Annotated in this window: 51 protein-coding genes and 1 pseudogene (2 of these 52 running past the window's edge); 26 read left to right on the top strand and 26 right to left on the bottom strand. The window is 60.3% G+C overall.

Annotated elements, in window-relative coordinates; all coding sequences use genetic code 11:
* Together JKA62_RS19420 and fecA are read left to right on the top strand one after the other, a co-directional pair.
* A protein-coding gene (locus JKA62_RS19420) for a DUF4880 domain-containing protein (protein WP_201819079.1) crosses the window boundary here: on the top strand, positions 1 to 761 show its 3' portion. Its footprint begins 169 nt before the window's first position; 761 of the gene's 930 nt are visible here — the last part of the coding sequence; its start codon lies off the left edge, out of view; its stop codon occupies positions 759 to 761.
* Positions 762 to 897: 136 nt separating this feature from the next.
* A complete protein-coding gene (fecA, locus tag JKA62_RS19415) occupies positions 898 to 3,231 on the top strand; it encodes a TonB-dependent Fe(3+) dicitrate receptor FecA (RefSeq protein WP_201819077.1) in 2,334 nt (777 codons plus the stop codon).
* Positions 3,232 to 3,301: 70 nt separating this feature from the next.
* On the opposite strand, the gene JKA62_RS19410 is transcribed toward fecA, so the two are convergent.
* Positions 3,302 to 3,709 (bottom strand): HPF/RaiA family ribosome-associated protein, encoded by a 408-nt coding sequence (locus tag JKA62_RS19410; protein ID WP_011332524.1) that lies wholly within the window; start codon positions 3,707 to 3,709, stop codon positions 3,302 to 3,304.
* Positions 3,710 to 3,909: 200 nt separating this feature from the next.
* Entirely contained in the window at positions 3,910 to 4,857 is a 948-nt protein-coding gene (locus JKA62_RS19405; protein WP_201819070.1) for a LysR substrate-binding domain-containing protein, read from the bottom strand.
* Between the two features lie 135 nt (positions 4,858 to 4,992).
* Between JKA62_RS19405 and JKA62_RS19400 the strand changes: the two genes are divergently transcribed.
* From JKA62_RS19400 to JKA62_RS19390, 3 genes are all read left to right on the top strand, one after another.
* The gene (locus tag JKA62_RS19400; protein ID WP_201819069.1) at positions 4,993 to 6,369 is read left to right on the top strand and encodes an L-serine ammonia-lyase; all 1,377 of its coding nucleotides are present in this window, start codon (positions 4,993 to 4,995) and stop codon (positions 6,367 to 6,369) included.
* 63 nt (positions 6,370 to 6,432) lie between these two features.
* Entirely contained in the window at positions 6,433 to 7,734 is a 1,302-nt protein-coding gene (locus JKA62_RS19395; RefSeq protein WP_201819068.1) for an HAAAP family serine/threonine permease, read from the top strand.
* A 199-nt stretch (positions 7,735 to 7,933) separates the two neighbouring features.
* On the top strand, positions 7,934 to 8,251 hold the full coding sequence (locus JKA62_RS19390; protein ID WP_201819066.1) for a DUF3509 domain-containing protein: 318 nt from the start codon (positions 7,934 to 7,936) through the stop codon (positions 8,249 to 8,251).
* Here JKA62_RS19390 and JKA62_RS19385 read toward each other — a convergent pair.
* Positions 8,248 to 8,748 carry a phosphate-starvation-inducible protein PsiE gene (locus tag JKA62_RS19385; RefSeq protein WP_007957255.1) on the bottom strand — a complete coding sequence of 167 codons (501 nt, stop codon included), beginning with the start codon at positions 8,746 to 8,748 and terminating at the stop codon, positions 8,248 to 8,250. The two genes, JKA62_RS19390 and JKA62_RS19385, sit on opposite strands and share 4 nt — an antisense overlap.
* 293 nt (positions 8,749 to 9,041) lie before the next feature.
* On the opposite strand from JKA62_RS19385, the pseudogene JKA62_RS19380 reads away from it, so the two are divergent.
* Positions 9,042 to 9,299 (top strand): annotated as a pseudogene (locus JKA62_RS19380) (YebG family protein); the annotation flags it as partial.
* Positions 9,300 to 9,454: 155 nt separating this feature from the next.
* Here JKA62_RS19380 and JKA62_RS19375 read toward each other — a convergent pair.
* Positions 9,455 to 10,474 (bottom strand): Glu/Leu/Phe/Val dehydrogenase family protein, encoded by a 1,020-nt coding sequence (locus tag JKA62_RS19375; RefSeq protein WP_011332519.1) that lies wholly within the window; start codon positions 10,472 to 10,474, stop codon positions 9,455 to 9,457.
* A 184-nt stretch (positions 10,475 to 10,658) separates the two neighbouring features.
* Between JKA62_RS19375 and JKA62_RS19370 the strand changes: the two genes are divergently transcribed.
* Entirely contained in the window at positions 10,659 to 11,462 is an 804-nt protein-coding gene (locus JKA62_RS19370) for a SirB1 family protein (RefSeq protein ID WP_108559644.1), read from the top strand.
* Here JKA62_RS19370 and JKA62_RS19365 read toward each other — a convergent pair.
* The 4 genes from JKA62_RS19365 to hmgA form a co-directional block, all read right to left on the bottom strand.
* Positions 11,386 to 12,783: an MFS transporter gene (locus JKA62_RS19365; protein ID WP_201819064.1), complete on the bottom strand. Its 1,398-nt coding sequence runs from the start codon at positions 12,781 to 12,783 to the stop codon at positions 11,386 to 11,388. The two genes, JKA62_RS19370 and JKA62_RS19365, sit on opposite strands and share 77 nt — an antisense overlap.
* 81 nt (positions 12,784 to 12,864) lie before the next feature.
* Complete coding sequence (gene maiA, locus JKA62_RS19360; protein WP_011332516.1) at positions 12,865 to 13,503, bottom strand: maleylacetoacetate isomerase; 639 nt, start codon at positions 13,501 to 13,503, stop codon at positions 12,865 to 12,867.
* Positions 13,504 to 13,515: 12 nt separating this feature from the next.
* Positions 13,516 to 14,820, bottom strand: coding sequence for a fumarylacetoacetase (gene fahA, locus JKA62_RS19355; RefSeq protein WP_011332515.1), 1,305 nt, complete (start codon positions 14,818 to 14,820; stop codon positions 13,516 to 13,518).
* Positions 14,821 to 14,823: 3 nt separating this feature from the next.
* Positions 14,824 to 16,119, bottom strand: coding sequence for a homogentisate 1,2-dioxygenase (gene hmgA / locus JKA62_RS19350; protein WP_011332514.1), 1,296 nt, complete (start codon positions 16,117 to 16,119; stop codon positions 14,824 to 14,826).
* A gap of 163 nt (positions 16,120 to 16,282) precedes the next feature.
* On the opposite strand from hmgA, the gene JKA62_RS19345 reads away from it, so the two are divergent.
* On the top strand, positions 16,283 to 17,077 hold the full coding sequence (locus JKA62_RS19345) for an IclR family transcriptional regulator (RefSeq protein WP_011332513.1): 795 nt from the start codon (positions 16,283 to 16,285) through the stop codon (positions 17,075 to 17,077).
* A gap of 15 nt (positions 17,078 to 17,092) precedes the next feature.
* Here the strand turns inward: JKA62_RS19345 and JKA62_RS19340 are convergent, their stop codons facing one another.
* The 4 genes from JKA62_RS19340 to JKA62_RS19325 all read right to left on the bottom strand — a co-directional run bounded on the left by JKA62_RS19340 (position 17,093) and on the right by JKA62_RS19325 (position 26,540).
* The gene (locus tag JKA62_RS19340; protein WP_011332512.1) at positions 17,093 to 20,524 is read right to left on the bottom strand and encodes a dermonecrotic toxin domain-containing protein; all 3,432 of its coding nucleotides are present in this window, start codon (positions 20,522 to 20,524) and stop codon (positions 17,093 to 17,095) included.
* Between the two features lie 139 nt (positions 20,525 to 20,663).
* A complete protein-coding gene (locus JKA62_RS19335; protein WP_201819062.1) occupies positions 20,664 to 23,216 on the bottom strand; it encodes a helix-turn-helix transcriptional regulator in 2,553 nt (850 codons plus the stop codon).
* A 139-nt stretch (positions 23,217 to 23,355) separates the two neighbouring features.
* Positions 23,356 to 24,723: a DUF1329 domain-containing protein gene (locus JKA62_RS19330; protein WP_011332510.1), complete on the bottom strand. Its 1,368-nt coding sequence runs from the start codon at positions 24,721 to 24,723 to the stop codon at positions 23,356 to 23,358.
* Positions 24,724 to 24,746: 23 nt separating this feature from the next.
* A complete protein-coding gene (locus JKA62_RS19325; protein WP_011332509.1) occupies positions 24,747 to 26,540 on the bottom strand; it encodes a DUF1302 domain-containing protein in 1,794 nt (597 codons plus the stop codon).
* Between the two features lie 700 nt (positions 26,541 to 27,240).
* Between JKA62_RS19325 and JKA62_RS19320 the strand changes: the two genes are divergently transcribed.
* Positions 27,241 to 29,436, top strand: a complete 2,196-nt coding sequence (locus JKA62_RS19320; protein WP_011332508.1) for an S-type pyocin domain-containing protein — start codon at positions 27,241 to 27,243, stop codon at positions 29,434 to 29,436.
* Positions 29,420 to 29,683 carry a bacteriocin immunity protein gene (locus JKA62_RS19315; protein ID WP_041475141.1) on the top strand — a complete coding sequence of 88 codons (264 nt, stop codon included), beginning with the start codon at positions 29,420 to 29,422 and terminating at the stop codon, positions 29,681 to 29,683. Before JKA62_RS19320 ends, JKA62_RS19315 begins: the two co-directional genes overlap by 17 nt.
* 48 nt (positions 29,684 to 29,731) lie before the next feature.
* Here JKA62_RS19315 and JKA62_RS19310 read toward each other — a convergent pair whose 3' ends face one another.
* The 5 genes from JKA62_RS19310 to JKA62_RS19290 all read right to left on the bottom strand — a co-directional run bounded on the left by JKA62_RS19310 (position 29,732) and on the right by JKA62_RS19290 (position 33,675).
* Positions 29,732 to 30,643, bottom strand: a complete 912-nt coding sequence (locus JKA62_RS19310) for an SDR family oxidoreductase (protein ID WP_011332507.1) — start codon at positions 30,641 to 30,643, stop codon at positions 29,732 to 29,734.
* 152 nt (positions 30,644 to 30,795) lie between these two features.
* Positions 30,796 to 31,698, bottom strand: a complete 903-nt coding sequence (locus JKA62_RS19305) for an alpha/beta fold hydrolase (protein WP_201819061.1) — start codon at positions 31,696 to 31,698, stop codon at positions 30,796 to 30,798.
* Positions 31,698 to 32,480, bottom strand: a complete 783-nt coding sequence (locus JKA62_RS19300; protein WP_007957227.1) for a class II aldolase/adducin family protein — start codon at positions 32,478 to 32,480, stop codon at positions 31,698 to 31,700. The genes JKA62_RS19305 and JKA62_RS19300 overlap by 1 nt, the downstream gene beginning before the upstream one ends.
* Positions 32,481 to 32,612: 132 nt before the next feature.
* Complete coding sequence (locus tag JKA62_RS19295) at positions 32,613 to 33,299, bottom strand: LrgB family protein (protein WP_011332505.1); 687 nt, start codon at positions 33,297 to 33,299, stop codon at positions 32,613 to 32,615.
* A complete protein-coding gene (locus tag JKA62_RS19290) occupies positions 33,289 to 33,675 on the bottom strand; it encodes a CidA/LrgA family protein (protein ID WP_201819059.1) in 387 nt (128 codons plus the stop codon). Before JKA62_RS19290 ends, JKA62_RS19295 begins: the two co-directional genes overlap by 11 nt.
* Before the next feature lie 95 nt (positions 33,676 to 33,770).
* Here JKA62_RS19290 and JKA62_RS19285 point away from each other — a divergent pair, with 95 nt between their 5' ends.
* Positions 33,771 to 34,658, top strand: a complete 888-nt coding sequence (locus tag JKA62_RS19285) for a LysR family transcriptional regulator (protein WP_064382504.1) — start codon at positions 33,771 to 33,773, stop codon at positions 34,656 to 34,658.
* On the opposite strand, the gene JKA62_RS19280 is transcribed toward JKA62_RS19285, so the two are convergent.
* A complete protein-coding gene (locus tag JKA62_RS19280) occupies positions 34,648 to 35,103 on the bottom strand; it encodes a flavodoxin (RefSeq protein ID WP_064382505.1) in 456 nt (151 codons plus the stop codon). The genes JKA62_RS19285 and JKA62_RS19280 overlap by 11 nt on opposite strands.
* 153 nt (positions 35,104 to 35,256) lie before the next feature.
* On the opposite strand from JKA62_RS19280, the gene JKA62_RS19275 reads away from it, so the two are divergent.
* A complete protein-coding gene (locus tag JKA62_RS19275) occupies positions 35,257 to 35,733 on the top strand; it encodes a PAS domain-containing protein (protein WP_011332501.1) in 477 nt (158 codons plus the stop codon).
* 55 nt (positions 35,734 to 35,788) lie between these two features.
* The gene (locus tag JKA62_RS19270) at positions 35,789 to 36,394 is read left to right on the top strand and encodes a hypothetical protein (RefSeq protein ID WP_007957217.1); all 606 of its coding nucleotides are present in this window, start codon (positions 35,789 to 35,791) and stop codon (positions 36,392 to 36,394) included.
* A gap of 3 nt (positions 36,395 to 36,397) precedes the next feature.
* On the opposite strand, the gene JKA62_RS19265 is transcribed toward JKA62_RS19270, so the two are convergent.
* Complete coding sequence (locus tag JKA62_RS19265) at positions 36,398 to 37,357, bottom strand: MerR family transcriptional regulator (RefSeq protein ID WP_011332500.1); 960 nt, start codon at positions 37,355 to 37,357, stop codon at positions 36,398 to 36,400.
* Positions 37,358 to 37,568: 211 nt separating this feature from the next.
* On the opposite strand from JKA62_RS19265, the gene JKA62_RS19260 reads away from it, so the two are divergent.
* The 6 genes from JKA62_RS19260 to JKA62_RS19235 all read left to right on the top strand — a co-directional run bounded on the left by JKA62_RS19260 (position 37,569) and on the right by JKA62_RS19235 (position 40,556).
* Complete coding sequence (locus JKA62_RS19260) at positions 37,569 to 38,138, top strand: antibiotic biosynthesis monooxygenase (protein ID WP_011332499.1); 570 nt, start codon at positions 37,569 to 37,571, stop codon at positions 38,136 to 38,138.
* Between the two features lie 56 nt (positions 38,139 to 38,194).
* Positions 38,195 to 38,905 carry a dihydromonapterin reductase gene (gene folM, locus JKA62_RS19255; RefSeq protein WP_011332498.1) on the top strand — a complete coding sequence of 237 codons (711 nt, stop codon included), beginning with the start codon at positions 38,195 to 38,197 and terminating at the stop codon, positions 38,903 to 38,905.
* 22 nt (positions 38,906 to 38,927) lie between these two features.
* Positions 38,928 to 39,488, top strand: coding sequence for a GTP cyclohydrolase I FolE (folE, locus tag JKA62_RS19250; RefSeq protein ID WP_011332497.1), 561 nt, complete (start codon positions 38,928 to 38,930; stop codon positions 39,486 to 39,488).
* Positions 39,489 to 39,860 (top strand): dihydroneopterin triphosphate 2'-epimerase, encoded by a 372-nt coding sequence (folX, locus tag JKA62_RS19245; RefSeq protein ID WP_007957207.1) that lies wholly within the window; start codon positions 39,489 to 39,491, stop codon positions 39,858 to 39,860.
* A gap of 68 nt (positions 39,861 to 39,928) precedes the next feature.
* Positions 39,929 to 40,225: a DUF1244 domain-containing protein gene (locus JKA62_RS19240; RefSeq protein WP_201819057.1), complete on the top strand. Its 297-nt coding sequence runs from the start codon at positions 39,929 to 39,931 to the stop codon at positions 40,223 to 40,225.
* Positions 40,218 to 40,556 (top strand): HopJ type III effector protein, encoded by a 339-nt coding sequence (locus JKA62_RS19235; protein ID WP_011332495.1) that lies wholly within the window; start codon positions 40,218 to 40,220, stop codon positions 40,554 to 40,556. The genes JKA62_RS19240 and JKA62_RS19235 overlap by 8 nt, the downstream gene beginning before the upstream one ends.
* A gap of 64 nt (positions 40,557 to 40,620) precedes the next feature.
* Here JKA62_RS19235 and trxB read toward each other — a convergent pair whose 3' ends face one another.
* A complete protein-coding gene (gene trxB, locus JKA62_RS19230; RefSeq protein ID WP_201819055.1) occupies positions 40,621 to 41,583 on the bottom strand; it encodes a thioredoxin-disulfide reductase in 963 nt (320 codons plus the stop codon).
* Between the two features lie 310 nt (positions 41,584 to 41,893).
* On the opposite strand from trxB, the gene cysZ reads away from it, so the two are divergent.
* Together cysZ and JKA62_RS19220 are read left to right on the top strand one after the other, a co-directional pair.
* Positions 41,894 to 42,646: a sulfate transporter CysZ gene (gene cysZ / locus JKA62_RS19225; RefSeq protein WP_201819053.1), complete on the top strand. Its 753-nt coding sequence runs from the start codon at positions 41,894 to 41,896 to the stop codon at positions 42,644 to 42,646.
* Positions 42,647 to 42,688: 42 nt separating this feature from the next.
* Positions 42,689 to 43,909: a glycosyltransferase family 4 protein gene (locus tag JKA62_RS19220; RefSeq protein WP_201819051.1), complete on the top strand. Its 1,221-nt coding sequence runs from the start codon at positions 42,689 to 42,691 to the stop codon at positions 43,907 to 43,909.
* On the opposite strand, the gene JKA62_RS19215 is transcribed toward JKA62_RS19220, so the two are convergent.
* From JKA62_RS19215 to JKA62_RS19205, 3 genes are all read right to left on the bottom strand, one after another.
* The gene (locus tag JKA62_RS19215) at positions 43,878 to 44,981 is read right to left on the bottom strand and encodes an NADH:flavin oxidoreductase (RefSeq protein WP_201819049.1); all 1,104 of its coding nucleotides are present in this window, start codon (positions 44,979 to 44,981) and stop codon (positions 43,878 to 43,880) included. The genes JKA62_RS19220 and JKA62_RS19215 overlap by 32 nt on opposite strands.
* Positions 44,982 to 45,138: 157 nt before the next feature.
* The gene (locus tag JKA62_RS19210; protein ID WP_007959082.1) at positions 45,139 to 45,621 is read right to left on the bottom strand and encodes a glutathione peroxidase; all 483 of its coding nucleotides are present in this window, start codon (positions 45,619 to 45,621) and stop codon (positions 45,139 to 45,141) included.
* A 123-nt stretch (positions 45,622 to 45,744) separates the two neighbouring features.
* Positions 45,745 to 46,230, bottom strand: a complete 486-nt coding sequence (locus JKA62_RS19205) for an FKBP-type peptidyl-prolyl cis-trans isomerase (protein ID WP_011332490.1) — start codon at positions 46,228 to 46,230, stop codon at positions 45,745 to 45,747.
* Here JKA62_RS19205 and JKA62_RS19200 point away from each other — a divergent pair.
* The 3 genes from JKA62_RS19200 to JKA62_RS19190 are packed head-to-tail and all read left to right on the top strand — an operon-like array spanning position 46,229 to position 49,604.
* A complete protein-coding gene (locus tag JKA62_RS19200) occupies positions 46,229 to 46,537 on the top strand; it encodes a DUF3565 domain-containing protein (protein WP_080511033.1) in 309 nt (102 codons plus the stop codon). The genes JKA62_RS19205 and JKA62_RS19200 overlap by 2 nt on opposite strands.
* Positions 46,538 to 46,597: 60 nt before the next feature.
* Positions 46,598 to 48,697: a phosphate acetyltransferase gene (gene pta / locus JKA62_RS19195; RefSeq protein ID WP_011332488.1), complete on the top strand. Its 2,100-nt coding sequence runs from the start codon at positions 46,598 to 46,600 to the stop codon at positions 48,695 to 48,697.
* 4 nt (positions 48,698 to 48,701) lie between these two features.
* Positions 48,702 to 49,604: an acyltransferase gene (locus JKA62_RS19190; RefSeq protein ID WP_201819047.1), complete on the top strand. Its 903-nt coding sequence runs from the start codon at positions 48,702 to 48,704 to the stop codon at positions 49,602 to 49,604.
* Positions 49,605 to 49,716: 112 nt separating this feature from the next.
* On the opposite strand, the gene cysN is transcribed toward JKA62_RS19190, so the two are convergent.
* From cysN to JKA62_RS19175, 3 genes are all read right to left on the bottom strand, one after another.
* Positions 49,717 to 51,615, bottom strand: a complete 1,899-nt coding sequence (cysN, locus tag JKA62_RS19185; protein ID WP_011332486.1) for a sulfate adenylyltransferase subunit CysN — start codon at positions 51,613 to 51,615, stop codon at positions 49,717 to 49,719.
* A 9-nt stretch (positions 51,616 to 51,624) separates the two neighbouring features.
* Complete coding sequence (gene cysD, locus JKA62_RS19180) at positions 51,625 to 52,542, bottom strand: sulfate adenylyltransferase subunit CysD (protein ID WP_007912374.1); 918 nt, start codon at positions 52,540 to 52,542, stop codon at positions 51,625 to 51,627.
* A 148-nt stretch (positions 52,543 to 52,690) separates the two neighbouring features.
* Positions 52,691 to 53,449 (bottom strand): Nif3-like dinuclear metal center hexameric protein, encoded by a 759-nt coding sequence (locus JKA62_RS19175; RefSeq protein WP_011332485.1) that lies wholly within the window; start codon positions 53,447 to 53,449, stop codon positions 52,691 to 52,693.
* A 103-nt stretch (positions 53,450 to 53,552) separates the two neighbouring features.
* Here JKA62_RS19175 and algW point away from each other — a divergent pair, with 103 nt between their 5' ends.
* Positions 53,553 to 54,710, top strand: a complete 1,158-nt coding sequence (algW, locus tag JKA62_RS19170; protein WP_011332484.1) for a Do family serine endopeptidase AlgW — start codon at positions 53,553 to 53,555, stop codon at positions 54,708 to 54,710.
* An 87-nt stretch (positions 54,711 to 54,797) separates the two neighbouring features.
* A protein-coding gene (locus JKA62_RS19165) for a TonB-dependent siderophore receptor (RefSeq protein WP_201819045.1) crosses the window boundary here: on the top strand, positions 54,798 to 56,636 show its 5' portion. The gene runs 267 nt beyond the window's last position; 1,839 of the gene's 2,106 nt are visible here — the first part of the coding sequence; the start codon lies at positions 54,798 to 54,800; its stop codon lies beyond the right edge, outside the window.

Genomic DNA, 56,636 nt, shown 5'->3' with positions numbered 1-56,636 from the left:
CGCGGTTGCGCGGGTTGTCGTCGCCACTGGCCCACGCCGCGTTGAATGCGCCGAAGTCCGGCAGCCGTCGTCAGGCACTCAAATTTTTGCTGATTCTCGGCGCTGGCTCGGCGGTGACCTGGGGCATGCGCGAGCACAATCCTCTGCCATCGCTGCTGGCCGATTACCGCAGCCCGATCGGTCAGCGACGCAAGATCTCGCTCGGCGCCGGCGGCCAATTGCAGCTCAACACCGCCAGCGCGGCGGATGTCCGGGGCGATGGCCTGATCCGCCTGCTCGAAGGCGAAATGCTGCTGACCGCCACTCAATCCTTCGAAGTGCAAACCGCCCAAGGCCTGTTGAAAACCCAGGGTGCGCGGATCAACGTGCGGCAGTTTGCCGACCGTACACAGATCGCACTGTTTGAAGGTCGGGTCGAATTGAACGCGCAAGGTCGCGCGCCGATGCTGCTGCCGGTCGCCCGACAACTGAGTTTCAGCGCCACCTCCATCATTGACGCCAAACCACTGGACGCCAACAGCGGTGCCTGGGCCGACGGCATGCTGGTGGCCGCACACATGCGCCTTGGCGATTTCCTCGATGAACTCGGTCGCTACCGTCGCGGGCAGCTCCATTGCGATGCGAAAGTCGCTGATTTACTGATCTCCGGGACTTATCCACTGGACGACAGCGAGCGGATTCTCGACCTGCTGGAAATCAGCCTGCCCGTGAAAGTGAAGCGTTTTACTCGCTATTGGGTGACGGTCGAAGCCAGAGCCTGATCGCTCCCACGCTCTGCGTGGGAACGCAGCCCCGGGACGCTCCGCGTCCCCCGTAAAAATAAATGAGCCGTTTTTCAGATCTGGCGTGACAGAGAAGGAAAGCCCCCTTGATTCAACCTTCTCAGGACTGTCCTTCATGCAACCCACCCGCCTCACGCCGCTGGCCCGAACCCTGCGTAACCTCGTCCTCGGCGCCAGCCTGAGCTTCAGCGCCCTGCCCCTTGCGCAGGCTGCCGACACCAAGGCTTATCACATCGCCCCGTCGTCGTTGGAGAACGCCCTCAACCAGTTCGGCCGTGAAGCCGGTGTGCTGATTTCGTTCGGCTCGCAAGTCACCAGCGGCGTGCAGAGCCGTGGCCTAGAAGGCAGCTACACAGCCGAGCAAGGTCTGAACGCGCTGCTCGAAGGCACTGGTCTGCAAGCCCGCGCCGAAGGTGGCAATGCCTTCAGCCTGCAACCGTCGAACGACGGCGCACTGGAGCTGGACACCTCGAGAGTGGTCGGCGACTGGTTGGGTGAAGCGGCGCAGGTCAACGTCTTCGAACATCCCGGTGCCCGTGACGTGATCCGCCGCGAAGAATTCGAACGCCAGGGCGCGACTCAGGCCCGCGATGTGCTCAACCGCATTCCCGGGGTCAACGCGCCGGAAAACAACGGCACCGGCAGCCACGACATGGCGCTGAACTTCGGTATTCGCGGTCTCAACCCGCGCCTTGCCGCACGTTCGACGGTGTTGATGGACGGCATTCCGGTGCCGTTCGCGCCTTACGGTCAGCCGCAGTTGTCGTTCGCGCCGATCAGCATGGGCAACATGGATGCGGTGGACGTGGTGCGCGGCGGCGGCGCCGTGCGTTACGGCCCGCAGAACGTCGGCGGCGTGGTCAACTTTGTGACCCGGGCGATTCCGGACGAGCCGACCGTCAAGGGCGGCTTCCAGACCGAAACCAGCCCATCGTCCAGCCACGACGGCTTCAAGACCAGCGCCAACCTGCTGGCCGGCGGCACCAATGCCAACGGCCTGGGCGGCGCTCTGCTGTACTCCGGCACTCGAGGCGGCGACTGGCGCGAACACAGCGACACGGAAATCGACGACCTGATCCTCAAGGGCAAATACCAGCTCGACGAAGCCAACAGCTTCAACGCCATGGCCCAGTATTACGAAGGCAAGGCCGACATGCCGGGCGGCCTGAACGTCGCCGATTACGATGCCGACCCGTATCAGTCGACCCGGCCGAAAGACCAGTTCTGGGGCCGTCGCACGATGTTCAATGTCGGCTACCGCTATCAGGAAGACCGCCGCGAATTCACCGCCAATACTTTCTTCACCAAGACCCTGCGCAGCGGTTATCTGGACCAGGGCACCTTCCTCTCCCTGTCGCCGCGCGAGTATTGGGTTCGCGGTCTGGAAACCCGTTTCGCTCAAGGCTTCGACCTCGGCGCCACCAGCCATGAAGTCGGCGTCGGCTATCGCTATATCAACGAGGCCGGCCACGAACTGCGCTATCGCACGCCGATCAGCAGCAATGAGTACCCGACCACCAATAGCCGCAATGACCGCGACACGCGCGGCGGCACCGAAGCCAATGCGTTTTTCGTCGATGACCGGATCGACATCGGCAAGTGGACGATCACCCCGGGTGTGCGCTACGAGATGATCGAATCGCAACAGACCAACAACCTGACCAACGTCAAATACAAGGGTGACTACAACACCGCGCTGCCGGCGCTGAACGTGCTGTATCACCTGTCCGACAGCTGGAACCTGTACGCCAACACCGAAGGTTCGTTCGGTAGCGTGCAATACAGCCAGATGCCCAACCGCGTCAGCAGCGGCGAAGTGAAACCGGAGAAGGCCCGAACCTGGGAACTCGGCACCCGTTACGACAACGGTGCGCTGCGAGCGGAGATCGGCGCATTTCTGATCAACTTCGACAACCAGTACGAAAGCAACCAGACCAATGATTCGGTAATCGCCCGTGGCGAAACCCGGCATCAGGGCATCGAGACCAGCATCAATTATGCTCTCGACGACTTGAGCCCGGCGCTGGCCGGCTTCGATGTTTACGCCACTTACGCCTATGTGAACGCGACCATCCGCGAAGACGGGCCGAACAAGGGCAATCGTGTGCCGTTCTCGTCGAAACACAAAGGCACGATCGGCGTCGGTTACACCGAAGGGCCATGGAAACTCAACCTGGACAGCAGCTTCCAGAGCGACCAGTTCGCCGACAACGCCAACACCTCGAAAGAAAGCGCCGACGGCAGCACCGGCAAGATCCCCGGCTACATGCTGTTCAGCAGCCGTGCCGGTTATGACTTCGGCCCGCAGCTGTCGGACCTGAACGTGGCGGTGGGGGTGAAGAACATCTTCAACACGCAATACTTCACCCGCTCGTTCGATGACAACAACAAGGGCAAGTATGTCGGCGAGCCGCGCACGGTGTACGTGCAGACCTCCGTGGCTTTCTGATCCTGTTGAAAACAGAAAGGGCCTGCAATTGCAGGCCCTTTCTCATTGGGTGGCTTGGAAAATCAGCGCATCAACTGTTGATCGCTGCCTGTTCGTTCTCGTCAAACTCCTCCGCCAATAGCTTGTCATTGGCTTTGCTTGTGAATGGCACCACAGCGGCTCGCGGTTTGCCGCGCAGTTTGCCAAACAGGTGCTCCAGCGCGTGCTCCAGTTTTTCGGCTGCACCATCGATCGCCTGTTCCAGCGAATCGGCTTTGTGGGTGACGGAAATCGGTTGATGGCCTTTTGGCCGCGCTTCCAGTTGGCAGCGCAAATCATGAGGACCTGGTTTGTCACCGTTCTCGTCGCTCAGGTGGACTTCGACACGGGTCAGGTCTTCCTCATAACGGTCGAGCGTGCTCTCAATTGTGGTGCGTACCCACTCCTCCAGTCGTTTGCTGCTTTGAATATGGTTGTCGCTGTTGACTTGGATTTGCATAGTTCATCCCTTATTTCAGCTAGCTCGCAAGAGGCCTGGAACAGGATTTCGTGACCTCTTGATTACAACAATCGGCCCGCCGGACGAACATTTCAACCCCTGAAAAAAGATAAATATTCATTCGCAAAAAAAGCCGGACAACCGAGTAAAGCGCTGGTAAGGTCGGGAGTTGGGTTGCCCCGCCACCCCGAAAAATCTGCTCACAATTGGCCATCACCCAACGGGTGCAGGCTGCGAAAAATCCCCGCCTCTTCCACCAGCCAGTCATGCACCGCCCGCACCCCCGGATGGCTCAGGGCCCCCGGCGCATAAAGCAAGACATAGCGCTTGTGATTGGGCACCGAAATCCCGAACGGCACGATCAACGTCCCCCGCTCCAGCTCATCGTTGAGCAACGTGCGTCGGGCAATCGCCACGCCCATGCCGGCAATCGCCGCTTCGATGGTCAGGTGGTTGCGATTGAACGTGTGCCCGCGCCGCACATCGGCACCCTCGAAACCGATGGCATGCAGATAAAACTCCCACTCCGCGTATTCATAGCTGCCGCGCCAGGCGGTGATGTCATGCAACAGCGGGAAGTGCACCAGATCCGCCGGCCCGTGCAGCGGCGGCCGTCCGCGCAACAGGCCCGGTGCGCACACCGGAAATATCTGCTCGTCGAGCAAGGCTGTGGATAACAGTCCCGGATAACTGCCGTCGTTCAGGTCGATCGCCAGGTCGAAATCCCCCTCATGCAACGGCACGCTGCTGTCCTCGGCCACCAGCCGCAGCTGGATGTCCGGGTAACGCTGTTGCAGGCGCGGCAGGCGCGGGGTCAGCCATTTGCTGAGGAACGATGGAATCGAGCGCACCCGCAGAATCCCGCTGATCATCCCCGCATCCAGCCGACGCAATTCCGCGTCGATGCTGCCGTAAGCCTCGTTGACCGTGATCGCCAGTCGCTGCCCTTCCGCGCTCAACTCCACGCCTCGCGCACGGCGATGAAACAGGCGAAATCCCAGCCGCTCTTCCAGCTGTCGGATTTGCTGACTCACCGCCCCCGGCGTGATGTGCAGTTCTTCGGCACAACGGGTGAATGACAGGTGCCGCGCGGCACAGGAAAACACCTGCAGCCAGACGTAAGTCTGGGCATGCAATTGACGACTCATGGTTTAGTCCTGCTAAAGACTTACTTAGGAAGTTTCGTTAGTCACGTCGAAGCGAGGTAGGCAGTATCGCCGACATTGCGCTTGTCCTACAAAAAATGGCAGCGATTCCTACTCCATTGCTTGTAAGGGTTTAGCATGGCTATCAGTGTTTTCGATCTATTCAAAGTCGGCATCGGCCCGTCCAGTTCCCACACCGTCGGCCCGATGCGCGCCGCCGCGAGCTTCGCCCAGGCGCTGATCGACCAGCATTTGCTGAACGATGTGCAGCGGGTGGAAATCCGTTTGTACGGCTCGCTTTCGGCCACCGGTGTCGGCCATGCCACTGACCGCGCGACGGTCATGGGTTTGATGGGCGAATGGCCGGACAGCATTGATCCGTCGACCATCGAGCCGCGTATCCAGCAACTGCGCGAGACCGGCCAACTGTTTCTGGCCGGTGAACGTTCAATTGCCTTCAACTGGCAGCACGATCTCCTGCTGCTGGACGAGAGCCTGCCCTACCACCCGAACGCCATGTCGCTGACGGCCTTCGGTGCATCCGGCCAACTGTTCGAGCAAACGTACTACTCCGTCGGCGGCGGTTTCATCATCGAAGCGGCCGAAGCCGAATCCGGCGTAGCGCCGGCCGGCGATGTCGAGTTGCCTTACGAATTCTCCAACGCCGTCGAACTGCTGGCGCTGTGCAAGCAACACAACCTGCGGGTTTCAGAACTGATGATGGCCAACGAACGGGCCTGGCGCAGCGACGCCGAGATCCGCAAGGGCCTGCTGCACATCTGGTCGGTGATGCGCGAGTGCGTCGAGCAAGGCCTGCGTCACGAAGGCGTCCTGCCAGGCGGTCTGAATGTTCCGCGTCGTGCGGCGAAATTGCACCGCAGCCTGCTGGAAATCGGCAAGCCGAACGTCATCAGTTCGACCCTGTCGGCGATGGAGTGGGTCAACCTGTTCGCCCTCGCCGTCAACGAAGAAAACGCCGCCGGCGGGCGCATGGTGACCGCGCCGACCAACGGCGCTGCCGGGATCATTCCCGCCGTTCTGCACTACTACATGAAATTCAATCCGGACGTGTCCGACGACGACGTGGTTGCGTTCTTTCTGGGCGCTGCCGCCGTCGGCATCCTGTGCAAGAAAAACGCCTCGATCTCCGGTGCCGAAGTCGGCTGCCAGGGTGAAGTCGGTTCCGCCTGCGCCATGGCCGCTGCGGGTCTGGCCGATGTGCTGGGCGCTACACCCGAGCAACTGGAAAACGCCGCCGAAATCGGCCTGGAACACAACCTCGGCCTGACCTGCGACCCGGTCGGCGGCCTTGTGCAGGTGCCGTGCATCGAGCGCAACGCCATCGCTGCGGTGAAGGCGATCAACGCCACGCAAATGGCCCTGCGCGGCGACGGCAAACACTTCATTTCCCTCGACCGAGTGATCCGCACCATGCGCGATACCGGCGCCGACATGCATGACAAATACAAAGAGACTTCACGGGGCGGCCTGGCCGTGAGCTGGGTGGAGTGCTGAGGAGCACTCCCTGACCGCCCGTAACACGTGAGCCCGAGCAAGAATAATAACGAGGCAAAAACGATGACCGATGTACGCACACCTGCTGCCGAAAATCCCGCTGTAGACCGCACACGCAATAACGAAACAGCCCACAAGGGCTGGAGCAAATTCGACACCACCTGGATGCTCGGCCTGTACGGCACGGCCATTGGTGCCGGCACCTTGTTCCTGCCGATCAACGCCGGTGTTGGCGGCTTCTGGCCGTTGCTGATCCTGGCGTTGCTGGCGTTCCCGATGACCTTCTTCGCGCACCGTGGCCTGACCCGCTTCGTGCTGTCCGGCCGCTCCGGTGACATCACCGAAGTGGTGGAAGAACACTTCGGCATCGGCGCCGGCAAGCTGATCACGCTGCTGTATTTCTTCGCGATCTTCCCGATCCTGCTGGTGTACAGCGTGGCGCTGACCAACACCCTCAGCAGCTTCCTCGAACACCAGTTGCACATCGCCCCGCCACCGCGCGCGGTGCTGTCGCTGGCGTTGATCCTCGGTCTGATGGCCATCGTCCGCTGCGGTCAGAGCGTGATCGTCAAAGCCATGAGCGTGCTGGTGTATCCGTTCGTCGCCGCATTGTTGTTGCTCGGCTTCAGCCTGATTCCGAACTGGAACGGCGCGTTCTTCGCCAGTGCTCAAGAACCGATGGAAATGTCGGTGTTCCTCAAGACCCTGTGGCTGGCGATCCCGGTGATGGTGTTCTCGTTCAACCATTCGCCGATCATTTCCGCGTTCGCCGTCGAGCAGAAACAACGCTACGGCGACCAGGCCGAGCGCAAGAGCAGCGGCATCCTCGCCATGGCCCACGGCATGATGGTGGTGACCGTGATGTTCTTCTGCTTCAGTTGCGTGCTGGCGCTGTCGCCGGCGGACCTGGCAGCGGCCAAGGCGCAAAACATCTCGATCCTGTCGTACCTGGCCAACCACTTCCAGACTCCGGTCATCGCTTACGCCGCGCCGCTGATTGCGCTGGTGGCGATCACCAAATCCTTCCTCGGCCATTACATCGGCGCCAGCGAAGGCTTTCAGGGCATGATCGTCAAAAGCCTGCGCAGCCGTGGCCGGGTGATGTCGGCGAGCTGGCTGAACCGTGCGACCGCACTGTTCATGATTCTCAGCTGCTGGGCCGTGGCGACCTTCAACCCGAGCATCCTCGGCATGATCGAAACTCTTGGCGGGCCGGTGATTGCCTGCCTGTTGTTCCTGATGCCGATGTACGCAATCCGCCGTGTGCCAGCCTTGCGCCAGTATTCGGGCCAGGTGTCGAACGTGTTCGTGGTGCTGATCGGCCTGATTGCACTGTCAGCGATCATCTACTCGGTTCTGCCCTGAAACGGGCCGTAAACGAAGAAGGCGAGCCATGGGCTCGCCTTCTTTTTGGCCGGTTTCATTGTTCGACAATATTCCCGGCATGTCCCTTGCTACATCGCTGAAGGAGACAGGACCACGGAAGGGCCGATGGTCAGGTTTGGCGAACCAACCCGATCAAGGCCGGTCAACAACTGCACGTTCAATCAGGCGGTGACGCATCATGGACAATCCTTTTCAGATCATTACCGATGCCTTTGCGCCGGACTATCAGATCAACCTGAGCATTCAGGGCCTCGACGGCAGCATCATGCTGACCCTCTCCAATGGCGGCCGGATCGTCGCCAAACGGATGATCAGCGCCGAACAGCGCAATGATCCCAAGCGCCTGAAGCGCCTGGTGCAAAGCATTCAATTCGGCATCGCCATCGAGCAGGGCCACAGCGCCATGGCGATCCTCGATGCCATGACCCGCGGCGACGGAATCGCTCCGCCACCGCGTCAGGCCAAACATCAGCCCCGGCCAGCCGCTGGCGTTTAAAGTTCGCCCTTCTCCACTTCCGGATGTTCACTGGAACCCGTGCCGATCTTGCGGTGCGGGTTCTCGATTTTCACCGAAGGAAACTGCGAGGAGGCGTAACGCACCACCAGAATCGAGAATGCGAGCAGCAGAATCCCGCCGCACAGGTAAATGATCCCCATGTCCGGCGGATTGTGGTGCGAGACGTTGGAGATCAGCAGGCGCGTCAGTGCCGTAATCGCCACGTAGATCAGGAAGCGCACCGGCATGTGGTTGGTCTTGAAGTAAATCCCGACCATCGCCCCCAGTTCCAGGTAGATGAACAGCAGCAGAATGTCATCGATCTTGATGTGCCCTTCCTCGAGCATCCCGAGAAATTCCATCACCGCCGCCCAGGCGGTTACCGCACCAATGGCGAATAGCGCCAGGTAATGGAAGGTCTCGACGAACAGGTTGCCCAGGGACTCGGCCAGTTGATGCACGTTTTGCCGCAGTTTCTCGGCCCAGTTGATTTTCACGATGAAGGTTCCTTAGCCCGGTTCGAGCGGATGTTGCTTGCTGGACGTGACGGTTATTGCGCACGTACGCAGATGCATGCAGAAAAGAGGCCACGCCATCATGGCGAGCCGCCGCGAAACCCGCGCCGTGGCGTTTGGTCGCACCTGTGCGCAGGCGTCGGGCTGACAAAATCCGAATCCGGTCTACATTGAAAAGCCACTACCCAAAGCGCAGGGATTCGCTTATCCTTTTCGCTGTATATAGATACAGTAGTCGCGAAGACAACTTAATGTGAAGGCATGTGAGGTGGTGAATGGCCGTCGAAGTGGTATACCGCAGCAGCCGAGATCTGGAGCGCTTGTTCATGGATAAAGCCGAAGCTGACCGTCATGACAAAATGCTCGAACTGGCCGAACTATTGGCCGAAGTGCTGGAAAAAGCCGTTCCATCGTTGAGCGAGCAGCAAGTGGAAGAAGTTGGGATCTTCATGGCGAAGAACCGCGATGTATTCGCCCGGGCGTTCAAGAGCCAGCCTGATGCCCTGTCGGAGCTAATCAACGCACCGGCTGCACCGGTTGTGGCAACCGAGCCAGCAGACGTGGCTGAACCGGTAGAAGCGCCAGCCAAACCTGCCAAAGCGGCAAAGGCTGCGAAGTAATTGAAGCCTCTGAATTGAATAGCCCCTGAGTTGAAAGACTCAGGGGCTTTTTCATGCCCGGACGAATCTCAGCGGTACAACACCTTTTCCGCCAGTTCGTCAGCCACCCGCGCGGGTGAACGTTTTTCCGCCTGGGCGTGGGCGAAGACTTCGGTAAGGCGCGAGCTGATCTTCGACAGGTGCGCAGTGATGGTCGTCAGCTCTTCGCCCCGATGCTTGAGGGAAACGTAGATCAGCCCGCCGGCATTGATCACGTAATCCGGCGCATACAGGATGCCGCGCCGTTCCAGTTGATCGGCGACGTCCAGGTGCGTCAGCTGATTGTTGGCCGAACCCGCCACCGCCGAGCAGCGCAACTGGGTGACCGTGTGGCTGTTGAGCACACCGCCCAAACCGCACGGCGCGAGAATGTCGCATGGCGTGCTGAGCAACGCGTCGTTGGCGATCGGATGGGCGTTGAGCTGCTCCATCGCCAGTTGCACTTTGCCGTGGTCGATGTCGCTGACCAATAGTTCGGCACCGGCAGCGTGCAGCTGTTCAGCGAGGGCATAACCGACGTTGCCCAGCCCCTGAATCGCCACGCGCAAGCCTTCGAGATTGTCGCTGCCCAACCGCGCCATGGCCGTGGCGCGAATCCCGGTGAACACGCCCATCGCCGCATGCGGTGCAGGGTCGCCGGCCGAGGTGGTACTGGTGACATGCTGGGTCTGCTGGGCGATGCAATCCATGTCCGCCACCGAAGTGCCGCTGTCGATGGCGGTGATGTAGCGCCCGTCGAGCTGATCGATGCAACGGCCGAAGGCTTCGAACAGTGCGGCGCGGTTTTCCACGTGGGCCGGCCGCACGATCACGGCCACCCCACCGCCTTGGGCGAGACCAGCCAATGCGGCCTTGTAGCTCATGCCCTGGGCCAGGCGTATGGCATCCTCGACTGCGGATTCGTCGTTCGGATAGGCAAGATAACGACACCCGCCCAGGGCTGGCCCGAGGCGACTGTTATGGATGGCAATGACCGCCTTCAATCCGGACACCGGATCAACGCTAAGGTGCAGCGATTCCAGGCGAGTGCTTTGCATGAGAGCGAACATCGGCAGGCTCCCGAATCACTTCTGGTAGACGCCAGTATAGGCTTGCGCCCGAAAATTGCTGAAGCGCACGGGAATAAGCCCAGACAGTGACCCACGCGTTGCGGCATAACCCGATGGCAGCGCGGCCCGGCACTGGACGAATGGTAAAGACGGGGCTAAAACGAGGCATACCCCGGAGATTGAGATGAGTCCGCGCCAACGTTTCTTCGATTGTCTGCACCGCTCACCACCCGCGCTGTTCGAAGCGGCGTTGTGGATGGCCGCCGAACACGACAAACAAGCCGATCCCGAAGCACTGTTGCAGGAATTCAAGGAACTGCAGCAGCGGGTCAGCTATGGCTTGCCGTTGCTGCCGGTCAGCGAGCTGGCGCAACCGCTGCTGCGACGCATGGCCGATCTGGGGTTTGCCCAGGATGATTTCGTACCGCTGCGTCCGCAGGCGGCGATGGTGCACAAAGTCATTCAGACCAAACGCGGTCAGCCGCTGGCGCTGGCACTGATCGCTCTGGAACTGGCCCGTGGTCTGGAGATTCCATTGGTGGGCGTCAACTTCCCCGGGCATTTCCTGCTCAAGGTTCCCGGGGCCGATCACCTGCTCGATCCATGCGGTGGGCGGCGTCTGTATCCGAACGATTGCCGCGAACTGCTGCATCGCCAGTACGGCCACCAGATGAAACTCAGCGCCGATCACCTGCTGACTGCCGAGCCGGTGCAGATGCTTCAGCGTCTGTCACGCAACCTGCGCCAGCTGCACCTGACCCACGACGACTTCATCGCCGCGCTGATCGATGCCGAGCGCGTGCTCGAGCTGGGCAACGCCAGCGCCGCCGACTACCTGGCGCGGGCCAGTCTGTACCAGCGTCTCGATTGCCCGAACGCCGAGCGTTTCGATCTGGAGCATGCGCTATTGCTCAGCGACGACCCGATTCAGCGACTTCGCCTGACGGAACGGCTGGGCCATCTGCCACCGAACGCGGTTGTCCACTGAACGGCGCAGTCACTGGCGAACGCACCTGAATGATCAGCAACGCCGCAATCACCGCCGGAATCGCGCAGAAGAAGAAAATCTGCTCCACCGGAATGTGCGTTGCCAGCAACAGGCTGCCGAACAGCGGCCCGAGAATCGAGCCGAACCGCCCTACTCCCAACGCCCAACCGGTGCCGGTGGCGCGCACGTGGGCCGGATAGAAATTGCTGGCGAACGCATTAAGCGTCAGTTGCCCGCCGATGATGCAGAACCCCGCCGCAAACACACAGGCCACCAGATAGCGCGGATTGTCATGATTCAGGCCCAGCAGGATCGTGCACACCGCCGCGCCGGCCAACACGCCGGACAACAGAAGCACCTTGCTCTTCAGCCGGTCGGCGAACCACGCCATGCAGATCGCCCCCAACGTGCCGGCGAACAGGAACATCGACGTCACCAGGTTCGCTTCATTGAGTTTCAGGCCACTTTCCAGCAGCAGCGACGGCAGCCAGCTGATCATGAAATACAGCAGGATCAGGCTGACGAAAAACGTCGCCCAGATCAGCAAGGTCGGACGTGCGTAACCATTGCGGAACAACTCCATCACGGTCAGTTTGCTGCCCTGCTCGCGCTCATTCTGCTCGACCGATGCGGCGGGCGGTTGCCAGTCTGGCAGCATTCGCGCGGTGACTTTGCGCAGGCGCGCATAGGGTGGTGCGTCACGCAGCAGTCGTGGCAAGGATTCCGGCAGCATCCACCAGAGAAACGGGAACAACAGCAACGGCGTGACACCGCCGGCGAGGAACACCGCTTGCCAACCGAAACGGTCAATGAAACCGGCCGCGACAAAACCACCCGCCGCACCGCCGAAAGAAAAACCGCAGGCCGCCAGCGTCACCATCAGCGTACGCAGGCGTGGCGGTGAATATTCCGACATCAACGCCATGGCGCTGGGCATCGCGCCGCCCATGCCGATGCCGCAGATGAAACGCGCGATCATCAGGGTATTCAGGGAATCGGCGAACACCATCAGCACGGTGAGGCTGGCGTAGATCAGCACGCAGGCGAGCAGAATCCGTCGAACGCCGAAGCGATCGGCCAGCGGCGTCACAGCGAGCGAACCGAGGGTCAGGCCCAGAAGGTTGGCGCTGAATACCGGACCGAATGCGGATTTTTCCAGGCCCCAGTCCTGCGCCAGTGCCGGCACCACGTAACCGAGCACCTGGGCGTCATAGCCGTCGGTGACCAGCAGCAAGGCGAGAAGAATCAGGAGCAACCACTGAAAGCGGGACACAGGACGGGCGTCGAGTGCCGCCCGAAAGCTGGCAATCTGGTTATGCATCGCAAGGTACCTGTTTTGTTTTTATGATTTTTTGCGGGTAACCGTAATGGCTCCCGTGCGCTGCACGAGAGCCATCAAATGCTACTTCGGCGTGTCCGGCTGATTCGCCGGATGCGCCGCAATGAACGCCGGATGTTCAGCAGCCAACGCAGCCACCCGACGAATCCGTGGATACGCCTCCAGCGAAACATTGAAACGCTCGGCCGCGTACAACTGCGGAATCAGGTACACGTCCGCCACACACGGCCACTCGCCGAAACAGAAGCCGCTGTCGCCGATCAACTGCTCCACCGTCGCCAGCCCCTGACTGATCCAGTGGCCGATCCACTCGTTGACCTGCGGCTCGTCATGCCCCAGACCGCGCAGGCGATTGAGCACGCTGACGTTGTGCAGCGGATGCACGTCGCAGCCGATCACCGCCGCCACACCGCGCACCCGGGCGCGGGCAACGAGGTCTTCGGGCAACAACGGCACCTGTGGATAACGCTCCTCCAGATACTCGATGATCGCCGGCGACTGAATCAGCAACTTGCCATCGTCAGTGCGCAGCGCCGGCACCCGGCCCTGGGGATTGATCGCCAGGTACGCCGGTTGCCGATGCTCGCCACCGGGCGGTGCGATCAGGTTGACCGGCAACGCCTGATAGTCGAGGCCCTTGAGCGCCAGCGCAATCCGCACCCGGTACGACGAGGTGGAACGGTAATAGGTGTAGAGATCCATGAGCCGCTCCTGTCAGCGCGCCGCCAGCACGGTGCCACGGCATTCGCCGAAACCGATGGAGGCAAAACCTTCGCGGGCGCAGCGGGCGCGCAGGATGATTTCGTCGCCGTCCTCAAGGAATTTGCGCACCTCACCGGAGGCCAGTTCGATCGGCTTTTTGCCGCCCTCGGTGATTTCCAGCAGGCTGCCGAACTGACCGTTCTCAGGGCCGGACAAAGTGCCCGAACCGAACAGGTCACCGGCCTGCAACTGGCAGCCATTGACGCTGTGGTGCGCGACCATTTGCGCGACGGTCCAGTACATGTAACGGGTGTTGCTCAGGGTCAGGCGATGGGCCGGCAGGTTCTGCTCGCGCATTTTCTCGGTGAGCAGCAGCACTTCCAGCTCGATGTCAAAGCCACCACCCTCCTGATCGCGCTTGTCGAGCAGGTACGGCAGCGGCTGCGGGTCACCTTGCGGACGCGCCGGCTGCGCGGTACGGAATGGCGCCAGCGCTTCGGCGGTCACCACCCATGGCGAGACGCTGGTGATGAAGCTCTTGGACAGGAACGGGCCGAGCGGCTGGTATTCCCAGGCCTGGATGTCACGGGCCGACCAGTCGTTGAGCAGGCAGAAACCGGCGATGTGTTCGGCGGCATCACCAATGGCGATCGGCTCGCCCATCTCGTTGCCCTGACCGATCCAGATCCCCAGTTCCAGCTCATAGTCCAGCCGCGCGCACGGGCCGAAGGTCGGCTCGGTTGCGCCGGCCGGCAGGGTCTGGCCTTTAGGGCGGCGCACGTCGGCACCGGAAGCGCGCACAGTGGACGCGCGACCGTGGTAGCCGATCGGCACGTGTTTGTAGTTCGGCAGCAACGGGTTGTCCGGACGGAACAGTTTGCCGACGTTCTGCGCGTGTTCGATGCCGACGTAGAAGTCGGTGTAGTCACTGATGCGCGCCGGCAGGTGCAGCTGGCAATCGGCGGCCAGTGGCAGCAGTTTTGCGCCCTGGGCTTCAATGTTGCCGCGGTGAGTGCTGCCTTCGCTGAACAGTTCCAGCAGACGCTCGCGCAAGGCAGCGCGGGCGTCGCGGCCGAGTTCGAAGAACGCGTTCAACTGACCGCCGCGCATGGCTTCGACTGCACTGCGCGCGGCGCCGTCGAACAGACCGGATTCCAGCGCCACTTGCAGATCGAAGATGTGTTCGCCAATCGCCACGCCGGCGCGCGGTGCCGAGCCATTGGTGCTGAACACGCCCAGCGGCAGGTTCTGCAACGGGAAATCCGCGTGGCCGTTGGCCGAAGCGACCCAACTGCGGGTGATGGAATTCTGCGTCATGGGTTATCTCCGGGTCGGGTCAAACGTGGCGGGCAGCGTGGCCCAGCAAGCGTCGTAAGTGGATTGCAGTTGCGGGCAGTCGAGGGCGAAGCGGCTTGGGCGCAGCACCTGGCTGGTCTCGAACATGAACGCCATGGTGTTGTCGATCTTCGCCGGTTTGAGGTCCGCGTTGATGGCTTTGGTGCAAGTCTCGCCGTCCGGGCCGTGGGCGCTCATGCAGCTGTGCAGGGACGCGCCGCCGGGCACGAAACCTTCGGCCTTGGCGTCGTATTCGCCCTGGATCAGGCCCATGAATTCATTCATCAGGTTGCGGTGGAACCACGGCGGACGGAAGGTGTTCTCGGCCACCATCCAGCGCGGCGGGAAGATCACGAAGTCGAGGTTGGCCAGACCGTGGACGCTGGTCGGCGAGGTCAGCACGGTGAAGATCGATGGGTCCGGGTGATCGAAACTGACGGTGCCGATGGTGTTGAAGCGGCGCAGGTCATACTTGTACGGCACGTTGTTGCCGTGCCAGGCGACCACGTTCAGCGGCGAGTGATTGAGTTCGGTACCCCACAACTGGCCGAGGAATTTCTGCACCAGGGTGGTCGGTTGTTGCAGGTTTTCGTAGGCGGCGACCGGGGTCAGGAAATCCCGTGGATTGGCCAGGCCGTTGCTGCCGATCGGCCCCAGGTCCGGCAGGCGCAGTGGCGCGCCATGGTTCTCGGCGACGTACCCGCGTGCTTGCGGGTCGAGCAGTTCGACGCGGAATTTCAGGCCCCGTGGCAACACGGCGATTTCCAGCGGCGCCACGTCCAGCACACCCAGTTCGGTGGCGATGCGCAAGCGACCCAGTTGCGGTACCAGCAGCAGCTCGCCGTCGGCGTTGAAGAACACGCGCTCCATCGAACGGTTGGCGCCATAGTGATAGATGCTGATGCCGGCCGGTTTGTCGGCGCCGGAGTTGGCCGCCATGCTCACCAGACCGTCGATGAAGTCGGTCGGTTCGGTCGGGAGGTCCAGCGGGTTCCAGCGCAGGCGATTGGGGGTCACTTCACCCAACGGGCCGCCCGCCAGTTGCCGCTCCAGTTTGACGAATGCCGGGTGATTGGCCGACGGCTGGATCCGGTACATCCACGTACGCCGCGCTTCGCTGCGGGTCATGGTGAACGCGGTGCCGGAGAACAGTTCGGTGTACAGACCGTACGGGGCTTTCTGCGGGGAGTTCTGGCCGACGGGCAGTGCGCCGGGCAACGCTTCCGAGCTGAATTCGTTGCCGAAACCGGACTGGTAAGCCAGGGCTGAATCGAGGTTCATGGAGCCTCCTGAACAGGGCGTCGGCATGGCCGGACGCTCTGGATCAGAGGTCTTGGCACGCCGGGGTTATTTTTATCGTAATTCAATTACGCATAACGTAATTTGCTCGCTATCCAGCGTCAAGCTATAAAGACGCCCATTCGTTCCGGGACACGGCAGCACCATGGAAAAGACCAGCGACAGCAACGGCAAACAGAAAGTCCGCTCCGCCGAAGTCGGCACCGACATCCTCAAGGCCCTGGCCGAGTTGTCGCCGTCCACTTCGCTGTCGCGTCTGGCCGAACATGTGCAGATGCCGGCGAGCAAGGTTCACCGTTATCTGCAGGCCTTGATCGCCAGCGGTTTCGCCGAACAGAACACCGCCACCAACCATTACGGCCTCGGCCGCGAAGCGCTGCGCGTGGGCCTGGCCGCACTCAACAGTATGGACGTGCTGAAAGTTGCCGCCCTGCCGCTGGCCGAGTTGCGCGACGAACTCAACGAAACCTGTTTCCTCGCGGTGTGGGGCAATCAGGGCGCGACCGTGGTGCACATCGAACCGGCGGTGCGCGCGGTAACGGTAGTGACGCAACTGGGCTCGGTATTGCCGCTGCTCAGTTCCTCCACCGGTCTGGTCTTCGCCGCGTACCTGCCGCACCGGGAAACCGATGAATTGCGCGAACAGGAAATCGCCAGCGGCGGCCAACCGCTGGCGGACGAAAAAGCTTATGAGGCGTTGTGCGAACAGATCCGCGAACGCGGTCTGCATCATGTCCACGGCTTGCTGATGCCCGGTGTGGACGCCTTGTCGGCACCGGTGTTCAACGCCCTCGGACAGGTCGCTGCGGTGTTGACCATCGTCGGCCCGACCTCGCTGTTTCATGCCGACGAAAACGGCCCGGCGGCGCAGCGGTTATTGGCTGCGACGCGGGCCGTGAGCTGGCGGATGGGTCATGAGCCTCAAGCACTAGACGCTTGAGGCTCGATCCGCCTGTCACAGGACGGTGGTCTGACTCCTGCGGCTCTGATGATCCTTCATCAATTGCTCGATGATTTCGATCAGGCGCTTTTCTCCCAACTTCTGCCCTGTGGCCTGGGCCATCCAGCCCACCACGGTCCTGGCATCCTTGCCCAGGTCAAACAAACTCTTCTGAGCCTGTGTCACCTTGACCGGTTTGCCGGCTGCGGCTGCCTTTCCGAGACTCACCAATCCGATCAGCGCGGATTTTCCGTGGCCAAAGGCGGATGAGTAATCACCCTGCTCATACGCTCTGGCACCGTCATAAAGGCTCTTGAACACTTCCACGGCGGTGACCACTACTCCAACGGGAGGAATCACAAGACTGATAATGTTGGCGGCAAAAATCACATTGTCATACACCAGACCGGCTATGACCTCATTCAGACTTGTGGTTCGTGCGTCAATATCGCTGAGAACGCGATAGATACTGTCGTCATGAAGCATAGAGAGACCCAGCAACCGTACCTGGCCTTCGGGTTGAGGTGGTGCGACGGCATTGACCGTGGCAACAAGGTTGTCGAAGTAATCATCCACAACCTTGCGGTCGTCAATCTTCACCCTCGCCGTGTAGTAATCACGGAAAGGCCCATAACGGTAACGAATGGAGCCGACAAACTCGTTGAGCGAACGGAAACTCACACCGTCAGGCGCATTGGGCGTGTAAAGATAGTCATGGAATTTTCCATTAATGGACATCCGGAAAATATAAACACCTTCGACGATTCGCCGGCTCAGCAGGCGGAACTTGTAGATCCCCTCGTTTGTATTCGATGGAAACGGAGAGCCATCCGTGCCGGCGGTCTCGCTCAGGTTGTCGACCAGGCGTTGAATCCCTTTGAAGACTTCCGTAGAGAGGTTCCCGGAGAAATACTGATGACAGGCGTCGAAGTGCATCTCGCAGCGGATTTTTGTGGCATGCACAGCCCGCTTGAACTCATAGCCCGGATGTTTCCGGTCCAGATAGTCGTTTTGCAAAAGACGGGTGTAGTGATTCCCAGGACGCAAGGTTTCCGACCAGCTGGAAAGATCCCTGATATCCAGTTTTTCAATCGAAGGGTGTCCACCGGTCACGTAGAACTTCGGATTCTCATCAGGCGTCCGACCGGGCGTCTCGGGGACGTCGAAGTTATGGCCTTCAATCAGGACAGTGGTCAGATCCAGATGAAAATCGTCGGTCTGAATCATGATTTTATCGGGATCGACTTGAACCGTCTGACCACGAGAAAGCAGTAATTCTTCAATCCTTTGTTTGATCAGGGCACGGGTAAATTGCTCAAAAGTCGGAAAGCCATTATCCCGGGAGTTCACCATCGACAATGCCCTGAGTTCAGTACTGAGGCGCACATATCTTTGCCGCGCCGCTATTCCCGCATAGGTGTAGGCTGGAGGTGCCAGCGCTCGAACACGGCCTGCTTCATTCGCATAAGCCACTTCGCTATAACCGAATAACGGCTCACCCGCCTTCAGAGCCATGTAACCCGGCAAAGGATCCAGTTCATACATGTAATGCAGTGCGGTAGATCCTCCTCCCATCAGTTGGCCGGCAGTGGCCAGGTCGTCAGGCGGGATCAATGATTCGGCATACGCGCGATTATCCGACAACATAGACTCCAGCCAGCGATTGAACTGGTAAATGTCGGCAAACTTCACGAATTCGAATTGACCATGGGGCATTTTCATCAACGCGTAACGAGTACTTGTTGTGCGCGAAACGAACAACAGCACGTCTTGCAAAATCGAAGGTCGAGATTTCAGTTTCACTCCGCGAATTTCCACGGAAGGGTCACCCTGCAACGTGCGTTTGATCAATGCAGCATCTGCTTCATTGAAAACTGCAGAATGTTGGGCAACGAACAGTGCGAACTCCGCCTGACTGTGCAGATAATTGAAGTAGGACTCGCGAAACATTTGCGGACTGTTGGACGGCAGGGAATTGCTGAACTCCACGCGCAGGTCCCGATTGGATAACCAGCCTTCCAGTCTGGCGACGGTCAACCCGCTATCTGCCGGAGCACCCTCTATGCGCAGGCTCGCGCGGTTGCCGGCATCCTGCAGGCCGATAATGATGAACTCGGTCAGGGTGCAAGTGTCCTCCTGCTCGATCGTGCGTCCGCCGACCTTGATCCGGTGCAGGCTGTGGACCTTGATCGCATCCGGGTCCAGACGCATGCCCAATGCGCTTTCACACCAGGCACCGAAATGTTCTACGGCGAAATGACGCAGTGAGAACAGCGTATCGAATACCTGGGCGTGCTCGAATTCATACCCTTCTTTCGAAGCCTCCAGGGTTTCGTAAGCATGACCTACAGACTCACCGGCCGATTTTAACCAGTCTGGCCACGTCAGACGCTTGACGAGTACGCGCAGAGCGCCGATCCGTTGGTTCAGATCCGAATGCATCGCAAAGACCTGATGAATTTTTTCCAGTTCCTGGACAAATCCTTCCTGGCGTTGCTCACCGGATCTGAGCCGTGCAGCAAAGTGTGTCTCCTGCTCCTTGAGCCTGCTGTCCACGCAGTGTGTGAACAGGCTGACTGACAATGCCGGATACCTGATGGCATCAGGCGCGACTGCCAGTCGGCTGCACAGTGCTGCATGCAAGTCGGAACTGCTGGAGAAATATTCGAAACCCTTGTCCGGGGTATAAAGGAACCAGCCATAAGCATCGCTGGACAGCTTGACCTCAGAATCTGCGATGCTGGAATAGGACATGACAAAGCCAGACGCCAGATCCCGCGCAATACCGGATGTCGCGCGAATACTGATTTTATACGCACCGGGCGAGTCCATCCTCAACATCTCCCTGGCACGCAGTGCCTGATAACTCTTGAGCGAACCTGCTACTTCCGTCAGAGCCAACTCGGCCCGCAATGCTTCGGCAAACGCCGCTTCCAACAATACTTTGTGAGTTGTCAACTCCCCGGACTGGCTGCGAATTGAACTGCTCCAATATTGACGCGAGGCGCTCGCCTGATCACTGGCCAACTGTTGTAACGCCTGAGTCAAAACGTCCTCGACGTCGACAATCTTTAAACTCTCGATTTTCAAGCGCGCATCTGTTGTACCCGGGCTCAAATAGACAAAGTCATGATTCTGGATATAAGACGGATAAACAGCACGCTTCAGGAGATCAAAAAAAACATCAAGTATGGAACCGGACGGCCTGCTCTCGATTTCATATTGATCAGAACCGGCATTGATATACAAACGCTCCACATCAAGAGACTTCCCCAATCGTTCGAATCGTTCCGAAAGCCTTTTTCGTACAACTTCTCTCAGGGAAGGAGAACGTTCCAGCATCCCCCTCAACTCTTCCCCCGTACGCCGTGCGTCATCCAGCGCAACTTGCCCATCCGGATTATCCAAAACAGCGTCAACCATTGATTCTTTAAACATCATTCCCATTGGGCACATCCTGTATGTCATACAAAACGAAAGCAACTCAATGTCACTTTCACTGTAGCGAAAATGCCCCATCCAATTAAAAAATCAAAGACGCCATATATTTCAACAAGTCTAAATATCAAGGCGAGACTTAAACAACTCAACACAAATTCAGCAACTTGGCCTTCGCCACCGCCTGAGTTCGGCGCTCAACACCCAATTTGCTATGTATACGACGGACATGAGTTTTTACTGTATGCAATGAGATGAACAACTTCTCGGCAATTTGTAGATTGGAATCGCCGAAGGCAATCAGTTGCAGGACTTTAAGTTCTCGCTGACTGAGAGGGTTGATCGTCGTAGATTGTTCGTCCACCTGTTCCGCTGCTTCATCAATGCGCCAGCGCGAGGGCATCTCCACGCATCGGATATAGAGCTCAGCCAGCATTTGCTGCAGGCTGCAGCGCGTTATGATCTGGCAACCCTGATCGAAGAAACTCCTGGCTTGATCTGGCTCGCCCAGGATCAGCGCCACTTCGGTCAGCGTCAACAGTAACTCGGCCTCCAGCCTCACCATTCCTCGAGCCTGTGCCGACGTCAGCAAGGCACGCAGGCGAACCAGAGAGGTTTGCATCTGATGCAAGCGGGTCTCGGACAGAATCAACAAACACTCGATGCGCGGAACCAGTTCCAGCGTCGCCGGCGGGGCCTGCCGTGCGCGCGGGCCACGATAGTGCCTGAGCACGCGACTCAATGCTTCGCGAGCCAGTTCTGGTCGCCCTTGTTGCAACCAGAATTCGCTGCTGACCTGCAGCAGAACGCCGCGATAAACCGTGTCGGGAATCTGCCGCTGTTGCATGAGCCGCTCTGCATCACGCAGACGCATGAATGCCCGCGGATAATCGCCCTGATCGGCGGCCAGTTGTGCCTGTCCCAGAAAGCCGTACAGCACTCGTTTGTCATAGCTGCGCAGGCAGTCGTCGAGCCCTTGTTGAAAGAACACGGCCGCCCGGCCTTGCTGCCCCATGGTCAGTGCCAGCCGCCCTCGACGCAGGGCGATGCGCCCCAGCATCGGCGTCGGTCGCTCGACGGACGCGCCGAGCATTTCGCAAAGACCGGCCAGCAAGTCTTCGGCGCGAGCCGTCGCCCCCCGTTGCTCCAGCAGCTGGGCGTGATCCAGCTCCAGCAACGCCTCGAACAGCAATGACCCCTCGGCCCGGGCCAGGCACAACGCTTCACGATTGATCGAATGCGCCAGCTCCAGATCACCGCACAGCAACGCTTGCTGAGTGCGGCCCGACAGGCACAGCAGGCGCGCCGTCCAGGCCTGCGGCGAAAGATCGTTCAAGGCTTGCTCGAAATGCGCGCGCGCCTCGTCCATGTGCCCCTGCAAATGCAACAGCCAGCCTTGCTGAGCCTGCCAGCGCGCGATCAATTGCCGTTGCTGACTCGCCGACGGCGGCGGAAGAAAACGCGACAGTTGCCCGATGCAATCCGCCGCCTGGGCAAAACGCCCGGCAAACAACAGCGCTGCCGTGATCAGCCCGACCAGTTGCGCCGAACCCAGCAGCAACTCCTCGCCTCGCTGCTCGTAGAGGCGCAACAACAGCACAACCGTCTGCTCCTCGAACAGATGCTCGAAAGTAAAGTGCTGCAGCAGGCTCACCGCAACTTCGTACTCTTCGGCCAGCAACGCCTGTTCGAAGGCGCATTTCCAATGCTGGCCGGCAGCAAACCACTGGCAGGCCAGGCGATGCCAGGAACGTCCGGCCGACCAGGGTTCGTCGCGCATCAAACGCGACAGCGGAGCACACACCTGCAACCAGTCCGGCGACCCTTGCCAGGGTTCGATAAAACACCCGAGGGTTTGTAGCGTGCGCATCCACTGCGCTCCTTCGCCGGCACCGAACAGGTGATCGCACAGGCTGGCGTTGAACCGCGGCAAATGCGCCAGCACCCGCCAGGCGTCGGCCAGCTCCGGGCTCAAACCGTTGAACAGTTCGTGTTGCAGATAGTCCAGCAGGGTATCCATGCGTTGCTGCGGCAAGGTCTTTTGCGACCAGTCGCATTTTTGCATCAACAGGATCCGCACCCCGGCGCACCACCCACCGCTGCGCTGGAGGATTCGCCCGGCTACGTCGTCAGCCTGGGCCGGCGGAAGGTGTCGCAACAGCTGCGCGATCTCCCCGCGACTCAACGCCAGCGCCGCGCTTTCGCACTCGTACACGGCGTCATCAAGCAGCAGGCGCGGCCAGTTGCATTGCGGGCGTCGACGGGTGCCGATCCACCAGGTGACGGCGGGACTGGCAAGCGCCAGCATCCGGTCGAGCAATGCATCCAGCTCGGGTTCTTCAACACGGCAGTAATCGTCGAGAAACACCCACACCGGCGAGGACCGGCGCGCCAGCTCATGCAGCAGCGACGACTCATCCGCCGCTGCCAGCCCCAATGCCTGCGCCAGCCGCTCGCAAAATGCCGCGACACTCATCGACAGGCCCGCCAGCGGCAGCCAGCACACCGTACATTCGGCGGGCGCCTGCAGCAGGCATTCGGTGAACAGCGTGCTTTTGCCACTGCCGGCCGGTGCACAGATCAGCCGGACCCGTGCCGCAGACTCGAGCAGTGATGCAGTCAGACGTGGACGTGGAAGATGATGAGCTGAGAGTCTGGGCAGAAATCCCGGGCGATCCGGAGCGTGGGTCATGGCGGTCATCGGGTACGCCTTTTTATCGTTGTACGCTCACCCTAGCCCTCTCCCCGGCGCTTGTTGACGAGTATTCAGTACGCTGATTGGTGCCCATAAAAAAGGCGACCGTACGGTCGCCCTTTGCCTTGCCAATGTATCGAAACCCTTACCGTACGCCCTCGGCACGCAGGGCCGACGGGGTGTAGTCGGCGGCCTTGGCTTCGAAGCCGAACTCGAAGCTGTGCTTCTCTTCGTTCTTCATCCCCAGAGCAATGTAGCGGCCGGCGATGATGTCGTAGAGCGCCTCAAGGGTGTAGGCCTGCGCCTGGTGATCGTAGTAGTACTGAGCGTGTCCTTCGGCCACTCGCCACAGTTGCCCGCGACCGTCGTAGTGGTCGGCCAGTGCCACTTGCCAGCTGTCCTCGTCGATGTACATGTGGCGTTTGGCGTAGATGTGCCGCTCGTTCGGTTTGACCGTACCGACCACTTCCCAGACCCGGTGCAGTTCATAGCGGGTCAGGTCCTGGTTGATGTGCCCGGCCTTGACGATGTCGTCGTACTTGAGGCTCGGCGAGTCGAGCTTGTAGCTGTTGTACGGAATGTACATTTCCTTCTTGCCGATCAGTTTCCAGTCGTAGCGATCCGGCGCGCCGGAGAACATGTCGAAGTTGTCCGAGGTGCGCAGGCCGTCGGCGGCGGTGCCCGGCCCGTCATAGGCAACCTGCGGCGCACGCCGTACCCGGCGCTGGCCGGCGTTGTAGATCCACGCCAGGCGCGGCTCTTTCACCTGATCGAGGGTCTCGTGCACCAGCAGCACGTTACCGGCCAGACGCGCCGGGGCGGTCACCGACTGTTTGAAAAAGGTCAGGACGTTGGCGGCTTTTTCCGGATCGAGATCCTTCATCAGTTGCGGCACCGCGATCTCTTCTTCGAAGCGGATCGGCGTGTAGCTGCCGTTGGTCTGCGGGGTCACCTGAGTGATGATCCGTCGCAGATTGCCGCCGTGATAGCGGGTGATGTGATTCCACAGAACCTCAACGCCATTCTTCGGAATCGGGAAGGCGTAGTAGCGATTGCCGGTGAAGTTGGCCAGACCGTTGCCGTCGTTGATCGTGGTGACGTTGAGCGCACTGCGCTTGGCCGACTCGTAGATTTCCGGTGGCACGGCCACGGTGCGGTGGGTCGGGTAGACCGGAATCTTGTAGGTTTCGGGATAGCGCTTGAACATCGCCACCTGCCCGTCGGACAGCTTGTCCTTGTACTTGTCGACGTTGGCGGCGGTGATGGTGAACAGCGGTTTTTCGCTGGCGAACGGGTCAGCCAGGAAGCCCTTGCTGTCGACCGCCCCGGCGTTTTTCGGGATACCGCCGGTCCAGGCCGGAATCGACCCGTCGGCATTGCCGGCCTTCTCGGCCCCCAGCGGTGTCAGGCTGGTGCCGAGCTTGTTGGCTTCGTCCGGCGACACCGCCGCGATCACGTTGGCGGCCAGCAGGCTCAGGGCCAGGACACCGCATTGCAGAATCATCTTGCGCATTGCACTCATCCTTCTCGGGCAGATCAGAAGTTCACACCGAAGCTCAGGGCCACGAAGTCACGGTCTTCGAGGGTGTTGTAGTCACCGCCGAAAAAGTCGGTGTAACTCAGGCTCGCGGTATAGGTGTTGCGGTAGTCGGCATCGACCCCGACGCTGACGGCCTTGGCGCCTTCGTTGAACAGACCGTTGGGGCCATAACCGGCGACGTCGTGGGACCAGGACAGGTTGGGCTTGAGGTTGATCCCGCCGATCACGTTGGCGTAATCGAGGATCGCCCGTGCGCGATAGCCCCAGGAGGTGGAGGTGACGAAGCCGTCGGTGTCACCGCCGAAACCGTACTGGCCGTAGACCGAATCGCGGCCGTAACGCAGCTTGCTGCGCGACTCCAGCCCACCGACCCGGACCACCGCCGCTTCACCGACCAGGGTCAAACGTTGAGCGCCCCAGACCTGATCGAAAAAGTGCGTCAGCGTGCTCTGGATCTGCGTCACTTCCTTGCGCCGGTAGCCCTTGTTGTCGGCCCCTGGCGAGGTGACCAGCGGCGACGCAGCACCGCCGGCAATCGGATTGAGCAGCGCCAGGGTCAGGTCGTTGGTGTTGACCTGCACCGGCGCATTGGGCCGATAGCTGATCTCGCCGGTCCAGGCGGTGCCGGTCGGCAACGTGGTGGAGAAACTCGCGCCGTACAGGCGAATGTCTTCCGGGTATTCGAGGTAGTACTGACCACGCCCGAGCATCACGCTTTGCGCCAGTCCCGAACCACTGCCGGGTGCCAGCCGGTTGGCGATCCCGACCATGCCCGGCAATGACGCCAGGGTCGACAGGCCGGCGGTGCTGGTGCCAACGGTCGGCGTGCGGCTGTGGTAGTTCATGAAGTAGAGGCCGTACTCGGTGTCATCGCCGAGCCAGCGCAGTGCCGTACCCCATTGTCCGGAATCCCGCGCATCGCGGTCGCCGCCACGGGGCACGATCACACCTTCGCGGGTGACCTGGATCGGCTGACCGAAGGCTGCCGTCAGCGGCGCCAACGGAGCGATCGCCGGGCTGCCGACGGTGTAGCCGTTGTTGCAACCGTCCGCCGCCACGTCGACACCGAAGAAGGTGCCGCAGTTGTCGAGGACGGTCTGATCCCATTCCAGTTGATAGAAGCCCTCGACCGTCAGTTGATCGGTGAGCCCCTGAGAGGCGAACAACATGTTCACCGGAATCAGCCCCTCCTTGATCTCCGCACCCGGCCGACGGAACGCCGAAACGTCGATCGGGTTGATGCTGTTGATCGAGTTGCCGATGAAGGTGCTTTCGCCCCAGCTCACCACCTGTTTACCGGCGCGAACCGTGCCCGGCAGATCGGCGATGGAATAGTTGTGATAGACGAACGCATCGAGAATCTGCGCGCCCGAAGACTTCGCGCCCTCCTTGCGGCCCTTGTCGCTGATCGGTTTGAACTCGCGGTCTTCGTCCTTGAGTTCGAAGTCGTACCAGTACTTGCCGCGCACGAACACACCGGTGTCGCCGTACTTCAGTTCGAGGTCGTGGATGCCTTTGAAGATCTTGGAAAAGGTCTCGCCCTTCTTGAAGTTCAAACGCCCGTCATCACCGGTGGACGACTGGCCCGTCCCGCCGTTGACCGTACCCACCAGCGACTTGTCGGCATCGCGCATGCCCCAGCTCGCACCGACCGACAGCGACGAGTCGAACGTGCCTTCGATTTCCCCGATATTGAAAGCGACCGCGTGCGCCTGGGCACAGCAACCCAAAGCCACCGCAGCGGCAAGCGCCTGCGGAGTGAAGATGGCGCGCATTGTTGTTTTTGTCATGCGTCTTCCCCGGTGAGTGACAGAAGGCCTCACCCTACTGCCGCCACACGGGGACGATAAGCGCACCAAGGAGGTATTCACGCTGTCGCTCGAAAGGATGAATCCCCGCCTGCGACAAGGGTTTGCGCCCACCATGAACAGGCTGGATGGACCACTATCAACGCAGCGGATAATGACCACCCCGGTGCGCGCCACTGTTACACGCCCCGTAACAGTGCATGTCCGGAATCGCTATTTTTCCCCGAGGCGCCAGCCCGTATTCTGAGCGGGCTTTCACGGCAGACCGCCAGAAAGCCCGAAGTCCGCGACCTAGTCGTCGGCAACCGATTTCTGATGGACCGAAGCGTTTTTCGACCCATCGCCCCGGTGTTCACTGACGTTGATTTGTAGCTCCTTGATCCAACGTCTTACCTTGGCCGCTGCGTTTGCAGCGGCCTTTTTTATGGGCGCTGGTTTACCGCATTGAGCCAGTAATCAGTCACTCCCCCGCCACTGTCAGATGCTTCCTGAATCCTTTTCGGAAACTTCCTTATTGAAATAACGAACAACTTCTATTCGTTATTTATCACCGAATTTTCTGCCGCGCTCCTCTGCAACTGCCTACAGGACTCTCGGACCCGCGCCCGGCGTTTCACCTGTAACTTTAAATGGCAGAACAACTCATCACTTTTAAACAACGCACATTCAAAAGGATATGAATATGCAAAGGCCTCCAGCATTGGAGCTGACTGAACCTGTCCACACGACAGCGGTAGCGCCTCCCGGCTACAACCCGTTACCGGCAACTACATTTGATGTCAGCAGCAGCGGCGCCTTTCAAAGGCCGCCTGCCTTTGCGGGCAACGTACATATCGTGAAAGGCACCGCTCAAGTGCTGGATCAGGAGTTTCAGGCCAGAGCCAGTCAACTTGCACAAACCCTCGAACATGAACTTGCCGCCGCCAGACTCGAAGTTTCAACTCACCCTCTGCCGCCCGCCGAGGCAATCATTCGTGAACTCGGTGTTCGCAATACGCTGATGGCGCGCAAGACTGCCGAGTTTCATCGCCAGACCGCCTTGGGCAACACGTTTTATGGCAGCGATCCCCTGAACCGGCCGTTGAACGATTTCACCGCGCGAGCGCGAATGATGGAGCGCCCTCTCAAGCCTGATGGCATTGCCTTTCAGACCTGGTCGTTCTCATACCGGGCCGCTCACGAAGCGAGGCTGTTGTCGCAATCGCTGCAGTTGCTCAACCAGCAGCAAGTCAATGTGCTCAACTGGCTGGCGACCGTTCAGGCCAACGATCAAGCGCGAATCGCCGCCGAGCAACAAGCGCAGAGAGCTGCTGCCGAACTGGCGCGGATCAATGAACAAGCTCGACTTGAAGCGCTGGCACAAGCTGCACGTGTAGTGGCCGAGCGAGAGCGCGTTGCCGCCGAACAACACCGTCAGCAAGCACTCGCAGAGGCGGCACGGCAGCAAAAGGAACAAGAGGAAATCCAGGCTCGTGAAGAGGCGCGCCTTGCAGCGCTGGCTGAAGCACAACGGCTTGCTGCTGAGCAGGCGCAAATCGCCGCCGACGCTGCAGCGCAACAGATTGCTGCCGAACAGGCACGTCTGCAAGCGCAAGCCGATGCTCAGCGCCGCAATGAAGAGCGCTGGCTGCTGGCTGAAAAAACACGGCAGGAAAAACAGCAGAAAGCGCTGCGAAAGGCACAGAAAAAACGCCGTAAAAAAGCGCGCAAGATCGCCAGGGAACAGGCCCGACGGCAAGCAGAAAACGCCCTGAGCGGACAATCTCCCGTCTTTGCCAATGCCGGATCGATGGCTGCAATCGGCCCGACCTTTACCGGGCCTCTCGGTGTTTTTGGCAACAACCCGGCAACCACGCTGGCACTCAGAACATCGCTGCGAACGGCGGTGTCCCTGGCGCTGGCGGCCATATCCACAGCGGCGGCGCCGGTGATAGTCGGGTTCGCCGCTTTGCTCGTTCCCTCGGAACTTGGGAACGGCGACCTGTTTGCTGCAAGTGTCCCGCTATCAGAACTTGCGCCTGATTTGGACACCGACCTGTACGAACTGGCGACGACCGGCGGTGAAGTCGATCTGCCGGTCAGGCTTGGCTCCAGAACGTTCGGTAACACAGTCGAAGTTGTCGTCGTCAGCACCGATGGCGTGACAGTCCCCAGCAAAGTGCCGGTGGTACTCGCACGCTTTGACGTACAGAAAAACACTTACATTTCCACTGCTAATGCAAGCGACTCCAAAGGCCCTGTCGTCACTTGGACGCCGTTGGTAAAACCGCTGAATCCTTCGACAGATTTGCCAGTCGCCGACACAGACTTGCCGAACTACGAAGGCGCCGATGTCACGCCTGACAGCGGACGGATCGATCCATTTCCTCAGCTTGATCAGTATGGGTTTGATGGGTGGGTTACGGTTTTCCCGATCGACTCTGGAATACCGCCGATTTTCACGATGTTTCGGGATCGGCGGCAGGATCCCGGTATCGCCAGTGGGATAGGGCAAACGGTTTCAGGCAATTGGTTGGGAACAGCTGCGACGCAGCAAGGTGCGCCGATTCCGACGCAAATTGCGGATAAGCTCAGAGGTAGGGAGTTTTCGAGTTTCAGGGCATTTCGCAAGGCGTTTTGGAAGGCGGTAGGGGATGATCAAGCGTTGTTTGAACAATTCACCACTTTCAGTAAATTTGACATAAAAAAGGGTCTTTCACCAACAGCTCCCAGGTCAGAACAAGTGGGTGGAAAAACAAAACTGGATATACATCATGTCGTACCTATCGCTGAAGGTGGTTCGGTTTACGATCTAGACAATCTTCGTGTATTAACTCCAAAACGACACATTGAAACCCATTCCGAAATGAGAAAACAAAAAAATGAAATTCAAGAATAAATTTGAGGAATATACGGAAGCCGAATATGTAGCACTTATTAATCGGCTGGTCGAAGGTGATTACTCATCAGAAAAAGAGCATGACGCTATCGTCGACAACATTGTAAAAACCTCGGAGCACCCAAATGGAACGGACGTTCTTTACTACCCGGAAGAGGGTACGGACGACAGTCCGGCAGGAGTTTTAGAAACCATCAAGGCTTGGCGCGCTGCCAACGGAAAACCCGGATTTAAAAACGAAGAATAGAAAGCAAACAACGAGCAGGCAACTCATGCCTGCTCGTCTCTTTATGTATTACAACGAATACTTCTGCAAATTCCCCATCATTTCCTTCAGCGCCTCGATATTGTCCTTCGGATGCGCCGCACCTTCGAAATCACAGATCTGCTGCCAGTGCGCCGCGACGTCTTCCGGGGAAAACCCGACGCGTGGATCGAAGCCGGCGCCCAGGCTGCGCTCCCAGCGCACCTTGCCCATCCAGCCGCCGCCGACTTCGAACAGGCCCGAGGTTTCCTGGCACTGTTCACTGGCCAGGTACACCACCAGCGGGCTGACCAGTTCAGGCTTGAGTTGTTCGAACACTTGCGGCGGAATCAGGCCTTCGGTCATGCGGGTGCCGCCGGTGGGAGCGATGGCGTTGACCAGGATGTTGTTCTTGCGACCTTCGATGGCCAGGGTGCGGGTCAGGCCGTAGAGGCCGAGTTTGGCCATGCCGTAGTTGGACTGGCCGAAATTGCCGTAGATGCCCGAGGTCGAGGCGGTGAAGATCACCCGGCCGTAATTTTGCTCGCGCAGATGGGGCCAGGCGGCGCGGGTCACTTTATAGGCGCCTTCGACGTGGACGCGGTAGACCAGATCCCAGTCGGCGTCTTCCATTTTATGGAAGGTCTTGTCGCGCAGGATCCCGGCGTTGTTGACCACGACATCGACGCGACCGAACACGTCGAGGGCGTTCTGTACCAGTTTGTCGCCGTCGGTAACCGAATCGTGGTTGGCTTCGGCGATGCCGCCGGCCTCGCGGATTTCCGCCACCACGCGGTCGGCGGCCGAAGCGTTGGCGCCTTCGCCCTGAGTCGAGCCGCCGAGGTCGTTGACCAGCACTTTGGCGCCCTGTTTGGCGAACAGCAAAGCGTGAGCGCGTCCCAGGCCACCACCGGCTCCGGTGACGATCACGACTTTATCTTCGAAACGCACAGACTCATTCATCGGGGCAACTCCAGCAGACCTGAGGGACAGTGTCCCTGAGTGTCAGGCACAGAGCGTGCGGTCACAACGAACACGGCTGGGGCTGAATGGTGCGCGATAAGGCTGAAGGATGATGAAAACGTGCCGAGGCGCCAAGCGCGTTCGGCACGAACTCAGGAACACGCTACCTTGCGCGGAGGCAGCACGAAGTGATCGCGAAATTCGAGGTAGTGCCTGAGCACCTGCACCGGCGCTTCTATTTGCGGGTAGTGACCGATGCCCGGCAACTGCACCGTGTCGGCGTCAGGGATCAGCTCGCGATACCGTTCAACCATGTGCGCCCCGGAAATCGGATCGACTTCGCCATCGATCACCCGCAACGGCACCTCGCCACGCTGCATTGCCGCGACCCAGCGATCACGCTGAACCCGTCGTTCGGGAATGTAGTGAATCAGCTTGTGCATGACCCGTTGCCCGCGATTGCATTCGATCAGGCTCCAGAAATCATCCATCTCGCTTTCACTGGGCCGAGTGTCCGGGCCGAAAATCTGCTGGAAACTCTTCACCAGCGCATCGCGGGTGAATGCCCGGCCGATCATCCAGCCCAAAGGGCTTAGCAGCAGCTTTTGCGCCAGCAGCGGCCGATGGGTTTCCGGGAACAGACCACCGTTGAGGAATACGCAACTGGCGACCTCGATCCGATCTTCGTAATGCCGGGCCAGCAGTTCCTGGGCAACACTGTCGCCGTAGTCGTGGGCCAGAATGTGCACCGGTTGCTCGACCTGCAGATGCGCCAGCAAGGCCTGTTGCAGATCGGCCTGCTCCAGCAGGCTGTAAGTGTGATTCAGGGGTTTGGCCGAGTCGCCGAAGCCGAGCATGTCGCAGGCAATCACCCGGTAGCGCTGGGACAGCGGTTGCCACAGGTAATGCCAGTCCCAACTGGCCGTCGGAAAGCCATGGATCAGCAGCAGCGGTTCGCCCTGCCCGGCCGTCCAGTAGCGGATCGGCTGACCACGGAAGACAAACGTCTGGCTGCGTTTGCGCCAGGCACTCAGAGGGATCTCGGCGAGAGGCATTAGAGTTTATACCCGGGGTCTTGTTTATCGAGTTTGCGCAGCAGCGCCGGCCAGGCCAGCGCGCCACCCATGCCTTGAGCACTTTTGGTGACGCCGGCGATCATCGCCTTGGCGCCCGCCAGAATCTGCGGTTCGATGGCGATCAGTTCGGCACCGCCGGTCTGCGCCATGACCTGGATGTCACAGGCGCGCTGGAAGGTGAACATCATCAGGAACGTGTCGGCGATGGTGCCGCCACAGGTCAGCAGACCGTGGTTGTGCAGCATCAGGAAATTGCTGTCGCCAAGGTCGGCCTGCAATCGCGCTTTCTCTTCGTGATTGAGCGCCACGCCTTCATAAGCGTGAAAGGCCAGGCTCGACAGCACGAACAACGATTGCTGACTGATCGGCAGCACGCCCTGCTTCTGCGCCGACACCGCGACACCGGAAGCGGTGTGGGTGTGCAGCACGCAGGCCACGTCGTGCCGCACTTCGTGCACGGCGCTGTGGATGGTGTAGCCGGCGGGATTGATCTCGTAGGGGCTGTCCATGAGCTTGTTGCCGGCCTGGTCGACCTTCACCAGGCTCGAGGCGGTGATCTCATGGAACATCAGGCCGAACGGGTTAATCAGGAAATCTTCGGTGCCGGGGACCTTGGCGGAAATGTGCGTGAAGATCAGATCGTCCCAGCCATGCAGCGCGACCAGACGATAACAGGCGGCCAGATCGACCCGGGTCTGCCATTCCGCGGCACTGACCTGGTCTTTGACATTCACGGACGAGGGGACGGGGGCTACGCTCACTGTATGCACCTCTGCGTTCTTATTGTTTTTGCGTGTGTCAGCAGTCTAGTCAGCCCCGGACGGTCGCGTAGTTGCATTGGCAGCCAGCTTGATGACTGAACGAGTCAGCAACGCAAACAGCTTGGATCCATGTCAAAGCACCGCCGCCAACAAAGGCGCGGCGAACAGATTGAGCAACCCCGTCAGCACCATCACCAACCCCGCCACCGAACCTTCTTCGCCGCCCACTTCATGGGCCCGGCTGACCCCGGCACCGTGCGCACCGACGCCGAATAATGCACCGCGCGCCAGGGCGCTGCGCAAAGGCAGCCACTTGAGCAGCACACCACCGAGCATCGCGCCGAACACACCGGTGAACATCACGAACACCGCTGTCAGCTCAGGCACACCACCCAGGTCCTGCGCCAGCGGCATGGCGAACGGCGTGGTGATCGAACGCGGCACCAGCGACAGCGTCACCGAACTGTCCAGCGCCAGCGCTTTCGCGAGGCCGAACGAGGTGGCGATCGACGCCGCACTGCCAGCCAGCATGCCCAGCAGCAACGCTGACCAATGCCGCACCAGCAAACGCCGCTGTTGCCAGATCGGCACCGCAAACGCCACGGTGACCGGGCCCAGTACCAGCATCAGCCAATGGGTGTTGCTCGAATATTCGGCGTAAGCGGTGTGCAGCGGCACGGCAAGCGCCAGCAGCAACGCGGGGACCAGAATCAGTGGCGACAGCACGTAACGCCCGGTCCGGCGATACAGCCAGCGACTGAACAGGTAGGCCAGCAACGTGAACGCCAGCCAGAACATCGGCATCAGCTCAAGCTTCATGGGACCGCCTCAGGCGCACGGCCAGCTCTACTGCGAACGCGGTCACCAGCATCACCATCAACGTACTGGCGGCGATCACCAGCAGAATCCGCCAACCGTCGTCACGCAACAACGCGCCGTAATCCAGCAGGCTCATCAGCACGGGAATGAAGAACAGCAGCATCTCGGCCATCAACAGGCCGGCGCCCATTTGCAGCGCCGCCGGTTTAATCCAGCCGAACGCAAAGCCCAGCAGCAATAGCGCCATGCCGATCACGCCGCCGGGAATCGGCCAGGCCAGCCACGCTGCGATCTGGCAGCCGAGCAGGTAAAAAGCGAGCAGCACGGCCAGTTCGGCCAGCAGGCGAGAGAGGTATTTAACGGTCGAGGCTTTCATCGGTGGGCTCCTTTCGGGTGCCTATTTTACGAAGCTGCCTGCCATCTCCGAAGCGAATTGTTAGACTCAAAGCCATTCCAATCTGGAATCGGGCCATGGAATTCAAACAGCTCAAAAGCTTTGTCGAAGTCATTCATCAAGGCGGCTTCACCCAAGCCGCGAAGACCCTGCACATCAGTCAGTCCGCCGTGAGCAAGCAGATCGCCCAGCTCGAACAGAGTCTCGGCACCCCGCTTCTCGAACGGCTCGGCTCGCAGATACGCCTGACCGCCGCCGGCAGTGTGGTGTTGCATCGGGCCGAAGGCATGCTGCGCTTGCGCAATGAATTGCTCAGCGAACTGGATGACCTCAGCCAACTGGCACGGGGCGAGTTACGTCTCGGGCTGCCCTTGCTGGGCAGCGATGCATTGTTTGCCGGGCTGTTTGCCGAATACCGACGGCGCTATCCGAACATCAGCGTGCAGTTGCTTGAAGGTGGCAGCCGCAATATCGAACAGGCGGTGCTCAGCGGGGAGCTGGAGTTGGGTGGCAGTCTGCTGCCGAAGGATCCGCAATTCGACTTTCAGCCGTTCTGTGATGAACCGCTGGATGCGCTGCTTCCGGTGGATCACCCGCTGGCGGCAAAAGGCGAAATCGGTCTGGAGGAACTGGCCGATACGCCGTTCCTTTTGTATCAGCGCAGTTTCGTGCTCAACGATCGTTTGCTTCAGGCGTGCCAGCAAATGGGCTTCACGCCGAAAGAAGGCGGGCGCAGTGGTCAGGCGGATTTTCTCGCGGCGCTGGTCGCCGCCGGGCAGGGCGTGGTGTTGCTGCCCAGCGTGGTGGCGCGCGGTCTGGTGCGGCCAGGCGTGGTGCGCCTGACCTTGAACGCGCCGGACTACCTGCGCTGGGACATCGCTTTCATCTGGCGCCGGGGCGCCTATCTGTCGAAGGCTGCGCAGGCCTGGCTGGCGCTGCTGCGTGAACGCGGGATCAGCCCTTGAGCGTGGCGATCAACTGTTGCAGCCAAGGCTCGGCGTCGGTTTCCGGGGTGACGCTTTCGCTGGCGTCGATGCGCAGCATGTCCTGCACCTCGCGTACGCCCAGTTCGCCGAACAACTCGCGCAGTTGCTCGCCGCCGCCGCAGAAAGTGTCGCCGTAACTGGCGTCACCCAAGGCGATTACCGCGCCGGGCAAGCCCCGCCAGGCCGCCGGTAACTGATCGCGAATGGCCGAATACAAAGGTTGCAGGTTATCCGGAAGCTCACCCATGCCGGTGGTCGAGGTCACGCCCAGCAGGGCTTCAGGGCCAAAAGCCTGGAGATCGGCAAGGCTGGCGCGCGAGTTGTAGAAGGTTTCAAAACCGGCGGCGTTCAACAGGCTCTGAGCGTGGCGAGCGACTTCTTCGGCCGTGCCGTACACCGAGCCGGAGAGGATGGCGACTTTCATCAATCTGATCCTGAAACTGAAAAAAAGAGCGCCGATAGTAACAGCCGGCGACGTCATGTTGCGATTGGCTCTCGATAAGCGCTGATGGCCAGTAGACAGCGCCGGGCGATCTTCTAGAATGCCTTCGGTCGATAACCTTGAAAGGATTCAAAGATGATCAATGCCAGTCTCATGCAAATGGTGATCAACGCGTCGAACGATGGAATCGTGGTGGCCGAACGGGAGGGTAAGGATGACAACATCCTGATTTACGTGAACCCGGCCTTCGAACGCCTGACCGGCTACACCAGCGAAGAAATCCTTTATCAGGATTGCCGTTTCCTGCAGTCGGGCGATCGCGATCAGGAGAACCTGGCCCTGATTCGCGATGCCCTGCGCAACAACGGCTCATGCCGGGAAATTCTGCGTAACTACCGCAAGGACGGCACGCCGTTCTGGAACGAGCTGTCTCTTTCAACGGTTAAAAATGTGGACGACGGGCAGACCTACTTCGTCGGCGTGCAAAAGGACGTCACCGTTCAGGTCAAGGCTCAGCAGCGGGTTGCGCAACTGGAAGCCCAGGTGGCGGCACTGGAAGCAGAACTTGCAGCCTTGAAAGCGACGAACGGCGCAAACAAAACTGCGAACTAAGTGTCAGTAACTACAATCACCAATGACTTTGTAATTATTCATTTCGAGTTAACCAATGCAGCGCGACGCCCTCCTCACTCAGGATGAGCTGGATTTCATCCAGACCATGCAACACAACCCGCAACTCAATGTGCGGGATGCGACGTCGAGCCTGCTGGTCAATGGTGGTTCGCAGATCCGTGACCTGCTAACGCGTCTGGCGGCCCATGAGCAAGTCACCATCCAGGCCAACTTCGAAAATCAGCAGATGACTTTCCCGCTGCATCTGGTGGAGGACGAATTTCACGCCCTGCACCTGCGCCTGGGTGTACCGAGCATCTATGAAGACGGGCCGATGGTGCGTCCATGGCGCCTGACTCTGGAAGAGCCAGTGGCACTGGAAAATGCCAAGGGCCAGCCAGGTACGTTGTGGGTGCACGAGGTTTCCCACAAGGGTGTGCTGCTGGAAGTGCGCAACAAGACCAAACCGCCGAAGCATTTTGCCTTGTGGTTCAGCCCCTCGGGCTACGAGCGGATCTCCCTGCGCGGGACGTTCGAGCGGGAAACCGAAAGCGGCTTTTACGCTTACGAGCTGAGCCAGAGCGATGCCGACGAAACCGAGCGTCTGCGCCAGTTCATTCTGCAACAGCATCGTCTGACCCACCCTGCCCTGCACACCTGATACTCAGGTATCCAGCGTCCCCGCCAGAAACTGATTCATTCGCTGGCGCATTGTCGAACCTTCATTGCCCAGACAGCCGACCGATGATCCCGCCAGGCTGTCCTGGGCCAGATCGGCCGCATCGCCCGCCAGCAGCAACTGACAATCCAGACTCAGCGCCAACCGGTTCAGCCGCCTTGGAAGCTCGGCAGTCGGTGCGTGATTGGAAAAAAGCACGAGGGCTTGAGGTTTGATCTTTTCGCACACCAGCGTCAGCTCATCGAACGGCTGACCGGTCGTGAGCACACGAACGCCCGCGTCATTGCCACTGAGGAACAGCGCCGCCACCAGCAATTCGAGCTCGCGACATTGACCGGCCAGCGCGCTGACAATTACCTTGCGCGGTTGCGAGCCACGCAGCACGACAATGCGCTGCAGCACCTTGGCTCTCAGAAAACCATCGAAGAACAACCACTCACTGGTTTGCCCGAATGCATCCTGACGCTGCAGCATTTGCAGCCACAGCGGCATCAGGATGTCCTGAAACACCACGGGCAAAGCATAGGAAGAGAAAATCTGACCGTAGACCCGATCAAGCAACTGATCGTCGAAAGTGCTGACCGCCTGCTTAACCTGCTCCTGCCACTGGATATAGTCCGCGTGCACCAGGTCATCGGGAATCAGATGAGCCAGCACCTTCATCGGCTCGGTCTTGGCCAGGATCTTGCCCACCTTGCTCACGGCAACACCCCGGTCGATCCAGTCGACGATGCTGCGAACACGCTCGATATCGGTCATCGAATACAGGCGATGCCCACTCTCGGTGCGCGTTGGCTGGATCAATCCGTATCGCCGCTCCCATGCGCGCAATGTCACCGGGTTCACCCCGGTCAGGCGCGCCACTTCACGTATAGGGAAAAGATCCTCGCGCTCCAGCGCAACAGATTCCTGCGAAGCAGGGCGAACGTCTGTGATCACAGGCATTGGTGCGGACACGTCCTTGTTGGCAAAGTTGGATCCATTCTACTCCTGATGCCCCATGAAGGTTCAAGCGATCAAATGGAACGAAAGTCTCGGGTTCGTCACGGAAATAAGGAATAATCCTTGCTTGTCAAAAAACGCAGCCCTCTACCCCGGCGCTGCGTCAGGCGAAACTCCTACCCGGAGCGACGCACATGCAATACGGAGATACACAATGTCTACTTCCCCCGTCACGCTGATGGTCGCGCGTCGTGTCGCCAATGGTCGTTATCAGGACCTGATCGCTTGGTTGCGAGAAGGCGAACAACTGGCCACCGACTTCCCCGGTTATCTCGGCTCCGGCGTACTGGCTCCGCCTCCCGGCGACGATGAATTCCAGATCATTTTCCGCTTCGTCGACGAACAGACCCTGCACGCCTGGGAACACTCGGCATCGCGCACTGCATGGTTGGCCCGCGGCAGCGATCTGTTCGCCCACCCGACGGAACATCGGGTCAGCGGGATCGAAGGCTGGTTCGGAGCCGCCGGGCATCGCCCGCCGCGCTGGAAACAAGCTGTGGCGATCTGGCTCGCGTTCTTCCCGGTGTCGCTGCTGTTCAATTTCGTGCTGGGCCCGCTGCTCGCGGAAATGAGCCTGTTGCCGAGGGTCTTCATCAGCACGCTGTGCTTGACCCCGTTGATGGTCTATTTTTTCATTCCGCTGTCGACCCGCCTGCTGGCCGGCTGGCTCAACCCGGCGCCTGCACGCCCGCTGCCTGCCGCACCCTCCACGCAAAATCGCTGAAACCGTCGCTCGCGTCGCTGTTATAGTTTTTGCTCTGACTTCGACGCGAGCCGTACATGACTTCTCCCACCGCTCCCATCCTTATCACCGGCGCCGGCCAGCGGGTCGGCCTGCATTGTGCGCAGCGTCTGCTGGAAGATGGTCATCGGGTGATCTTCACTTACCGCAGCGAACGGCCGGGTGTGAAGACCTTGCGGGATCTGGGCGCCCTAGGGCTGCACGCGGACTTTTCCAGCGAAGCTTCGATCCTCGCCTTCATCACCGAGCTGAAGTCACACACCGACAGCCTGCGCGCGATCGTGCACAACGCCTCGGAGTGGCTGGCGGAAACCGCTGACGGCGAAGCCGAAGCCTTCAGCCGCATGTTCAACATTCACATGCTGGCGCCGTACCTGATCAATCTGCATTGCGCTGAATTGCTGCAACGTTCGAGTCCTGCCGACATCATCCACATCAGCGATGACGTCACCCGCAAGGGCAGCAGCAAACACATCGGCTATTGCGCCAGCAAGGCCGGGCTCGACAGTCTCACGCTGTCCTTCGCCGCGCGCTACGCGCCGTCAATCAAGGTCAACGGCATCGCACCGGCCCTGCTATTGTTCAATCCCGACGACGACGCGGAGTACCGTGCCAAGGCGCTGGCCAAGTCCGCGCTGGGCATCGAACCCGGCAGCGAAGTGATTTATCAGAGCCTGCGTTATCTGCTCGACAACCCGTATGTCACCGGCACCACCCTGACCGTCAACGGCGGGCGGCACGTCAAGTAATACGCCCCCGCGAGGATGCTCCATGACCCGTTCCCTGCCCGAGAATTACCGCGAGATCCTGATCGGCCTCGGTGAAGATCCCGACCGTGAAGGCTTGCTCGACACACCGGTGCGCGCGGCCAAGGCCATGCAGTATCTGTGTCACGGCTACGAACAGAGCGTCGACGAGATCGTCAATGGCGCGCTGTTTGCCTCCGACAGCGACGAGATGATCATCGTCGCCGACATCGAGCTCTATTCGTTGTGCGAACATCACCTGCTGCCCTTCATCGGCAAGGCCCATGTGGCTTATATTCCGACGGGCAAGGTGCTGGGGCTGTCGAAGATCGCGCGGCTGGTGGACATGTTCGCCCGCCGCCTGCAGATCCAGGAAAACCTCACCCGCCAGATCGCCGAGGCGGTCCGGCAAGTCACCGATGCCGCCGGTGTCGCGGTGGTCATCGAAGCCCGGCACATGTGCATGATGATGCGCGGTGTCGAGAAACAGAATTCGACCATGAACACCTCGGTCATGCTCGGCGCCTTCCGCGAGTCGAGCAACACCCGTCAGGAGTTCCTGCAATTGATTGGACGGAGCAAGTAAATGCCACAACTTCAACCGGGAATGGCGCGCATCCGGGTCAAGGATCTGCGCCTGCGCACCTTTATCGGGATCAACGAGGACGAAATCCTCAACAAGCAGGATGTGCTGATCAACCTGACCATCCTGTACGCCGCACAGGAAGCGGTGCGTGACAACGACATCGACCACGCGCTGAACTACCGCACCATCACCAAGGCGATCATCGCCCACGTGGAGGGCAACCGTTTTGCCCTGCTCGAACGCCTGACCCAGGAGCTGCTGGATCTGGTAATGGCCAACGAATCGGTGCTGTACGCCGAAGTCGAAGTCGACAAGCCGCATGCCTTGCGATTTGCCGAATCGGTGTCGATCACCCTCGCGGCCAGCCGCTGAACGTGTCTGGCGCTCCGGGCGTCAGACTTTTATCATCCGCGCCACGATTTGACTGCACAGAGCCCATCATGACCGAGCAACAACGCCTCGAACTCGAAGCCGCCGCCTTCCGCCGGCTGGTCGCCCACCTGGACAGCCGCAAGGACGTGCAGAACATCGACCTGATGAACCTCGCCGGGTTCTGCCGCAACTGCCTGTCCAAGTGGTACAAGGCCGAGGCTGACGAGCGCCGGATCGAGGTCAGCCTCGACGATGCCCGTGAAGTGATTTACGGCATGCCGTACGCCGACTGGAAAGCCCAATATCAGCAAGAAGCCAGCGCCGAACAACAAGCGGCGTTCGCCAAAGGAAAACCCCATGAGTGATCTGAACACCCTGCGCGCCAGCCTCAAGAGCGGCGAACACGTTTTTGCCGACACCCTGTCGTTCATCGCCGCCGGTTACGACTACCAGCCGCAGGCGTTCAACAACGGCGGCGTGGAAAACGCCGCCGGGCAGAACGAAGGTTCGTGCAAGACCTTGGGTCTGGCGTTGCTGGAAGGCTTGAGCGATGAAGAAGCACTGCTGGCGTTCGGCGAGCACTACCGCTCGGTCGTGGCAACACCTGAAGGCAGCGATCACGGCAATATCCGTGCGCTGATCCAGCACGGTCTGGCGGGCGTGAAATTCGAAGCGCAACCGCTGACCCGCCGCTGATTCCCCAGCGAATCGCAGGCATGAAAAAACCGGCCAATTGGCCGGTTTTTTCGTTTCTGCGATCTTAGAACGAAGCGTTCTGCAAACCGTCCAGGTAACGCTCGGTGTCCAGTGCCGCCATGCAGCCGGCGCCGGCCGAGGTGATGGCCTGACGGTAAACGTGGTCGGCCACGTCGCCGGCAGCGAAGATGCCTTCGACGCTGGTCGCAGTGGCGTTACCTTCACGGCCACCCTGAACGACCAAGTAGCCGTCTTTCAATTCCAGCTGACCTTCGAACAGCGAGGTGTTCGGGGTGTGGCCGATCGCGATGAACACGCCGTCGACCTTGATTTCGTCGAAGCTGCCGTCGTTGTTCTTCAGACGCGCACCGGTCACGCCCATGTTGTCGCCCAGCACTTCGTCCAGGGTCGCGTTCAGTTTCAGCTCGATCTTGCCTTCGGCCACACGGGCGTTGAGCTTGTCGATCAGGATCTTCTCGGCGCGGAAGGTTTCGCGACGGTGAATCAGGGTGACCTTGCTGGCGATATTGGCCAGGTACAGGGCTTCTTCGACAGCGGTGTTGCCGCCACCGACCACGGCCACCGGCTTGTTGCGATAGAAGAAACCGTCGCAGGTCGCACAGGCGGAAACGCCTTTGCCCATGAACGCGTCTTCCGACGGCAGGCCCAGGTAACGAGCGCTGGCGCCAGTGGCGATGATCAGCGCGTCGCAGGTGTAGGTGCCGCTGTCGCCGGTCAGGCTGTATGGCTTGGAAGCGAAGTCCACAGCATTGATGTGATCGAAGACGATCTCGGTTTCAAAACGCTCGGCGTGCTCGCGCATGCGCTCCATCAGCACCGGGCCGGTCAGACCATGGACGTCGCCCGGCCAGTTGTCGACTTCGGTGGTGGTGGTCAGTTGACCGCCGGCCTGCATGCCGGTGATCAGCAGCGGCTTGAGGTTGGCGCGGGCAGCGTAGACGGCAGCGCTGTAACCGGCAGGGCCGGAACCGAGGATGATCACTCGCGAATGACGGACTTCAGACATGAACCTGCTCCTGTTGACCGGCCAAGACACCTGGCCGGACGCCGGACTGCCGGCGGGAATAAAAAAGGACTGTGGATAACCTTGGGGAAGGCGTGAGCTCGACAGTCCTGTAAAAAGTTGGGTGCAGCGTATCGAGGGGGGCAAGATTAAGGAAATACGGTTTAACAATCCAGCTCATAGGTGGTCTCTATGCCGACACACTGACTAGATGGACGTCTTTGTTACAGTGAATGTCGATCTCGCCGCCGTGCTTTCACAGGTTCTGCAAAGTCGGTAAGGTCGGCGCGTTTTCCCTTGCTCGGAGCACCTTATGCCCGCCCCTGTTCTGTCCGGCCCGCAATACCTGCGCGAAGGCCTCAAACTGGTCTTGAGCCCGGGCCTGCGCCTGTTCGTGCTGCTGCCGCTGGCCATCAACCTGGTGCTGTTCGTCGGATTGATCTATCTGGCCGGCCACCAGTTCAGCCTGTGGGTTGATACGCTGATGCCGTCGCTGCCCGAATGGCTGAGCTTTCTCAGTTACATCCTGTGGCCACTGTTCGTGGTACTGGTGGCATTGATGGTGTTCTTCACCTTCACCATGCTGGCCAACGTGATCGCTGCGCCCTTCAACGGCTTCCTCGCGGAAAAAGTCGAAGTCGTAGTGCGCGGCACCGACGACTTCCCGGCCTTCAGCTGGGGCGAACTGATCGCGATGATCCCGCGCACCCTGGCCCGGGAAATGCGCAAGCTCGGTTATTTCCTGCCCCGGGCGATCGGCCTGTTCATCCTCTCGTTCATCCCGGTGGTGAACATCGTCGCCGCACCGCTGTGGTTACTTTTCGGCGTCTGGATGATGGCGATCCAGTACATCGACTACCCGGCGGACAACCACAAGCTGGGCTGGAACGAAATGCTCACCTGGCTGCGCCAGAAGCGCTGGCAGAGCATGAGCTTTGGCGGGATCGTCTATCTGGTGCTGCTGATTCCGGTGGTGAACATCCTGATGATGCCGGCCGCGGTGGCCGGGGCTACGTTGTTCTGGGTGCGTGAGCGCGGGGCCGAGAATCTGGTGACGCAACGCTGAGGCCGCGTCACAAATCCATCATCCGAACGTCACAACCACGACATGGCCTCAGCCGACACTGAGGTCATGACGACAGCTCTACATATCACCCTCATCAGCGAAACCTTCCCACCGGAAATCAACGGCGTGGCCAATACCCTTGGTCGATTGTGCGACGGTTTGCGCGCACGCGGGCACCGGGTGGAACTGGTGCGACCGCGTCAGGCTGACGATCCACAGCGCACTGAAGACGACTCGTTGCTGCTGTGCCGGGGCTGGCCGTTGCCGGGTTATCCGGGGTTGCAATGGGGTCAGTCGTCGATGCACAAGTTGCTGCGGCGCTGGACCCGCCAGCGCCCGGACGTGCTCTATATCGCCACCGAAGGCCCGCTCGGGCTGTCGGCGTTGCGCGCAGCTCGGCGACTTGGCATCGCCGTGGTCAGCGGCTTTCACACCAACTTCCAGCAATACACCCACCAGTACGGACTGGGTTTGCTGACCCGTTTGCTCACCCATTATCTGCGCTGGTTTCACAATCGCTCTGCCTTGACCCTGGTGCCGAGCGTCAGCCAGCGCCTGGAACTGGAGCGTCGGCACTTTGAACGCCTGGCGCTGCTGTCGCGGGGTGTCGACAGTCAGTTGTTTCACCCGGCGAAACGCCTGAATGCCTTGCGTGAGCAATGGAGTCTTGGTGAGCAGGACATTGCCGTCATTCACGTAGGACGCCTGGCGCCGGAGAAGAACCTCGGCCTGCTCAAGCGCAGTTTCGACAAGCTCGCCGGCACTTATCCACAACGCAATATGAAGCTGATCGTGGTCGGCGACGGGCCGCAACGGTTGGCACTGGAAAAGGAACTGCCCAAGGCAGTTTTTTGCGGCTCGCAACGGGGCGAAGCACTGGCGGCGCACTATGCGTCGGGGGATGTGTTTCTGTTTCCGAGCCTGACCGAAACCTTCGGCAACGTCGTGCTGGAAGCGCTGGCCTCAGGCCTTGGGGTGGTGGCTTACGATCAGGCCGCGGCGGCCCAGCATATTCGCCATGGCTACAACGGCGTGCTGGCGATGCCCGGGGATGAAGAGGCGTTCTGCGAGGCAGCGGTGTGGCTGCTGGAAGAGGATGAAAGGTTGCGCTGCGTGCGCCTGAATGCACGCCAACACGCCAGCCGCCAGGGTTGGGCGGCTATCGTCGAACAGTTTGAAAACCATTTGCTGGGGGCTTGCCGCGACCTGCGCGACAAGCCTCCCACAACGATCAAACCAGCGTCATCAACGCCTCACGGCTGAACGGCAGAATGTCCTGCTCGCGGCCTTCGCGCACTTTCTGCGCCCAGTCCGGATCCACCAGCAGCGCACGCCCCACCGCCACCAGATCGAACTCGTCGTTGTTCAGACGCTCCAGCAGTTTTTCCAGACTGGCCGGTTGCGCGACCTTGTCGGTGTTGACCATGAACTGGAGGAACTCGCCGTCGAGGCCGACGCTGCCGACGGTGATGGTTGGTTTGCCGGTCAGCTTGCGTGTCCAGCCGGCCAGGTTCAGGTCGGAACCGTCGAATTCCGGCTCCCAGAAACGGCGCGTCGAGCAGTGGAAAATGTCCACGCCAGCGTCGGACAACGGCTTGAGGAACTCGCCCAGCGCTTCGGCTGTTTGCACCAGACGCGCGGTGTAGTCCTGCTGTTTCCACTGCGAGAAACGGAAGATGATCGGGAAGCCTTCGCCCACCGCCGCGCGTACGGCCTGGATCAGCTCGATGGCGAAACGCGAACGGTTGGCCAGGCTGCCACCGTATTCGTCAGTGCGCTGATTGCTGCCTTCCCAGAAGAACTGGTCGATCAGGTAACCGTGGGCGCCGTGGATTTCCACGCCGTCCATGCCGATGCTTTGGGCATCTTTCGCCGCTTGGGCGAAGGCTGCGATCACGTCCTGGATGTCCTGTTTGGTCATGCGGTGTACGACGACCTGACCGTCCTTGAGTTTTTCCGACGGGCCGTAACCCGGCACGCTCGCGTCTGGCTCGGTGCCCAGACGGCGCACATTGCCGACGTGCCACAGTTGCGGAACGATCTTGCCGCCTTCTGCGTGTACCGCCTCCACGACTTTTTTCCAGCCGGCCAACGCCGCTTCACCGTAGAAGTGCGGCACGTTCGGGTAACCGTTGGAAGCCTGGTGGCCAACGGTGGTGCCTTCAGTGATGATCAGGCCGACACCGGCCGCCGCACGACGACGGTAGTATTCGATCACTTTGGAATTGGGCACGCCGCCCGGGGAAAACGAACGGGTCATCGGCGCCATGACCACGCGGGTCGGCAGTTCGAGGGCACCGAGCTGGAACGGTTTGAACAGGGCTTGCACGGGCATGGGAGGCTCCACGAAAAGGTTATCGACGGGCATGCGATTCATATGACGGCGATAATATGTTTAGTTCCACCCAGCCGCTAGCACTATTGATCTGAATGATTAAGGGTCAAAAGGCAGGCGAAAAAAATCGCAGCTCGAGGGCTGCGATTTTGGTGTTTCAGCTCAGGGCTTTTTCAATCGCCGTAATCACCGAAGGATCATCCGGCGCCGTGCGCGGCGAGAACCGGGCCAGTACCCGACCGTCCTTGCCGAGCAGGAATTTCTCGAAATTCCAGGTGATGTCACCGGGAAACTCCGCGCCCTCGCCCGCCAGCAGACGGTAAAGTTGATGACGGTCGTGACCGTTGACTTCGAGCTTTTTCGACAACGGAAAACTCACGCCATAGTTGAGGCTGCAGAATTCCTGGATCTCCTGCTCACTGCCCGGTTCCTGGCCGGCAAACTGGTTGCACGGCAGGCCCAGCACACTGAAGCCTTTGCCTTTGTATTGCTGATAAAGGTTTTCCAGGGCCGCGTACTGTGGGGTCAAGCCGCATTTGGAGGCGACGTTGACCACCAGCACGACTTGGCCCTTGAAGGGTGCCAGCGGTAGCTCCTGACCATCCAGGGCTGTCAACTTAAGGTCGTGAAAAGCACTCATGACGAACTCCAGATTCCCGTGTTCTACTCGAAACAGCCACTTGGCGAGGCCACCAAGGACAGCCGCGGACTAAAAAGGCGCCCTCGGGCGCCTCTCCAGTACTCGAAAGCTTAGCGCAGAAAATCAGTGGTGATGGCCACCTTCGCCATGGACGTGACCATGAGCGATTTCTTCCTGGCTGGCGTCACGGATGGCAACGACTTTCACTTTGAAGTTCAGGCGCTGACCGGCCAGCGGGTGGTTGCCGTCGACGGTGACGTCGTCGCCGTCCAGGTCACGAATGGTGACGATCTGCATCTGGCCGTCCGGCGCCGAAGCGTGGAACTGCATGCCGACTTCCAGCTCGTCAACGCCTTCGAACATGCTGCGGCTCAGGGTGCTGACCAGTTCAGCGGCGTATTCGCCGTAGGCATCTTCCGGCTCGACGGAAACTTCCAGATCGTTGCCGACTTCTTTACCTTCCAGGGCTTTTTCCAGGCCCGGGATGATGTTGCCTGCGCCATGCAGGTAGACCAGCGGAGCGCCGCCGGCGGAGCTGTCGATGACCTCACCAGCGTCGTTGGTCAGGGTATAGTCGATGGAGACAGCCTTATTGGCGGCGATCAGCATGGGGCGAGACCTTTTGCATAAGAATGAAGAACGGACAAGTCTAAACAAGGATTTGCCCGAAAGCGAACAGAACCCGGACAGACGGGATCGATTGGCGCCCGTGACCGTCACCGGATTCCATCAGGACGAGGACGGCCACTGGGTCGCCGAGCTGTCCTGCGGCCACACCCAGCACCTGCGCCACCTCCCGCCCTGGCAGTCCAGGGCATGGGTCCTGGACGCAACGCAACGTATTGAAAAAATAGGCCAACCCTTTGCTTGCGGTTGGTGCGCTCAAGGCTCGGTTAGCGATAACCTTGGCGACTGAATTGCGGCAGATCGGCACACAGAGACGATCGCCATTGCCATGCACCCTTAGAGAATCCGCATGCAAACTTTTTTTATCGCGCCCACCGACTTTGGTGTGGGTCTGACCTCCATCAGCCTCGGGCTGGTGCGTACGCTGGAACGGGCCGGGCTGAAAGTCGGCTTCTTCAAACCGATTGCCCAGCCGCATCCGGGCGACACCGGCCCTGAGCGCTCCACCGAGCTGGTGGCCCGCACCCACGGCCTGAAACCGCCGCAGCCACTGGGCCTGGCCCATGTCGAGCGGATGCTCGGCGACGGTCAGCTCGACGAATTGCTTGAAGAAATCATCACCCTCTACCAGCAGGCCGCCATCGGCAAAGACGTGCTGGTCGTCGAAGGCATGGTACCGACCCGCAGCGCCAGCTACGCCGCGCGGGTCAACCTGCACCTGGCCAAGAGCCTGGATGCCGAGGTGATTCTGGTCTCGGCCCCGGAAAACGAAGTGCTGACCGAACTGTCGGGCCGCGTCGAGTTGCAGGCGCAGTTGTTCGGCGGGCCGAAAGACCCGAAAGTCCTCGGCGTGATCCTCAACAAGGTCAAGACCGACGAAAGCATGGACGCCTTCGCCGCGCGCCTGAAAGAGCATTCGCCCTTGCTGCGCACCGGTGATTTCCGTCTGCTCGGCTGCATTCCGTTCCAGCCCGAACTCAACGCCCCGCGCACCCGCGACGTCGCCGACCTGATGGGCGCCCAGGTGCTCAACGCCGGCGACTACGAAACCCGGCGCATGACCAAAACCATCATTTGCGCGCGCACCATGCGCAACACCGTGGACCTGCTCAAGCCCGGCGTGCTGGTGGTGACCCCCGGCGATCGCGACGACATCATCCTCGCCGTCAGTCTCGCCGCTATCAACGGCGTGCCGCTGGCCGGCCTGCTGCTTACCAGCGATACCCTGCCGGATCCGCGCATCATGGACTTGTGCCGTGGCGCGTTGCAGGCCGGTCTGCCAGTGCTGTCGGTGAGCACCGGCTCCTACGACACGGCCAACCTGCTCAACGGCCTGAACAAGGAAATCCCCGTCGATGACCGCGAACGCGCGGAGATCATCACCGACTTCGTCGCCAGCCATCTGGACGCCAACTGGCTGCACCAGCGCTGCGGCACGCCACGGGAAATGCGCCTGTCGCCGGCGGTGTTCCGTTATCAATTGATTCAACGCGCGCAGGCCGCCAACAAACGCATCGTCCTGCCCGAAGGCAGCGAGCCGTTCACCGTGCAAGCGGCGGCGATCTGTCAGGAACGCGGGATTGCCCGTTGCGTGCTGCTGGCCAAACCGGCAGACGTTGAAGCCGTGGCCAGAGCCCAGGGCATCACGCTGCCGCCGGGGCTGGAAATCCTGGACCCGGACCTGATCCGCGAACGCTACGTCGAACCGATGGTCGCCCTGCGCAAGAGCAAAAGCCTCAATGCGCCGATGGCCGAGCAGCAACTGGAAGACACCGTGGTGATCGGCACCATGATGCTCGCGCTGGATGAGGTCGACGGACTGGTCTCCGGCATCATCAACACCACCGCCAACACCATCCGCCCGGCGCTTCAGCTGATCAAGACCGCGCCGGGCTGCACGCTGGTGTCGTCGGTGTTCTTCATGCTGTTCCCCGAGGAAGTGCTGGTCTACGGCGACTGCGTGATGAATCCGCACCCGAGCGCCAGCGAACTGGCCGAAATCGCCCTGCAAAGCGCCGACTCGGCCGCCGCGTTCGGCATCACCCCGCGCGTGGCGATGATCAGCTACTCCAGCGGCGAATCGGCCACCGGCGAGGAAGTCGAAAAGGTCCGCGAAGCCACCCTGCTCGCCCACGAACAACAGCACTCTTTGCTGATCGACGGCCCGTTGCAATACGACGCCGCCGCCAACGAAACCGTGGCCCGCCAACTGGCGCCGAACAGCCAGGTGGCCGGTCGCGCCACAGTGTTCGTGTTCCCCGACCTGAACACCGGCAACACCACCCACAAAGCCGTGCAGCGCAGCGCCGATTGCGTCAGCCTCGGCCCGATGCTGCAAGGCCTGCGCAAACCGGTGAACGATCTGCCGCGCGGCGCGCAGGTCGACGACATCGTCTACACCATCGCCCTGACCGCGATTCAGGCTGCCAACCGACCTCTGGATATCTGACCCGATGCTGGCTTTCCTCCCTGCCACCCTGCGCGGCGTGATCGCCGCGCTGCTGCTGGCGCTGAACACGATCCTGCTGTGCTCGTTCCTGTTTCTCGTGGCACTGATCAAAGTGCTGCCGTTCGACCTCGCACGCCGCGCCTCACGCTGGCTGATGAGCCACACCCACGAAGCCTGGATCAGCAACAACAAAGGCTGGATGAACCTGGTCCGCCGCACCCGCTGGCACCTCAGCGGCCTGCAAGGCCTGGACTATCAACACTCGTACCTGATCACCAGCAACCACCAGAGCTGGGTCGACATCCTGGTGCTGCAATACGTGCTCAACCGACGCATTCAGCCGCTGAAGTTCTTTCTCAAGCAGGAACTGATCTGGGTCCCGGTCATCGGCCTGGCGTGGTGGACACTCGGCTTCCCGTTCATGAAGCGCTATTCGAAGGCCTATCTGGAAAAACACCCGGAAAAGAAAGGCAAAGACCTCGAAACCACCCGCAAGACCTGCGCTAAATTCCGCGACAACCCGGTAGGCATCTTCAACTTCGTCGAAGGCACACGCTTCACCGAAGGCAAACACGCGCAGCAGCAATCACCGTTCAAATACTTGCTCAAACCAAAGGCCGGTGGCATCGCATTCGTACTGGATGCGATGGGCGAACAGCTGGAATCGATCGTCAACGTGACCATCCACTACCCGGGCGGACGCCCTGGCTTCTGGGACCTGCTGTGCGGCAACGTCCGAGACGTAGTGGTGCACTTTGAAGAGCTGAAGATCCCGCCGCAGTTCATTGGCAGGAACTATGACCAGGACGGCGAGTACCGCCTGCAATTCCAGGGCTGGATCAATCAGCTGTGGCAAGACAAGGATTCACTGCTGGAACAGATGCACCGCGAATATCCAACGAAGTAATCAGGTGTCTGTAATACCCTCATCGCGGGCTTGCCTGCGATGACAACTTCAAGGACACAAAAAAAACCACCGATGATCCCTCATCGGCGGTTTTTTCATTTCCAGTCAGCGCTTAAATCGCGCCACGCTTACGCAACAGATCCAACACCTGCTTCACGCTTTCATCAAGCGACAACGATTGAGTGTCGATCACCAGATCAGCATCCAGCGGCACGTCATACGGGAAAGACTCACCCGGAATGTTATCGCCACCGGCAGCGTACAGACCTTGCGGATCACGCTCTGCGCACACAGTCGGCGAGGCCTGGACATAAACCGTCAACAGACGCTCCCTGCCAATCAGATCCTTCGCCTGCTCACGACCTTCGGCACTCGGCGCCACAAACGCAGCAAGCGTCAACAGACCCGCTTCGTTGAACTGACGCGCCACGTGTGCAGCACGACGCCAGTTCTCGGTGCGACCGGCGCGATCCTGCGGCAGACCTTTGTTGAGGTCATGACGCAGATTCTGACCATCCAGCACAAACACCGCACGACCCAGATCGAACAGCTTGCGCTCGACCGCGTACGCCAAGGTGCTCTTGCCAGCGCCCGACAAGCCGCTGAACAACACAGTGGCCGGTTGCTGACCGAAACGCTGAGCGCGCTCTTCGGTCGCTACATGGGCCAGTTTGCCGTGGTGCGTAGCCGTACCATGGGTCACCGGCTGAGCGACGATCATACCGGCGCCTACAGTGCCGTTGGTCAAACGGTCGATGACGATGAACGCGCCGGTGGTGCGGTTGCTGTCGTAACCGTCTAGGGCGATCGGCGCGTCGAGCGCGATCTTCACCTTGCCGATTTCGTTGAGCTGCAACGCGCTCGCCGGGCCTTCTTCGAGGGTGTTGACGTCGACCTTGTTGACGATGCTGGCGATGGAGCCCGGCACGTAACTGGTGGCACGCTTGATGTCGTATTTCTTGCCCGGCAGCATCGGCTCTTCAGCCATCCACACCAGCATCGCTTCGAAGCTGTCGGTCACCGGCGGAACGTTGTCGGCGTGTACCAGCAGGTCGCCACGGGAGATGTCGATCTCGTCTTCCATGGTCAGCGTTACCGCCTGGCCAGGACCTGCGTGTTCCAGTTCACCCTCGAAAGTGACGATGGATTTCACGCGGCTGCTCTTGCCCGACGGCAGGACCACGACTTCGTCGCCCTTCTTGACGATGCCGCTGGCCAGGGTACCGGCGAAACCGCGGAAGTTCAGGTTCGGACGGTTGACGTACTGCACCGGGAAACGCAGATCGGTGAAGTTGCGGTCGCCCGCCACTTCCACGGTCTCGAGGATTTCCATCAGCGACTGCCCGGTGTACCACGGCGAGCGCTCGGACTTGTTCACCACGTTGTCGCCCTTGAGAGCGGACATCGGCACGAAGTGCATGCTCGTCGGCTTCATCTTCAAGCCTTCGGCGAACTTCAGGTAGTCGGCCTTGATCGACTCGAACACGCCCTGATCGAAGCCCTTGAGGTCCATCTTGTTGATGGCGACGACGATGTGCTTGATGCCCAGCAACGAGGCAATGAAGCTGTGGCGACGGGTCTGGGTCTGCACGCCGTAACGGGCGTCGACCAGGATAATCGCCAGGTCACAGGTGGAGGCACCGGTGGCCATGTTGCGGGTGTACTGCTCATGGCCGGGGGTGTCGGCGATGATGAATTTGCGCTTGGCGGTAGAGAAATAGCGGTAGGCGACATCGATGGTGATGCCCTGCTCGCGCTCGGCCTGCAGGCCGTCGACCAGCAATGCCAGGTCGATGTCGTCACCGGTGGTGCCGACTTTCTTCGAATCGCGGGTGATGGCTTCCAGGTGATCTTCGTAGATCATCTTCGAGTCGTGCAGCAGGCGCCCGATCAGGGTGCTCTTGCCGTCATCGACGTTACCGCAGGTCAAAAAGCGCAGCAGCTCTTTACGTTCGTGCTGGCCCAGGTAGGCGAGGATGTCCTCGCTGATCAAATCAGATGCGTGCGACATGACAACCCCTTAGAAATAACCCTGACGTTTCTTGTCTTCCATCGAGCCTGCGCCATCGTGGTCGATGACCCGGCCCTGGCGCTCGGAAGTTCGCGTCAGGAGCATTTCCTGAATGATGTCCGTCAGGCTTTCGGCCTCGGACTCCACCGCGCCCGTCAACGGGTAGCAGCCAAGGGTACGGAAACGCACTTTCTTTTTGACGATGCGCGCCTTGTCCTCGTCGGACAGGTGCTCGAGGATGCGCTCGTCGTCGATCATGATCAGCGTGCCGTTCTTCTCGATCACTTCGCGCTCGGCGGCGAAGTACAGCGGTACGATCGGGATGCCTTCGAGGTAGATGTACTGCCAGATGTCCAGCTCGGTCCAGTTCGACAGCGGGAATACACGAATGGATTCGCCCTTGTTGACCTTGCCGTTGTAGACGTTCCACAGCTCGGGACGCTGGTTCTTCGGGTCCCAGCGGTGTTTGCTGTCGCGGAACGAGTAGACGCGCTCCTTGGCGCGGGACTTCTCTTCATCGCGACGGGCACCGCCGAAGGCTGCGTCGAAACCATGCTTGTCGAGTGCCTGCTTCAGGCCCTCGGTCTTCATGATGTCGGTGTGCTTGGCGCTGCCGTGGGTGAACGGGTTGATGTTCTGCGCCACGCCGTCGGGGTTGATGTGAGTGATGAGGTCCAGGCCAAGCTCTTCGACCATCTTGTCGCGGAACTTGTACATTTCCTGGAATTTCCAGCGGGTGTCGACGTGCATCACCGGAAACGGCAGTTTGCCCGGGAAGAACGCCTTGCGTGCCAGATGCAGCATCACGGCGGAGTCTTTACCGATGGAGTACAGCATCACCGGGTTGTCGAACTCGGCGGCCACCTCGCGGATGATGTGGATGCTTTCCGCCTCCAGCTGTTTCAGATGCGTCAGTTTGTCGACCATGGCTACTCACGAAAGCTTTCTTATGAACGGCCAGCGGGCCGTGTTCGAGCGGGGAATCCTAGCACAGCGACCTCTTCTAATCAGGACGCCAACTAGATCGAAAGGGCATATGAATATGCCCGCCCGTTCGGGTGCTTCCAGGCAAAAGTCAGATCGGATTCGGGCAGTCGATGAAGATGTGCTCGAGGGCAAAACGCTTCGCCAGGTAGTCGCCCAGCGCCTGCACGCCATAGCGTTCGGTGGCGTGGTGGCCGGCGGCGATGAAGCTGATGTCGTTTTCCCGGGCGCTGTGGAATGTCTGCTCGGAAGCTTCACCGCTGAGGAACAGATCGACGCCGGCCGCGATCGCATTGTCGATGTAACCCTGGCCGCCGCCGGTACACCAGCCGACCCGACGGATCATCGCGCTGCCTTCGACCAGCAGCGGCTCGCGGCCCATGACCTCCTGCACTTTGCGGGCGAAGTCGCGCGGGGTCATCGGCTCGCTCAGCGAACCGACCAGACCGACGATTTTCAGATTGTCCGGATCCAGCGGCCCTTCGACGGTGATGTCCAACTGCCGGGCCAGTTGCACGTTATTGCCGACGTCCGGGTGCAGATCCAGCGGCAGGTGATAACCGAGCAGGCTGATGTCGTGCTTGAGCAGCGTCTTTAGACGGCGCTGCTTCATGCCGGTGATGCACGGGTTCTCGCCCTTCCAGAAATAACCGTGATGCACCAGCACCAGATCAGCTTCGGCCTCGACGGCGGCATCCAGCAGCGCCTGGCTGGCGGTGACGCCGCTGACGATGCGCATCACCTGCGGACGGCCCTCGACCTGCAGGCCGTTGGGGCAATAATCGGCAATTTTCGCACTGCCGAGGTAACGGTCGGCTTCTTCGACCAGGGTGCTCAGGGCGACGGCCATGAAAGACTCCTAAATATCCCGTTCAGAGGCGCGCGCGGCCTCGTATAATGCGCGACATTATGGGCGGTCTGACCCCGCCTGCAACTTTTCCAGGACGTGCTTAATGCTCAAGGCGCTGCGTTTTTTCGGCTGGCCGCTGTTGGCCGGCGTGCTTATCGCTCTGTTGATTATTCAGCGTTACCCGCAGTGGGTCGGGCTTCCGAGCCTCGACGTCAACTTGCAACAGGCCCCGCAGACCACCAGCGTGCAGCAGGGGCCAGTGTCGTATGCGGACGCGGTGACCATCGCCGCGCCGTCGGTGGTCAACCTCTACACCACCAAAGTCATCAACAAGCCGAGCCATCCGCTGTTCGAAGACCCGCAGTTCCGCCGCTTCTTCGGTGACAATTCGCCGAAGCAGAAGCGCATGGAATCAAGCCTCGGCTCCGGCGTGATCATGAGCCCGGAAGGCTACATCCTGACCAACAACCACGTCACCAGCGGCGCCGACCAGATCGTCGTGGCGCTCAAGGACGGTCGCGAAACCCTGGCCCGAGTGATCGGCAGCGATCCGGAAACCGACCTCGCCGTCCTGAAGATCGACCTGAAGAACCTGCCGGCGATCACCGTCGGACGCTCCGACAATATCCGCATTGGCGACGTCGCACTGGCGATCGGCAACCCGTTCGGGGTCGGCCAGACCGTGACCATGGGCATCATCAGCGCCACCGGCCGCAACCAGTTGGGCCTGAACAACTACGAAGACTTCATCCAGACCGACGCGGCGATCAATCCGGGCAACTCCGGTGGTGCGCTGGTCGACGCCAACGGCAACCTCACCGGCATCAACACTGCGATTTTCTCCAAGTCCGGCGGCTCGCAAGGCATCGGCTTCGCGATCCCGGTGAAACTGGCGATGGAAGTGATGAAGTCGATCATCGAGCACGGTCAGGTGATTCGCGGCTGGCTGGGCATTGAAGTACAACCGCTGACCCAGGAACTGGCCGAGTCGTTTGGCCTGTCCGGGCGTCCGGGAATTGTAGTGGCGGGGATTTTCCGCGATGGCCCGGCCCAGAAGGCCGGCCTGCAACTGGGTGACGTGATTCTCAGCATCGACGGCGAACCGGCCGGTGATGGCCGCAAGTCGATGAACCAAGTGGCGCGGATCAAGCCGACCGACAAGGTCACGATTCAGGTGATGCGCAACGGCAAGGAATTGAAGCTGACCGCTGAAATCGGTCTGCGTCCACCGCCGGCGCCGGTGAAGGAAAAAGAAGAGTAAGACTTTGTTCGCGTCACTGACGCGAATAACAGACATTCTCAACAGGCATGTTATATTGTTTCAATTAGCACATTGGAACAACATAACATGTCGTCTCGAAAAAAGGCCTCCCTCCTCGGCCTGACCCTTGGCCTGCTGGGCGATCCCGCGTTTGCAGATGAACCGCAAACGCTTGAACTCGACGCCATCAGCGTCATCTCCGATTACGAATCCCCTGCCGGCCCGGTCAAAGGCTATCGCGCTACCCGCTCGTCCAGCGCCACCAAAACCGACACCGCGATCCGCGATATTCCGCAGGCCATCAGCGTGGTGCCCGCCAGCGTGCTCAAGGATCTGGGCAGCACCAGCGTAGAACGCGCGCTGGATTTCGCCGGTGGCGTGTCGAAGCAAAACAACTTCGGCGGCCTGACGCTTTACGAATACAGCGTGCGCGGCTTCACCACCTCTGAGTTTTACCAAGACGGTTTCAGCGCCAACCGTGGTTATCCGAGCACACCGGACGCCGCCAACATCGAGCGCATCGAAGTGCTAAAAGGACCGGCCGCCAGCCTGTATGGCCGAGGTGATCCGGGCGGCACGGTAAACATCGTCACCAAAAAACCGCAGCCAGCGGCCTTCACCACCCTGCAAACCAGCGCCGGCAGTTGGGATCGCTATCGCACCGCGCTGGACGTCAACACGCCGCTGGATGATCAGGGTGATGTGCTGTCGCGAATCAATCTCGCGGTCGAGGACAACAACAGCTTTCGCGACCACGTCGACAGTAAACGTGTATTCGTTGCCCCCTCTTTCAGTTGGCAGTTGAACCCGGACACCAGCCTGCTGGTGGAGAGCGAATTCGTGCGTCATAGCTCGACCTTCGACCGCGGCATCGTTGCACCTAACAATAAATGGAGCGGCGTCTCGCGCTCGACATTCCTGGGTGAGCCGAACGACGGCAACATCGACAACCACAACAACAGACTGCAAGCCACGCTTGAGCACCACCTCAACGATGCCTGGAAACTGCGCCTGGCCAGCCATTACAAGGAAGGCAAACTCTGGGGTTTCGCCTCCGAAAACCGTCCCTTGAATGCCGATGGCCACACCGTCAACCGCCGCTATCGCGAACGCGATACCAACTGGCACGACAGCATCACCCAACTGGAACTGCGCGGCCTGTTCGACCTCGGCACCTGGCAGCACGAACTGCTGATCGGCAGCGAGTACGAGAATTTCCGCAAGAACGAGCGCGTCACCACCATCGCCGGCGGGCCTTACGCCATCGATATCTATAACCCGGTGTACGGCCAGCCCAAACCCAACGGCGCACGCTCCGGTACAGACTTCTTCGAACACGTCGAAAGCCATGCGCTGAACCTGCAGGATCAAATCGTCTTCAGCGAAAAACTGCGCGGGATGATCGGGGCCCGATTCGAGCACTTCGAGCAAACCATCGATGACCACAGCCGCAACACCACCAGCCGCCAGACCCACGACGCGCTCACCCAACGTGCCGGCCTGCTCTATCAACTGACACCGGACACCGGCCTGTTCGCCAACGCCTCGACCTCATTCAAACCGAACAACGGCCTCGATGTGGCTGGCAAATCCTTCGATCCGGAAGAAGGCGTGGGTTACGAAATCGGGATCAAGAACGAGCTGTTCGACGAACGTTTAAGCAGCACCCTCGCCTTCTTCCATATCGACAAGGAAAACGTCCTCGCCCTCGACCCGGGCACCGATACCAGCCGCGCCATGGGCAAGGCCCGCAGCCGGGGTTTCGATCTGCAGGTCACCGGGCAAGTCACCGACGCCGTCAGGGTGATCGGCGCCTTCGCCTGGATCGACGCCGAAGTCACCAAGGGTGATGCCGCGATCCCCGCCGGTAGCCGCATCCTCGGGGTGGCCAAACGCAGCGGCAGCCTGCTGGGTGTCTACGAGTTT

The organism is Pseudomonas sp. B7 (genome assembly GCF_016735645.1).
Classification (GTDB): Bacteria; Pseudomonadota; Gammaproteobacteria; order Pseudomonadales; family Pseudomonadaceae; genus Aquipseudomonas; species Aquipseudomonas glycinae.
Note: the sequence above shows the minus strand (reverse complement) of the source record. Positions and strands in the feature narration are given on the sequence as shown.

Excerpts from the sequence above, each read along its gene's own strand:
- fecA (WP_201819077.1), top strand. The coding sequence starts at position 898 with ATGCAACCCACCCGCCTCACGCCGCTGGCCCGAACCCTGCGTAACCTC.
- JKA62_RS19325 (WP_011332509.1), bottom strand. The coding sequence starts at position 26,540 with ATGACAAAAACAACAATGCGCGCCATCTTCACTCCGCAGGCGCTTGCC.
- JKA62_RS19285 (WP_064382504.1), top strand. The coding sequence starts at position 33,771 with ATGGAATTCAAACAGCTCAAAAGCTTTGTCGAAGTCATTCATCAAGGC.
- cysN (WP_011332486.1), bottom strand. The coding sequence starts at position 51,615 with ATGTCGCACGCATCTGATTTGATCAGCGAGGACATCCTCGCCTACCTG.
- JKA62_RS19410 (WP_011332524.1), bottom strand. The coding sequence starts at position 3,709 with ATGCAAATCCAAGTCAACAGCGACAACCATATTCAAAGCAGCAAACGA.
- JKA62_RS19280 (WP_064382505.1), bottom strand. The coding sequence starts at position 35,103 with ATGAAAGTCGCCATCCTCTCCGGCTCGGTGTACGGCACGGCCGAAGAA.
- JKA62_RS19315 (WP_041475141.1), top strand. The coding sequence starts at position 29,420 with ATGAAATTCAAGAATAAATTTGAGGAATATACGGAAGCCGAATATGTA.
- folX (WP_007957207.1), top strand. The coding sequence starts at position 39,489 with ATGCCACAACTTCAACCGGGAATGGCGCGCATCCGGGTCAAGGATCTG.
- JKA62_RS19330 (WP_011332510.1), bottom strand. The coding sequence starts at position 24,723 with ATGCGCAAGATGATTCTGCAATGCGGTGTCCTGGCCCTGAGCCTGCTG.
- folM (WP_011332498.1), top strand. The coding sequence starts at position 38,195 with ATGACTTCTCCCACCGCTCCCATCCTTATCACCGGCGCCGGCCAGCGG.
- JKA62_RS19370 (WP_108559644.1), top strand. The coding sequence starts at position 10,659 with ATGAGTCCGCGCCAACGTTTCTTCGATTGTCTGCACCGCTCACCACCC.
- JKA62_RS19375 (WP_011332519.1), bottom strand. The coding sequence starts at position 10,474 with ATGTTCGCTCTCATGCAAAGCACTCGCCTGGAATCGCTGCACCTTAGC.
- JKA62_RS19210 (WP_007959082.1), bottom strand. The coding sequence starts at position 45,621 with ATGAGTGCTTTTCACGACCTTAAGTTGACAGCCCTGGATGGTCAGGAG.
- JKA62_RS19200 (WP_080511033.1), top strand. The coding sequence starts at position 46,229 with ATGGGGCGAGACCTTTTGCATAAGAATGAAGAACGGACAAGTCTAAAC.
- JKA62_RS19265 (WP_011332500.1), bottom strand. The coding sequence starts at position 37,357 with ATGCCTGTGATCACAGACGTTCGCCCTGCTTCGCAGGAATCTGTTGCG.
- JKA62_RS19175 (WP_011332485.1), bottom strand. The coding sequence starts at position 53,449 with ATGGCCGTCGCCCTGAGCACCCTGGTCGAAGAAGCCGACCGTTACCTC.
- JKA62_RS19400 (WP_201819069.1), top strand. The coding sequence starts at position 4,993 with ATGGCTATCAGTGTTTTCGATCTATTCAAAGTCGGCATCGGCCCGTCC.
- JKA62_RS19205 (WP_011332490.1), bottom strand. The coding sequence starts at position 46,230 with ATGCTGATCGCCGCCAATAAGGCTGTCTCCATCGACTATACCCTGACC.
- trxB (WP_201819055.1), bottom strand. The coding sequence starts at position 41,583 with ATGTCTGAAGTCCGTCATTCGCGAGTGATCATCCTCGGTTCCGGCCCT.
- JKA62_RS19310 (WP_011332507.1), bottom strand. The coding sequence starts at position 30,643 with ATGAATGAGTCTGTGCGTTTCGAAGATAAAGTCGTGATCGTCACCGGA.
- JKA62_RS19320 (WP_011332508.1), top strand. The coding sequence starts at position 27,241 with ATGCAAAGGCCTCCAGCATTGGAGCTGACTGAACCTGTCCACACGACA.
- JKA62_RS19345 (WP_011332513.1), top strand. The coding sequence starts at position 16,283 with ATGGAAAAGACCAGCGACAGCAACGGCAAACAGAAAGTCCGCTCCGCC.
- JKA62_RS19340 (WP_011332512.1), bottom strand. The coding sequence starts at position 20,524 with ATGGGAATGATGTTTAAAGAATCAATGGTTGACGCTGTTTTGGATAAT.
- JKA62_RS19260 (WP_011332499.1), top strand. The coding sequence starts at position 37,569 with ATGTCTACTTCCCCCGTCACGCTGATGGTCGCGCGTCGTGTCGCCAAT.
- cysD (WP_007912374.1), bottom strand. The coding sequence starts at position 52,542 with ATGGTCGACAAACTGACGCATCTGAAACAGCTGGAGGCGGAAAGCATC.
- JKA62_RS19190 (WP_201819047.1), top strand. The coding sequence starts at position 48,702 with ATGCTGGCTTTCCTCCCTGCCACCCTGCGCGGCGTGATCGCCGCGCTG.
- JKA62_RS19295 (WP_011332505.1), bottom strand. The coding sequence starts at position 33,299 with ATGAAGCTTGAGCTGATGCCGATGTTCTGGCTGGCGTTCACGTTGCTG.
- JKA62_RS19240 (WP_201819057.1), top strand. The coding sequence starts at position 39,929 with ATGACCGAGCAACAACGCCTCGAACTCGAAGCCGCCGCCTTCCGCCGG.
- JKA62_RS19305 (WP_201819061.1), bottom strand. The coding sequence starts at position 31,698 with ATGCCTCTCGCCGAGATCCCTCTGAGTGCCTGGCGCAAACGCAGCCAG.
- JKA62_RS19220 (WP_201819051.1), top strand. The coding sequence starts at position 42,689 with ATGGCCTCAGCCGACACTGAGGTCATGACGACAGCTCTACATATCACC.
- JKA62_RS19405 (WP_201819070.1), bottom strand. The coding sequence starts at position 4,857 with ATGAGTCGTCAATTGCATGCCCAGACTTACGTCTGGCTGCAGGTGTTT.
- JKA62_RS19235 (WP_011332495.1), top strand. The coding sequence starts at position 40,218 with ATGAGTGATCTGAACACCCTGCGCGCCAGCCTCAAGAGCGGCGAACAC.
- algW (WP_011332484.1), top strand. The coding sequence starts at position 53,553 with ATGCTCAAGGCGCTGCGTTTTTTCGGCTGGCCGCTGTTGGCCGGCGTG.
- JKA62_RS19290 (WP_201819059.1), bottom strand. The coding sequence starts at position 33,675 with ATGAAAGCCTCGACCGTTAAATACCTCTCTCGCCTGCTGGCCGAACTG.
- pta (WP_011332488.1), top strand. The coding sequence starts at position 46,598 with ATGCAAACTTTTTTTATCGCGCCCACCGACTTTGGTGTGGGTCTGACC.
- hmgA (WP_011332514.1), bottom strand. The coding sequence starts at position 16,119 with ATGAACCTCGATTCAGCCCTGGCTTACCAGTCCGGTTTCGGCAACGAA.
- cysZ (WP_201819053.1), top strand. The coding sequence starts at position 41,894 with ATGCCCGCCCCTGTTCTGTCCGGCCCGCAATACCTGCGCGAAGGCCTC.
- JKA62_RS19395 (WP_201819068.1), top strand. The coding sequence starts at position 6,433 with ATGACCGATGTACGCACACCTGCTGCCGAAAATCCCGCTGTAGACCGC.
- JKA62_RS19270 (WP_007957217.1), top strand. The coding sequence starts at position 35,789 with ATGCAGCGCGACGCCCTCCTCACTCAGGATGAGCTGGATTTCATCCAG.
- JKA62_RS19365 (WP_201819064.1), bottom strand. The coding sequence starts at position 12,783 with ATGCATAACCAGATTGCCAGCTTTCGGGCGGCACTCGACGCCCGTCCT.
- JKA62_RS19390 (WP_201819066.1), top strand. The coding sequence starts at position 7,934 with ATGGACAATCCTTTTCAGATCATTACCGATGCCTTTGCGCCGGACTAT.
- JKA62_RS19335 (WP_201819062.1), bottom strand. The coding sequence starts at position 23,216 with ATGACCGCCATGACCCACGCTCCGGATCGCCCGGGATTTCTGCCCAGA.
- folE (WP_011332497.1), top strand. The coding sequence starts at position 38,928 with ATGACCCGTTCCCTGCCCGAGAATTACCGCGAGATCCTGATCGGCCTC.
- fahA (WP_011332515.1), bottom strand. The coding sequence starts at position 14,820 with ATGACGCAGAATTCCATCACCCGCAGTTGGGTCGCTTCGGCCAACGGC.
- JKA62_RS19215 (WP_201819049.1), bottom strand. The coding sequence starts at position 44,981 with ATGCCCGTGCAAGCCCTGTTCAAACCGTTCCAGCTCGGTGCCCTCGAA.
- maiA (WP_011332516.1), bottom strand. The coding sequence starts at position 13,503 with ATGGATCTCTACACCTATTACCGTTCCACCTCGTCGTACCGGGTGCGG.
- JKA62_RS19275 (WP_011332501.1), top strand. The coding sequence starts at position 35,257 with ATGATCAATGCCAGTCTCATGCAAATGGTGATCAACGCGTCGAACGAT.